59 protein-coding genes (1 of these 59 only partly in view) are annotated in these 55489 nt (G+C 65.9%); 40 read left to right on the top strand and 19 right to left on the bottom strand.

Going from position 1 to position 55489, the window contains the following annotated elements; translation table 11 throughout:
• Positions 1-105, bottom strand: partial view of a gamma carbonic anhydrase family protein gene (locus IB275_RS00545; RefSeq protein ID WP_151188917.1) — the start only. It extends 438 nt beyond the left edge of the window; 105 of the gene's 543 nt are visible here — the first part of the coding sequence; the start codon lies at positions 103-105; the stop codon falls past the left edge of the window.
• 76 nt (positions 106-181) lie between these two features.
• On the opposite strand from IB275_RS00545, the gene prlC reads away from it, so the two are divergent.
• From prlC to IB275_RS00525, 4 genes are all read left to right on the top strand, one after another.
• Positions 182-2227: an oligopeptidase A gene (gene prlC, locus IB275_RS00540; RefSeq protein WP_192294238.1), complete on the top strand. Its 2046-nt coding sequence runs from the start codon at positions 182-184 to the stop codon at positions 2225-2227.
• On the top strand, positions 2227-2496 hold the full coding sequence (locus IB275_RS00535) for a YheV family putative zinc ribbon protein (RefSeq protein WP_024763727.1): 270 nt from the start codon (positions 2227-2229) through the stop codon (positions 2494-2496). The genes prlC and IB275_RS00535 overlap by 1 nt, the downstream gene beginning before the upstream one ends.
• Positions 2497-2745: 249 nt before the next feature.
• Positions 2746-4350 carry an inorganic phosphate transporter gene (locus IB275_RS00530; RefSeq protein WP_192294690.1) on the top strand — a complete coding sequence of 535 codons (1605 nt, stop codon included), beginning with the start codon at positions 2746-2748 and terminating at the stop codon, positions 4348-4350.
• Between the two features lie 213 nt (positions 4351-4563).
• Entirely contained in the window at positions 4564-5622 is a 1059-nt protein-coding gene (locus tag IB275_RS00525; RefSeq protein ID WP_192294240.1) for a PA0069 family radical SAM protein, read from the top strand.
• 1 nt (position 5623) lies between these two features.
• Here the strand turns inward: IB275_RS00525 and IB275_RS00520 are convergent, their stop codons facing one another.
• On the bottom strand, positions 5624-6634 hold the full coding sequence (locus IB275_RS00520) for a hypothetical protein (protein WP_192294242.1): 1011 nt from the start codon (positions 6632-6634) through the stop codon (positions 5624-5626).
• Positions 6635-7038: 404 nt separating this feature from the next.
• Here IB275_RS00520 and IB275_RS00515 point away from each other — a divergent pair, with 404 nt between their 5' ends.
• Both IB275_RS00515 and IB275_RS00510 read left to right on the top strand, forming a co-directional pair.
• The gene (locus IB275_RS00515; protein ID WP_081518886.1) at positions 7039-7755 is read left to right on the top strand and encodes a carbonic anhydrase; all 717 of its coding nucleotides are present in this window, start codon (positions 7039-7041) and stop codon (positions 7753-7755) included.
• A gap of 197 nt (positions 7756-7952) precedes the next feature.
• The gene (locus IB275_RS00510; protein ID WP_192294244.1) at positions 7953-9488 is read left to right on the top strand and encodes a SulP family inorganic anion transporter; all 1536 of its coding nucleotides are present in this window, start codon (positions 7953-7955) and stop codon (positions 9486-9488) included.
• A gap of 3 nt (positions 9489-9491) precedes the next feature.
• Here IB275_RS00510 and IB275_RS00505 read toward each other — a convergent pair whose 3' ends face one another.
• Complete coding sequence (locus IB275_RS00505) at positions 9492-10136, bottom strand: hypothetical protein (protein ID WP_081518888.1); 645 nt, start codon at positions 10134-10136, stop codon at positions 9492-9494.
• Positions 10137-10553: 417 nt separating this feature from the next.
• Here IB275_RS00505 and coxB point away from each other — a divergent pair, with 417 nt between their 5' ends.
• From coxB to IB275_RS00485, 4 genes are read left to right on the top strand one after another with little or no spacing between them, the layout of a single operon-like run.
• Positions 10554-11678 carry a cytochrome c oxidase subunit II gene (coxB, locus tag IB275_RS00500; protein WP_192294246.1) on the top strand — a complete coding sequence of 375 codons (1125 nt, stop codon included), beginning with the start codon at positions 10554-10556 and terminating at the stop codon, positions 11676-11678.
• 10 nt (positions 11679-11688) lie between these two features.
• Entirely contained in the window at positions 11689-13284 is a 1596-nt protein-coding gene (gene ctaD / locus IB275_RS00495) for a cytochrome c oxidase subunit I (protein ID WP_081518890.1), read from the top strand.
• A gap of 52 nt (positions 13285-13336) precedes the next feature.
• Positions 13337-13894, top strand: coding sequence for a cytochrome c oxidase assembly protein (locus IB275_RS00490; protein ID WP_081518891.1), 558 nt, complete (start codon positions 13337-13339; stop codon positions 13892-13894).
• A gap of 22 nt (positions 13895-13916) precedes the next feature.
• Positions 13917-14804, top strand: a complete 888-nt coding sequence (locus IB275_RS00485) for a cytochrome c oxidase subunit 3 (protein ID WP_138213360.1) — start codon at positions 13917-13919, stop codon at positions 14802-14804.
• Between the two features lie 39 nt (positions 14805-14843).
• On the opposite strand, the gene IB275_RS00480 is transcribed toward IB275_RS00485, so the two are convergent.
• The gene (locus tag IB275_RS00480; protein WP_015474903.1) at positions 14844-15053 is read right to left on the bottom strand and encodes a twin transmembrane helix small protein; all 210 of its coding nucleotides are present in this window, start codon (positions 15051-15053) and stop codon (positions 14844-14846) included.
• A gap of 44 nt (positions 15054-15097) precedes the next feature.
• Here IB275_RS00480 and IB275_RS00475 point away from each other — a divergent pair, with 44 nt between their 5' ends.
• From IB275_RS00475 to IB275_RS00400, 16 genes are all read left to right on the top strand, one after another.
• Complete coding sequence (locus IB275_RS00475; RefSeq protein ID WP_192294248.1) at positions 15098-15877, top strand: SURF1 family protein; 780 nt, start codon at positions 15098-15100, stop codon at positions 15875-15877.
• The gene (locus tag IB275_RS00470; protein ID WP_192294250.1) at positions 15855-16418 is read left to right on the top strand and encodes a PA_0111/PP_0108 family redox-active disulfide protein; all 564 of its coding nucleotides are present in this window, start codon (positions 15855-15857) and stop codon (positions 16416-16418) included. The genes IB275_RS00475 and IB275_RS00470 overlap by 23 nt, the downstream gene beginning before the upstream one ends.
• A 52-nt stretch (positions 16419-16470) precedes the next feature.
• Positions 16471-17544: a COX15/CtaA family protein gene (locus IB275_RS00465; RefSeq protein WP_192294252.1), complete on the top strand. Its 1074-nt coding sequence runs from the start codon at positions 16471-16473 to the stop codon at positions 17542-17544.
• Between the two features lie 74 nt (positions 17545-17618).
• On the top strand, positions 17619-18521 hold the full coding sequence (gene cyoE, locus IB275_RS00460) for a heme o synthase (protein ID WP_192294254.1): 903 nt from the start codon (positions 17619-17621) through the stop codon (positions 18519-18521).
• Between the two features lie 80 nt (positions 18522-18601).
• Positions 18602-19237: an SCO family protein gene (locus tag IB275_RS00455; RefSeq protein ID WP_192294256.1), complete on the top strand. Its 636-nt coding sequence runs from the start codon at positions 18602-18604 to the stop codon at positions 19235-19237.
• Positions 19238-19851: 614 nt separating this feature from the next.
• Positions 19852-20970, top strand: a complete 1119-nt coding sequence (locus tag IB275_RS00450; RefSeq protein WP_192294258.1) for a Re/Si-specific NAD(P)(+) transhydrogenase subunit alpha — start codon at positions 19852-19854, stop codon at positions 20968-20970.
• 62 nt (positions 20971-21032) lie between these two features.
• Complete coding sequence (locus IB275_RS00445) at positions 21033-21347, top strand: NAD(P) transhydrogenase subunit alpha part 2 (protein ID WP_015474896.1); 315 nt, start codon at positions 21033-21035, stop codon at positions 21345-21347.
• Between the two features lies 1 nt (position 21348).
• Positions 21349-22785 carry an NAD(P)(+) transhydrogenase (Re/Si-specific) subunit beta gene (locus IB275_RS00440; protein ID WP_081518899.1) on the top strand — a complete coding sequence of 479 codons (1437 nt, stop codon included), beginning with the start codon at positions 21349-21351 and terminating at the stop codon, positions 22783-22785.
• Positions 22786-22972: 187 nt separating this feature from the next.
• Positions 22973-24469, top strand: coding sequence for a succinyl-CoA:acetate CoA-transferase ScpC (scpC, locus tag IB275_RS00435; RefSeq protein ID WP_192210480.1), 1497 nt, complete (start codon positions 22973-22975; stop codon positions 24467-24469).
• Between the two features lie 32 nt (positions 24470-24501).
• Entirely contained in the window at positions 24502-24795 is a 294-nt protein-coding gene (locus IB275_RS00430; protein WP_192294260.1) for a hypothetical protein, read from the top strand.
• A 31-nt stretch (positions 24796-24826) separates the two neighbouring features.
• Positions 24827-25033 carry a DUF1127 domain-containing protein gene (locus tag IB275_RS00425; RefSeq protein ID WP_015474893.1) on the top strand — a complete coding sequence of 69 codons (207 nt, stop codon included), beginning with the start codon at positions 24827-24829 and terminating at the stop codon, positions 25031-25033.
• Positions 25034-25313: 280 nt separating this feature from the next.
• Positions 25314-25514 (top strand): DUF1127 domain-containing protein, encoded by a 201-nt coding sequence (locus IB275_RS00420; RefSeq protein ID WP_192294262.1) that lies wholly within the window; start codon positions 25314-25316, stop codon positions 25512-25514.
• A 92-nt stretch (positions 25515-25606) separates the two neighbouring features.
• Complete coding sequence (locus IB275_RS00415) at positions 25607-25927, top strand: DUF2388 domain-containing protein (protein ID WP_081518914.1); 321 nt, start codon at positions 25607-25609, stop codon at positions 25925-25927.
• 106 nt (positions 25928-26033) lie between these two features.
• Positions 26034-26327, top strand: coding sequence for a DUF2388 domain-containing protein (locus IB275_RS00410; protein WP_192294264.1), 294 nt, complete (start codon positions 26034-26036; stop codon positions 26325-26327).
• A 37-nt stretch (positions 26328-26364) separates the two neighbouring features.
• Positions 26365-26700: a DUF2388 domain-containing protein gene (locus IB275_RS00405; protein WP_192294266.1), complete on the top strand. Its 336-nt coding sequence runs from the start codon at positions 26365-26367 to the stop codon at positions 26698-26700.
• Positions 26697-28655, top strand: a complete 1959-nt coding sequence (locus IB275_RS00400; protein ID WP_192294267.1) for a DUF7844 domain-containing protein — start codon at positions 26697-26699, stop codon at positions 28653-28655. Before IB275_RS00405 ends, IB275_RS00400 begins: the two co-directional genes overlap by 4 nt.
• A 130-nt stretch (positions 28656-28785) precedes the next feature.
• Here the strand turns inward: IB275_RS00400 and IB275_RS00395 are convergent, their stop codons facing one another.
• The 5 genes from IB275_RS00395 to IB275_RS00375 all read right to left on the bottom strand — a co-directional run bounded on the left by IB275_RS00395 (position 28786) and on the right by IB275_RS00375 (position 33288).
• Positions 28786-29187 carry a GFA family protein gene (locus tag IB275_RS00395; protein ID WP_081519183.1) on the bottom strand — a complete coding sequence of 134 codons (402 nt, stop codon included), beginning with the start codon at positions 29185-29187 and terminating at the stop codon, positions 28786-28788.
• Between the two features lie 15 nt (positions 29188-29202).
• On the bottom strand, positions 29203-29925 hold the full coding sequence (locus tag IB275_RS00390; protein ID WP_192294269.1) for a phytanoyl-CoA dioxygenase family protein: 723 nt from the start codon (positions 29923-29925) through the stop codon (positions 29203-29205).
• Positions 29922-30845: a LysR family transcriptional regulator gene (locus tag IB275_RS00385; protein WP_192294271.1), complete on the bottom strand. Its 924-nt coding sequence runs from the start codon at positions 30843-30845 to the stop codon at positions 29922-29924. The genes IB275_RS00390 and IB275_RS00385 overlap by 4 nt, the downstream gene beginning before the upstream one ends.
• Before the next feature lie 75 nt (positions 30846-30920).
• Positions 30921-31877: an agmatinase gene (gene speB / locus IB275_RS00380; RefSeq protein ID WP_081518919.1), complete on the bottom strand. Its 957-nt coding sequence runs from the start codon at positions 31875-31877 to the stop codon at positions 30921-30923.
• Positions 31878-31902: 25 nt separating this feature from the next.
• Positions 31903-33288 (bottom strand): sodium:solute symporter family protein, encoded by a 1386-nt coding sequence (locus tag IB275_RS00375; protein WP_192294273.1) that lies wholly within the window; start codon positions 33286-33288, stop codon positions 31903-31905.
• Positions 33289-33550: 262 nt separating this feature from the next.
• On the opposite strand from IB275_RS00375, the gene IB275_RS00370 reads away from it, so the two are divergent.
• Positions 33551-33778, top strand: a complete 228-nt coding sequence (locus IB275_RS00370) for a CopG family ribbon-helix-helix protein (RefSeq protein WP_045213580.1) — start codon at positions 33551-33553, stop codon at positions 33776-33778.
• A complete protein-coding gene (locus IB275_RS00365; protein WP_192294275.1) occupies positions 33775-34056 on the top strand; it encodes a type II toxin-antitoxin system RelE/ParE family toxin in 282 nt (93 codons plus the stop codon). Before IB275_RS00370 ends, IB275_RS00365 begins: the two co-directional genes overlap by 4 nt.
• A 244-nt stretch (positions 34057-34300) precedes the next feature.
• Here the strand turns inward: IB275_RS00365 and IB275_RS00360 are convergent, their stop codons facing one another.
• A complete protein-coding gene (locus IB275_RS00360; protein ID WP_192294277.1) occupies positions 34301-34588 on the bottom strand; it encodes a DUF2218 domain-containing protein in 288 nt (95 codons plus the stop codon).
• Positions 34589-34685: 97 nt separating this feature from the next.
• Here IB275_RS00360 and IB275_RS00355 point away from each other — a divergent pair, with 97 nt between their 5' ends.
• A complete protein-coding gene (locus tag IB275_RS00355; protein ID WP_192294279.1) occupies positions 34686-35603 on the top strand; it encodes a LysR family transcriptional regulator in 918 nt (305 codons plus the stop codon).
• 56 nt (positions 35604-35659) lie between these two features.
• Positions 35660-36115 carry a GNAT family N-acetyltransferase gene (locus IB275_RS00350; RefSeq protein ID WP_192294281.1) on the top strand — a complete coding sequence of 152 codons (456 nt, stop codon included), beginning with the start codon at positions 35660-35662 and terminating at the stop codon, positions 36113-36115.
• A gap of 1 nt (position 36116) precedes the next feature.
• On the opposite strand, the gene IB275_RS00345 is transcribed toward IB275_RS00350, so the two are convergent.
• The gene (locus IB275_RS00345; protein WP_192294283.1) at positions 36117-37064 is read right to left on the bottom strand and encodes an alpha/beta fold hydrolase; all 948 of its coding nucleotides are present in this window, start codon (positions 37062-37064) and stop codon (positions 36117-36119) included.
• Positions 37065-37244: 180 nt separating this feature from the next.
• On the opposite strand from IB275_RS00345, the gene IB275_RS00340 reads away from it, so the two are divergent.
• From IB275_RS00340 to IB275_RS00325, 4 genes are all read left to right on the top strand, one after another.
• The gene (locus tag IB275_RS00340) at positions 37245-37529 is read left to right on the top strand and encodes a hypothetical protein (protein ID WP_192294286.1); all 285 of its coding nucleotides are present in this window, start codon (positions 37245-37247) and stop codon (positions 37527-37529) included.
• Positions 37530-37664: 135 nt separating this feature from the next.
• The gene (locus IB275_RS00335; RefSeq protein WP_192294288.1) at positions 37665-39758 is read left to right on the top strand and encodes a 3-hydroxyacyl-CoA dehydrogenase NAD-binding domain-containing protein; all 2094 of its coding nucleotides are present in this window, start codon (positions 37665-37667) and stop codon (positions 39756-39758) included.
• A 9-nt stretch (positions 39759-39767) separates the two neighbouring features.
• A complete protein-coding gene (locus IB275_RS00330; protein ID WP_192294290.1) occupies positions 39768-40958 on the top strand; it encodes an acyl-CoA dehydrogenase family protein in 1191 nt (396 codons plus the stop codon).
• Between the two features lie 10 nt (positions 40959-40968).
• Positions 40969-42099 (top strand): acyl-CoA dehydrogenase family protein, encoded by a 1131-nt coding sequence (locus tag IB275_RS00325; RefSeq protein ID WP_192294292.1) that lies wholly within the window; start codon positions 40969-40971, stop codon positions 42097-42099.
• A 456-nt stretch (positions 42100-42555) separates the two neighbouring features.
• Here the strand turns inward: IB275_RS00325 and IB275_RS00320 are convergent, their stop codons facing one another.
• Complete coding sequence (locus IB275_RS00320) at positions 42556-43341, bottom strand: IclR family transcriptional regulator (protein ID WP_192294294.1); 786 nt, start codon at positions 43339-43341, stop codon at positions 42556-42558.
• 210 nt (positions 43342-43551) lie between these two features.
• Between IB275_RS00320 and IB275_RS00315 the strand changes: the two genes are divergently transcribed.
• Together IB275_RS00315 and IB275_RS00310 are read left to right on the top strand one after the other, a co-directional pair.
• A complete protein-coding gene (locus tag IB275_RS00315) occupies positions 43552-45183 on the top strand; it encodes an AMP-binding protein (RefSeq protein ID WP_192294296.1) in 1632 nt (543 codons plus the stop codon).
• Between the two features lie 47 nt (positions 45184-45230).
• Entirely contained in the window at positions 45231-46754 is a 1524-nt protein-coding gene (locus IB275_RS00310; RefSeq protein ID WP_192294298.1) for a 3-hydroxyacyl-CoA dehydrogenase, read from the top strand.
• A 67-nt stretch (positions 46755-46821) separates the two neighbouring features.
• On the opposite strand, the gene IB275_RS00305 is transcribed toward IB275_RS00310, so the two are convergent.
• On the bottom strand, positions 46822-47913 hold the full coding sequence (locus IB275_RS00305) for an aminopeptidase (RefSeq protein ID WP_192294300.1): 1092 nt from the start codon (positions 47911-47913) through the stop codon (positions 46822-46824).
• 65 nt (positions 47914-47978) lie between these two features.
• On the opposite strand from IB275_RS00305, the gene IB275_RS00300 reads away from it, so the two are divergent.
• Both IB275_RS00300 and IB275_RS00295 read left to right on the top strand, forming a co-directional pair.
• Positions 47979-48395, top strand: a complete 417-nt coding sequence (locus IB275_RS00300) for a PA0061/PA0062 family lipoprotein (RefSeq protein WP_017517676.1) — start codon at positions 47979-47981, stop codon at positions 48393-48395.
• A gap of 43 nt (positions 48396-48438) precedes the next feature.
• The gene (locus IB275_RS00295; RefSeq protein WP_192294302.1) at positions 48439-48879 is read left to right on the top strand and encodes a PA0061/PA0062 family lipoprotein; all 441 of its coding nucleotides are present in this window, start codon (positions 48439-48441) and stop codon (positions 48877-48879) included.
• A 108-nt stretch (positions 48880-48987) separates the two neighbouring features.
• Here the strand turns inward: IB275_RS00295 and IB275_RS00290 are convergent, their stop codons facing one another.
• The 5 genes from IB275_RS00290 to IB275_RS00270 form a co-directional block, all read right to left on the bottom strand.
• Complete coding sequence (locus IB275_RS00290; RefSeq protein ID WP_192294691.1) at positions 48988-49224, bottom strand: DUF1161 domain-containing protein; 237 nt, start codon at positions 49222-49224, stop codon at positions 48988-48990.
• 91 nt (positions 49225-49315) lie between these two features.
• The gene (locus IB275_RS00285) at positions 49316-49738 is read right to left on the bottom strand and encodes an OsmC family protein (protein WP_138213407.1); all 423 of its coding nucleotides are present in this window, start codon (positions 49736-49738) and stop codon (positions 49316-49318) included.
• Positions 49739-49867: 129 nt separating this feature from the next.
• The gene (locus IB275_RS00280) at positions 49868-50089 is read right to left on the bottom strand and encodes a DUF1161 domain-containing protein (protein ID WP_081518936.1); all 222 of its coding nucleotides are present in this window, start codon (positions 50087-50089) and stop codon (positions 49868-49870) included.
• A 162-nt stretch (positions 50090-50251) separates the two neighbouring features.
• Positions 50252-50467, bottom strand: a complete 216-nt coding sequence (locus IB275_RS00275; protein WP_017518905.1) for a dodecin — start codon at positions 50465-50467, stop codon at positions 50252-50254.
• A 101-nt stretch (positions 50468-50568) separates the two neighbouring features.
• Positions 50569-51465, bottom strand: coding sequence for a LysR family transcriptional regulator (locus tag IB275_RS00270; protein WP_192294304.1), 897 nt, complete (start codon positions 51463-51465; stop codon positions 50569-50571).
• Positions 51466-51684: 219 nt separating this feature from the next.
• Between IB275_RS00270 and trpB the strand changes: the two genes are divergently transcribed.
• Both trpB and trpA read left to right on the top strand, forming a co-directional pair.
• The gene (trpB, locus tag IB275_RS00265) at positions 51685-52893 is read left to right on the top strand and encodes a tryptophan synthase subunit beta (protein WP_192294306.1); all 1209 of its coding nucleotides are present in this window, start codon (positions 51685-51687) and stop codon (positions 52891-52893) included.
• Positions 52890-53696: a tryptophan synthase subunit alpha gene (gene trpA / locus IB275_RS00260; RefSeq protein ID WP_192294308.1), complete on the top strand. Its 807-nt coding sequence runs from the start codon at positions 52890-52892 to the stop codon at positions 53694-53696. Before trpB ends, trpA begins: the two co-directional genes overlap by 4 nt.
• 100 nt (positions 53697-53796) lie before the next feature.
• Here trpA and IB275_RS00255 read toward each other — a convergent pair whose 3' ends face one another.
• On the bottom strand, positions 53797-55308 hold the full coding sequence (locus IB275_RS00255; protein WP_192294310.1) for a YdgA family protein: 1512 nt from the start codon (positions 55306-55308) through the stop codon (positions 53797-53799).
• Between the last annotated feature and the right edge of the window lie 181 nt (positions 55309-55489).

Raw genomic sequence — 55489 nt, 5'->3', positions numbered from 1 at the left:
GCTGTCCGCGCCGATCTCCACGTCGCCGATGACCACGGCGCTGGCATCGACGAAGACGCGCTCGCCGAGGGATGGCGTTTTGCCTTGATAGGTTCGAATCGTCACGATAGCTTTCCTGTGGCTGCGGTTACGGTCGATTGTATTTAAGATGGCCGGGTGTTTCTTCAGCCAAGGTGCCACCGTGAGCGCGAATCCCCTTCTGCAGAGCTACGACCTGCCGCCCTTCTCCTCCATTCGCCCCGAGCACGTGAAGCCGGCCATCGAGCAGATCCTCGCCGACAACCGCGCCGCCATCGCGCGCATCCTCGCCCAGCAGAACGGCACCCCGACCTGGGCCGGCCTGGTGCTGAGCATGGACGAACTGCATGACCGCCTGGGCAAGGCCTGGAGCCCGGTCAGCCACCTCAACGCGGTGTGCAACAGCGCCGAACTGCGCGAGGCCTACGAAGGCTGCCTGCCGCTGCTGTCCGCCTACTGGACCGAACTGGGCCAGAACCGCGAACTGTTCAAGGCCTACGAGTCGCTGGCTGCCGGTGCCGAGTCGAAGACCTTCGACGTCGCCCAGAAGACCATCCTCGAACACGCCCTGCGCGACTTCCGCCTGTCGGGTATCGACCTGCCGGCCGAACAACAGCAGCGCTACGCCGAAATCCAGACGCGCCTGTCCGAGCTGGGCAGCCGCTTCTCCAATCAGCTGCTGGACGCCACCCAGGCCTGGACCAAGCACGTCACCGACGAAGCCGCGCTGGACGGCCTGACCGACTCGGCCAAGGCGCAGATGCAGCAGGCCGCCCAGGCCAAGGAGCTGGACGGCTGGCTGATCAGCCTGGAATTCCCCAGCTACTACGCGGTGATGACCTACGCCGAAGACCGCGCCCTGCGCGAAGAGGTCTATGCCGCGTACTGCACCCGCGCCTCCGACCAGGGCCCGAACGCCGGGCAGAACGATAACGGCCCGGTGATGCAGGAAATCCTCGACCTGCGCCAGGAACTGTCACGCCTGCTGGGCTTCAAGAACTTCGCCGAGCTGTCCCTGGCCACGAAAATGGCCGAGACCCCCGAGCAGGTCCTGCACTTCCTCCGTGACCTGGCCGTGCGCAGCAAGCCCTTCGCCGCCCAGGATCTGACGCAGCTCAAGGCGTACGCCGCCGAGCAGGGTTGCCCGAACCTCTCCAGCTGGGATGCCAGCTACTTCGGCGAAAAGCTGCGCGAGGCGCGCTACAGCGTGTCCCAGGAAGCCCTGCGCGCCTACTTCCCGGTGGACAAGGTGCTCTCCGGCCTGTTCGCCATCGTGCAGAAGCTCTACGGCATCCAGATCCGCGAGTTGAGCGATTTCGAGCGCTGGCACCCGGACGTGCGCCTGTTCGAGATCGAGGAAAACGGCCAGCACGTCGGCCGCTTCTACTTCGATCTCTACGCCCGCGCCAACAAGCGTGGCGGCGCCTGGATGGACGGCGCCCGCGACCGTCGCCGCACCGCCGAAGGCGAGCTGCAATCGCCGGTGGCCTACCTGGTGTGCAACTTCACCCCCGCGGTCGGCGGCAAGCCAGCGCTGCTGACCCACGATGAAGTCACCACCCTGTTCCACGAATTCGGCCACGGCCTGCACCACCTGCTGACCCGCGTCGAACACGCCGGGGCCTCGGGCATCAACGGCGTGGCCTGGGACGCAGTCGAGCTGCCGAGCCAGTTCATGGAGAACTGGTGCTGGGAGCCCGAAGGCCTGGCGTTGATCTCCGGTCATTACGAAACCGGCGCACCGCTACCCCAGGACCTGCTGGAGAAGATGCTCGCCGCGAAGAACTTCCAGTCCGGCCTGATGATGGTCCGCCAGCTGGAGTTCTCCCTGTTCGACTTCGAGCTGCACGCCACCCACGGCGACGGCCGCAGCGTCCTCGACGTGATCGAGGCGATCCGCGATGAAGTCGCGGTGATGCGCCCGCCGGCATACAACCGCTTCGCCAACAGCTTCGCGCACATCTTCGCCGGCGGTTACGCGGCCGGTTACTACAGCTACAAGTGGGCCGAAGTACTGTCCGCCGACGCGTTCTCCCGCTTCGAGGAAGAAGGCGTGCTCAACCCGGCGACCGGCGCAGCCTTCCGCGAGGCGATCCTGGCCAAGGGCGGCTCCCAGGAGCCGATGGCGCTGTTCGTGGCCTTCCGTGGCCGCGAGCCGTCCATCGACGCCCTGCTGCGCCACTCGGGCCTGTCCGAGGAGGCGGCGTGATGAGCGAGGTGAAGAAACGCTTCATCGCCGGGGCCGTCTGTCCGGCCTGCAGCGAGCAGGACAAGATCGTCATGTGGGACGTTGACGGCGTGCCGCATCGCGAATGCGTGGCCTGCGGCTACGCCGACACGCTCAACGCCCAGGGCCAGTCGGTGCCCAAGGAGCTGTCCACCCGCGTCAACACCAGCGCGCTGGAAAAGCCCAAGGACCCGAAGGTGCAGGGGGTGCAGTTCTTCCCCAATCCGAAGCTGAAAAAGCCGCAGGAATAGCGCCCGCGTGACGCTCAGCGAATGCCCCGGCTTGCCGGGGCATTTCTTTTTGGGGCACCGAAATGTCGCACATCACCACCAACATCAAGGAATGTCGAAGCAGCCTTGCCCTAGCATGGCCCTCCGCCCCGCTCGCCCGGCCCGCCCATGATCGCCATGGCCGGCTAGTCTGTAGGGCATCGTCGCAAGGAATCCGCCAGATGCCGCCACCGACCCGAAGGAAGCGCCCCCGTGCTTGACCGCTTTGGCATGCTCGAGGTGATGCGCGCCTCGCGCCTGACGCAGTTCCCCATCAGCCCGGTGCTGCGCGAGACCCACGGATTCAAGGGGCGACTGACCTTCTTCCTGCTGCTGGCCGCCGCGCTGGTATTCACCTTCGCCGCACTCGGGCACGACATCCACGCCAGCGGCACGCAGCTGGAGCCGGGCTGGTCGGTGCTGGTGCTGGTGGTCGCCTTGCTGATCGCCCTGGGTTTCGAGTTCATCAACGGCTTCCATGACACCGCCAATGCGGTGGCCACGGTCATCTACACCAACGCCCTGCCGCCGCGCTTCGCGGTGGCTTGGTCAGGGCTGTGGAATTTCCTCGGCGTGCTCTTCTCCAGCGGTGCGGTGGCCTTCGCCATCGTCTCGCTGCTGCCGCTGGACCTGCTCCTCAAGGTGGACAGCAGCGCCGGGCTGGCGATGATCTTCGCCCTGCTGATCGCCTCGATCCTGTGGAACCTCGGCACCTGGTGGCTGGGCTTGCCGGTGTCCTCGTCGCACACGCTGATCGGCTCCATCGTCGGCATCGGCCTGGCCCACGGCGCCATGGCCGGGCACCTCGGCCTGTCCGGCAACGCCTGGTCGCAATTGCTGACGGTCGGCTATGCGCTGTTCCTCTCGCCGGTGGTGGGCTTCTTTGCCGCCTTCGTGCTGCTGCGGGTGGCCAGTTCGACCATCCGCAACCGCGCGCTGTTTCACGCGCCGGAAGGCCGCACGCCGCCTCCCAGATGGATTCGGGCGATCCTCATCCTGACCTGCACCGGCGTGTCCTTCGCCCACGGCTCCAACGACGGGCAGAAAGGCATCGGTCTGATCATGCTCATCCTGATCGCCACCGTGCCCCTGGCGTTCGCCGTGGATCGCGCGCACTCGCCGGAACAGACCCGCCAATTGCTCGCCCTGACCCAGGCCAGCCAGGAACAGCTGCACCGCTCCGGCGGCAGCCCGGCGGCGGACCCGCGCCAGGCGCTGTTGAGCTATCAGGAAGATGAGGTGGTCAGACCTGAACTGCTGCCCTCGCTGGGTAGCGTGATCGGCGATGTCAGTGCGCGCCTGGAGCGCTATGGACAGCTGGACAAGGTGCCGGCCGAGGAGGTGCAGGACCTGCGCAACGACCTCTACCTGAGCCTGGAGACCATCCGCCTGCTGGACCGCAGCGACCAGCACTTCGAACTGGAAACCTGGAGCAGCCTGCAGGCGCTGCGCCAGGGCGGCGAGCAGGCGATCCGCTTCATTCCGGTGTGGGTGAAGGTCGCGGTCGCCCTGGCGCTGGGCCTGGGCACGCTGGTGGGCTGGCGGCGCATCGTCACCACGGTCGGCGAGGGCATCGGCAAGACGCCGCTGACTTATGCACAGGGTGCTTCGGCGCAACTGGTGGCCATGCTAACCATTGGCGCGGCGGACGGCTTCGGCCTGCCGGTGTCGACGACCCAGGTGCTCTCCTCCGGCGTGGCCGGCACCATGGCGGCCAACGGCAGCGGGCTGCAGTGGCCGACCATCCGCAACATGCTGCTGGCCTGGGTGCTGACGCTGCCGGCGGCCATCGGGCTCGCGGCGGGGCTGTACTGGCTGTTCACCCGGCTGCTCTGACGGGTAGTAGGGCGAATGACCTGGAACAGGTTATCCGCCGATGTGCCGTCGGCGGATAACGCTGGCGCGTTATGCGCCCTACGCACCCTGTAGCTGGGGATTGTAGGAACAACCCGACAGTTGGAATTCAGACCGCCGAGCAGTTAGTGCTGGCTGTGGAAAACTCAGTGGATTACTGTATTTATATACAGCATTCCTTCAGAGCTTTCCCACATGAGCACTTCCCTTCCACCCCGCGGCCGGGGTACCGCCAGCAATCCGCACAACCGCTTCGCGCCAACCACGTCGGTGCCTGTGGATAACGACTGGTACGACGAAGTGCCCAAGCCCCAGGTGACGGAAATCCGCAGCGAACGGGCGAAGTCGGTGATCTCGCGCAACCAGTCGCCGGACCTGCCCTTCGACCGCTCGATCAACCCCTATCGCGGCTGCGAACACGGCTGCATCTACTGCTACGCGCGGCCGAGCCACGCTTACTGGGACCTGTCGCCGGGGCTGGATTTCGAGACGAAACTGATCGCCAAGACCAACGCCGCCGAAGTGCTGGAAGAAGAGCTGAGTCGCAAGGGCTATGTCTGCGCGCCGATCAACCTGGGCGCCAATACCGACCCGTACCAGCCCATCGAGCGCCAGCAGCGCCTGACCCGGCAGATCCTCGAGGTGCTGCTGCGTTACCGCCATCCGCTGACCATCGTCACCAAGGGGTCGCTGATCCTGCGCGACCTCGACCTGCTGGCCGAACTCGCGCAGCACAAACTGGTGGGCGTGATGATCAGCCTGACCACCCTGGACGACGAGCTCAAGCGCATCCTCGAGCCCCGCGCCGCCGCGCCCTCCGCGCGCCTGCGGGCGATCCGCGTGCTGCGCGAACACGGCATTCCGGTGGGCGTGCTGTGTTCGCCGATGATCCCGATGATCAATGACCGCGAACTGGAAGCGCTGCTCGAAGCTGCCCACGACGCCGGCGCCAAGAGCGCCAGCTACATGATGCTGCGCCTACCGCGCGAAGTCGGTCCGCTGTTCGAGGAGTGGCTGGAGGTGCACTACCCGCAGCGCGCCAATCATGTGATGAGCCTGATTCGTCAGCTGCGTGGCGGGGAAATCTACGACAGCCGCTTCGGCCATCGCTTCCGTGGTGACGGTCCGTTCGCCGACCTGCTGGCCAAGCGCTTCGAGGTCGCCATGCGCCGCCTGGGCCTGAACCGGCGCGGCAGCTTCGGCCTGGACTGCACGGCGTTCGCTCCACCGCGCAGCCAGATGAGCCTGTTCTGAATCAGCGGTCGGGAGCCACCAGGTCCGCCATCATCTGGGCGAGCTGCAGCGGCGAGTTGAGCAGCTTCTCGATGACCACCAGCACGTTCTTCTCCTCCTTGCTGACCTTGCTGCCGAAGCCGAGGAAGCCGCCGCCGGAGGATTCCGCCACCGCCTTGCCCAGCGCCAGCAGGTCGGCCTTGAAGGCTGCCGCGTCAGTGTCGCTAGCCTGCTGTCCGAGCAGTCGGTTGACGTCGACCAGGTACTGCAGGCGGTTGAACGCGGGGTCGGAGAAGCGCTGCAGAAAGTCCATCAGCACCGCGCGGCCGCTGGGCGTATCCGGGCTGAGTTCGGTCATCACGCGCTGCATCAGCACGCTGGGGTACTTGCCGGACTCCTTGAACAGCTTGCCGAAGGCCGCAGCCTCCTTGGCATCGATCTCACCGTCGGCGCTGGCGACCATGCAGAAGATCGCCACGGGTGCCTCGCGCAGATGCTTCCAGTCCTCGCCGGAGAATCCGGCGAAGCCGGTCATGCCGGTGATCTGGTCTTGCTGGTGCTCCTTCCAGATCACACGACCCTCGGCGTTTTCATCGCGACCCTGGTAGAAAGCGTCGATCAGCGGTTGCAGCTCGTCCTGGGCAATGCCGGTGACGCCCAGCAGCTTGGGCTTGAACACGGCGAAGCCTTCATGGCTGTGGGCATGGCGGTAAGGGACGGCCAGCTGCATCTCACGACGCGGCTCGGCGTAGGAAACGACGTTCAGAATCAGCGCATCGACCTTGCCGACCTCCTTGTGGGTCACGAAGCCGTCGACAATCCATACCGCGCCGATCGCCTGCTGGGTGTTCTCCTGGTACATCCGCTGGCCCGCCTGCATGGCCTCCTCGCCGGTGTCCGCCATCAGCACCACCATCTTGAGCCGGCCATCGGGCTCCAGGCAGTGGAACATCGGCATCAGCAACTCGCCGCCGCTCACCGTTTGCACCGCGCTCGCGGCCGCGTTGCCGGCCATCCTGTAGATGTCTTGCATGGTCACATCCTTGTTTTCGGGGGGGAACTGGGGAAGGATCCGGCGCCGTGCGCCACGCTCGTCATCCTGACCAAGCGGTAGGCCCGGTGGTCCGGGTCTTACAGTAATCGCCACGAATAATGTCACATTGCCTGCAGCGAAAATATTGGCGTCGTCACAGTAGCACTGTGACATTTCATCGCCATGATAGCTTGTCGATATCATCTTGAAATGTCGGCGAAACATCATGCAAAAGCTCATTCCAGAGCGGTTTTTTAATTTTGGTTTAATCTTCTTCGCCTAGGGTTTGAGCACAAGGTGACTAACCGGTCACGACAGATTTTTTCCCACGGCTGTGCCTTTTCTCCCCAGGGAGAGCGTCGGCTGACGTGGGAAAATTCTTCGTCATTCTTCGAGGCTGATACATGAACGATAAAACGCACGGTGAGGATCACGCCCACGAAACGGCTGACGAGGCGCTTCGCCATATCGTCGAGGGCTTTCGCCAGTTCCGTCATGAGGTCTTCCCGCAGCAGGAAGAACTGTTCAAGAAGCTGGCCCACGCGCAGAACCCGCGCGCCATGTTCATCACCTGTGCCGACTCGCGCATCGTCCCCGAGCTGATCACCCAGAGCTCGCCGGGCGACCTGTTCGTCACCCGCAACGTCGGCAACGTGGTGCCGCCGTACGGCCAGATGAACGGCGGCGTGTCCACCGCGATCGAGTTCGCGGTGATGGCCCTGGGCGTGCAGCACATCATCGTCTGCGGCCACTCCGACTGCGGCGCGATGAAAGCGGTGCTGAATCCGCAGAGCCTGGAAAGCATGCCGACGGTGAAGGTGTGGCTACGCCATGCCGAAGTCGCTCGTACCGTGGTCGCACAGACCTGCGGCTGCGCCACCCAGGAGCACCTGGGCGTGCTCACCGAAGAGAACGTGGTAGCCCAGCTGGACCACCTGAAGACCCACCCGTCCGTGGCCGCCCGCCTGGCTTCCGGCCAGCTGTTCATCCATGGCTGGGTGTATGACATCGAGACCAGCGCCATCAAGGCCTACGACGCCCAGGAAGGTCGTTTCCGCCCCCTCGACGGCGAAGGCCCGACGCCGAGTGCGACCCCGCGCCCGCGCTACTCCCCCCAGTAAACGGCTGATACCGGTACGCTCCCGGGGCGCGGCGGCCCAGCAGAACAAACGCCGCGCCCCTCTTCTGACTTGATCCCTGCCTGAGGCGCGCGCTGCCACCGCGCTCGCCACCCCCCTGAATTGCGCGTGTCGATGCGGTCGAGACCGGCGTCGTGGGCTTTCGCGCGCCCGAAAAATGCTTGAAGGAGAACAGCGCCATGTCGGCCTCCCACTCTGTTCCATCCGGAATTTCCCAGCTACGCCAGGTACTGCCGCGCGATCTGCTCGCGTCGGTGGTGGTGTTCCTCGTCGCCCTGCCGCTGTGCATGGGCATCGCCATCGCTTCGGGCATGCCGCCAGCCAAGGGCCTGGTAACCGGCGTCATCGGTGGCCTGGTGGTCGGTTTTCTAGCCGGTTCGCCCTTGCAGGTCAGCGGTCCGGCGGCGGGCCTTGCGGTGCTGGTCTTTGAGCTGGTCCGTACCCACGGCATGGCCATGCTCGGGCCGATCCTGCTGCTGGCCGGCGCGCTGCAACTGCTGGCGGGCAGGCTGCGCCTGGGCTGCTGGTTCCGCGTGACCTCGCCGGCCGTGGTCTACGGCATGCTCACGGGCATCGGGATTCTTATCGTGCTGTCGCAGGTCCACGTGATGCTCGACCTCAAGCCGCAGGCGTCCGGGCTGGATAACCTGCTGGCTTTCCCGGCGGCGCTGCTGTCCGGGACCAGCGGCTTCGATGCGGCGCTGCTCGGGCTCGGCACCATGGCCTGCATGGCACTGTGGGACCGCTTCAAGCCCGGCCGGCTGCGCATGCTGCCCGGTGCGCTGATCGGCGTGAGCCTGGCGACGCTGGTGAGCATCGCGCTGCCACTGGATGTGCTGCGGGTGAGCGTGCCGGAGAACCTCGGCGACGCCATCGACTGGGTCCGTCCGAATGACCTCGCGGCGCTGCTCGACCCGACACTCTTGCTGGCCGCCGTGGTGGTGGCCTTCATCGCCAGCGCCGAAACTTTGCTCTCGGCCGCCGCCGTGGACCGCATGCACACTGGCCCTCGCTCGGACATGGACCGCGAGCTGAGCGCCCAGGGCGTGGGCAACATGCTCTGCGGGCTGGTCGGCGCGCTGCCGATGACCGGGGTGATAGTGCGCAGCTCGGCCAACGTGCAGGCCGGCGCGCGCAGCCGAGCCTCGGCGATCTTCCATGGGCTGTGGCTGCTGGGCTTCGTCGTGCTGCTGGGCGGGCTGCTGCGGCAGATCCCCATCGCCAGCCTGGCCGGTGTGCTGGTCTACACCGGGATCAAGCTGGTGGACCTGAAGGCGCTGCGTTCGCTGGGCCGCTATGGACGCATGCCGGTGCTGGTGCATGCGGCGACCGCCCTGGCTATCGTCGCCACCGACCTACTGACCGGTGTGCTGCTGGGCTTCGCGCTGACGGTGCTGAAGCTGGTGTTCAAGGCCGCTCGACTGAAGATCAACCTGCGCTACGACGACGAGGGCAGCGGTGCCGAGCTGCGTCTGGTCGGCGCGGCGACCTTCCTCAAGGTGCCGGCGCTGTCCCAGGCCCTGCAGTCGGTGAAGCCCGGCACGCACCTGCGTGTGCCGCTGCAGCACCTGAGCTACATCGACCACGCGTGCATGGAATTGCTGGAGGACTGGGGCCGCAGCGCCGCGGCCAGCGGCTGCCGGTTGTCCATTGAAGGCAACGGCCTGCGTCGCCGTGTGGAGGGCCGGCTGCGTGCGCTGCAGAGTGCAGGCTGAGCCTCAGTCGCGACCCAGCTCCAGTTCGACGCCGAACTGCCGCGACAGGCACGGCCACTGCTGCCAGGCCATGACCACCTGCGGGTCATTGAGACTGGCACGGTAGCTGACGGCGGATTCGGCGCTGAAGGTGCTGTCGTCGAGCATGCCGTTGACCGCGTGGTGCACCGCTTCATCCAGCTGGTTGGCGAAGGGTTCGCCGATCAGCTGGTGCGCCACCAGGTTGGCCACGGTAGTGTCCAGCGGGATCAGCGGCTGGTTGAAGTGGGCGATGTAGCGGTCGTTCACCTCTTCCACCAGGCGGTGGGCGAGGTAGGCCTCGTCCAGCAGTGCATCGAGGCCGTCGTGGCCGTCGAGCAGCGCAGGCGGGGTGAGGAAGAACTGTTCGGCGAGCTTGAGCACCGGCTTGATGCGGTCCTCAATGCCGGCCGCGCGGGCCACCGAGTTGGCGGCGTCGAGGAAGTCCGGCACCTGTTCGATGTAGGCGTGGACGAAGCGCGTCAGCGTACCGCTGGGGTCCTCTCCCGTCAGGGCGATGCTCTTGTGCAGGCTTTGCAGTTGGCTCTGGATCAGGCGGGCGAGATGGCCATGGCGGGATTCGAGCAGGTGGGCATTCCGGATCAGCTCACGCAGTGCAGCGGTGTTCATGACAGCTCCAAGACAGCGGGTTTGGAAAGTGAAGAAACACCTTAGCCGCACCCCGGGCGTAGCTAAGACGCGATTTTCATATTCATGAACTGTTTATGCCGACGCGGCATATCAGACGGCCAGCATGGTACTCCAAAGCCGCGCCGTCCGTGGCTTTGAGATCGCACTTCGGTCTTTCAAACACAGTTTTTACTCTGCGTTGTTATGTCGCAACCCGTGGCTATACTCCGCTTCGACACACCGAAAACCTGATGGACCCGGCCTGCCCTGCGTGCTGCCGAGGTACGACGTCAAAGTAAGTTGTCTTGGCGGTCACTCCCTTGGCCGTTGGCTTGTTCAGGCTCGATCCCTCTGGAATGGGGATCGCAGCCAGGGCGCTATGCCGGCGGGATAAAAACAACGATAAGGGGAACCCGAATGCTGCGACATCCACGAGTCTGGATGGGCTTCCTTTTGCTCTTGGCTTTCAGTCAGGCAAACGCCGCCTGGACGGTCAACATGACCCCCGGTGCGACAGAAGTCAGCCGTAACGTTTTCGATCTGCACATGACGATCTTCTGGATCTGCGTGGTCATTGGCATTGTCGTCTTTGGCGCGATGTTCTGGTCGATGATCGTCCACCGCCGGTCCACCGGGCAGCAGCCCGCGCATTTCCACGAGAGCACCACGGTGGAAATCCTCTGGACCGTCATTCCCTTCCTGATCCTGGTGGTGATGGCCGTTCCGGCCACCAAGACGCTGATCCACATGTACGACACCTCGGAGCCCGAGCTGGACGTGCAGGTCACCGGCTACCAGTGGAAGTGGCAGTACAAGTACCTGGGCCAGGACGTGGAGTTCTTCTCCAACCTCGCCACGCCCCAGGACCAGATCCACAACAAGGCCGACAAGGACGAGCACTACCTCCTCGAGGTGGATAACCCGCTGGTGCTGCCGGCCGGGGTCAAGGTGCGCTTCCTGGTCACTTCCAGCGACGTGATCCACTCCTGGTGGGTGCCGGCCTTCGCGGTCAAGCGCGACGCCATTCCCGGCTTCGTCAACGAAGCCTGGACCAAGGTCGACCAGCCCGGCGTCTACCGCGGCCAGTGCGCCGAGCTGTGCGGCAAGGACCACGGCTTCATGCCCATCGTGGTGGACGTGAAGTCCAAGCCTGACTTCGACAAGTGGCTGGCCGAGCGCAAGGAAGAGGCGGTCAAGCTCAAGGAGCTGACCAGCAAGGAATGGACGAAGGAAGAGCTGGTCGCCCGCGGCGACAAGGTCTACCACACCATCTGCGCCGCCTGTCACCAGCCTGAAGGCCAGGGCATGCCGCCGATGTTCCCGGCGCTCAAGGGTTCGAAGATCGTCACCGGGCCCAAGGAGCACCACCTGGAGACCGTGTTCAACGGCGTCCCGGGCACGGCCATGGCGGCCTTCGGCAAGCAGCTCTCGGAAGTCGACATCGCCGCGGTGATCACCTTCGAGCGCAACGCCTGGGGCAACAACGACGGCGACATGGTGACCCCGCAGGACGTGGTCGCCTACAAGCAGAAACAACAATAAGGAGGCCGCGATGAGTACAGTGATCGATCACCCCGACCATTCTCACGCCGGCGACCACCACCACGGCCCTGCCAAGGGCCTGATGCGCTGGGTACTGACCACCAACCACAAGGACATCGGCACGCTGTACCTGTGGTTCAGCTTCTGCGCCTTCCTGCTCGGCGGCTCCTTCGCCATGGTGATCCGCGCCGAACTGTTCCAGCCGGGCCTGCAGATCGTCGAGCCGGCGTTCTTCAACCAGATGACCACCATGCACGGCCTGGTGATGGTCTTCGGTGCGGTGATGCCGGCCTTCGTCGGCCTGGCCAACTGGATGGTTCCGCTGATGATCGGCGCGCCGGACATGGCCCTGCCGCGCATGAACAACTTCAGCTTCTGGCTGCTGCCGGCGGCCTTCGGCCTGCTGGTGAGCACCCTGTTCATGCCCGGTGGCGGCCCGAACTTCGGCTGGACCTTCTACGCGCCGTTGTCGACGACCTTCGCGCCGCACAGCGTGACCTTCTTCATCTTCGCCATCCACCTGATGGGCATGAGTTCGATCATGGGCGCGATCAACGTGATCGCCACCATCCTCAACCTGCGCGCCCCGGGCATGACGCTGATGAAGATGCCGCTGTTCGTCTGGACCTGGCTGATCACCGCCTTCCTGCTGATCGCGGTGATGCCGGTATTGGCGGGTTGCGTGACGATGATGCTGATGGACATCCACTTCGGCACCAGCTTCTTCAGCGCGGCCGGCGGCGGCGACCCGGTGCTGTTCCAGCACGTGTTCTGGTTCTTCGGCCACCCCGAGGTGTACATCATGATCCTGCCGGCGTTCGGCGCCGTCAGCTCGATCATCCCGGCCTTCAGCCGCAAGCCGCTGTTCGGCTACACCTCGATGGTCTACGCCACCGCCTCGATCGCCTTCCTGTCCTTCGTCGTGTGGGCGCACCACATGTTCGTGGTGGGCATCCCGCTGGTGGGCGAGCTGTTCTTCATGTACGCGACCATGCTGATCGCCGTGCCCACCGGGGTGAAGGTGTTCAACTGGGCGTCGACCATGTGGCAGGGCTCGCTGACCTTCGAGACGCCGATGCTGTTCGCCGTGGCCTTCGTCATCCTGTTCACCATCGGTGGCTTCTCCGGGCTGATGCTGGCCATCGCCCCGGCGGACTTCCAGTACCAGGACACCTACTTCGTGGTGGCGCACTTCCACTACGTGCTGGTGCCCGGCGCGATCTTCGGCATCTTCGCCTCGGCCTACTACTGGCTGCCGAAGTGGACCGGCCACATGTACGACGAGACCCTGGGCAAGCTGCACTTCTGGATGAGCTTCATCGGCATGAACCTGGCGTTCTTCCCGATGCACTTCGTCGGGCTTGCCGGCATGCCGCGGCGGATTCCGGACTACAACCTGCAGTTCGCCGACTTCAACATGGTCTCCTCCATCGGCGCCTTCATGTTCGGCACCACGCAGTTGCTGTTCCTGTTCATCGTCATCAAGTGCATCAAGGGCGGCAAGCCGGCACCGGCGAAGCCGTGGGATGGCGCGGAAGGCCTGGAGTGGACCATTCCCTCGCCGGCGCCGTACCACACCTTCAGCACGCCTCCGGAAGTGAAGTGAACCCACAGCGGCGGGAGCGGCATCGGCCGTTCCCGCGGTGGAGGAGCAAGCCATGAGCGACGGCAACATCGAAACACGCAAGCTGGTGACCCGGCTGGTCATAGCCGTGGTCGCCATGTTCGCCTTCGGCTTCGCCCTGGTGCCGCTGTACGACGTGATGTGCAAGGCACTGGGCATCAACGGCAAGACCTCCGGCAGCGCCTACCAGGGCGACGGCCAGGTGGTCGATCAGTCGCGCGAGGTGAAGATCCAGTTCGTCGCCAACAACAACATCGACATGGTCTGGGAGTTCCACCCCGAGGCCGAGCAGCTGGTGGTGCATCCCGGCGCGGTGAACCAGATGCTGTTCGTCGCCTACAACCCCACTGACAAGCCGATGACTGCCCAGGCGATCCCGAGCATCGCGCCGTCGGTAGCAGCCACCTACTTCCACAAGACCGAATGCTTCTGCTTCACCCAGCAGGTCCTGCAGCCGGGCGAGCGCATCGAAATGCCGGTGCGCTTCATCGTCGACCGCGACCTGCCCAAGGATGTGCGTCACCTGACGCTTGCTTACACGCTGTTCGACATCACTGCCCGCAAGCCACCCGTGGCCAGTAACGAGCGCTGAAGGGCAAAGGAGAACAAGAGAGATGGCAACCCACGATCCCTATTACGTCCCCGCGCAGAGCAAGTGGCCGATCATCGCCACCATCGGCATGCTGGTGACGATGTTTGGCGTCGGCACCTGGATGAACGACATGAGCGCCGGCAAGGAGCACTCCCACGGCCCGTGGATCTTCTTCGCCGGCGGGCTGATCCTGGCGTACATGCTGTTCGGCTGGTTCGGCAACGTCATCAAGGAAAGCCGCGGCGGGCTCTATAGCCCGCAGATGGACCGCTCGTTCCGCTGGGGCATGAGCTGGTTCATCTTTTCGGAGGTGATGTTCTTCGCCGCCTTCTTCGGCGCGCTGTTCTACGTGCGCCACTTCGTCAACCCATGGCTGGGCGGCGAAGGTCACCATGGCATCTCGCACATGCTCTGGCCGCAGTTCGAAACCGGCTGGCCGCAGCTCAACAACCCGGACAACAAGCTGTTCCCGCCGCCCAAGGAAGTGATCGATCCGTGGAAGCTGCCGCTGATCAACACCCTGCTGCTGGTCACCTCCAGCTTCACCGTGACCTTCGCCCACCATGCACTGAAGAAGAACCATCGCGGCCCGCTGAAGATGTGGCTGGCGGCGACCGTGGCGCTAGGGGCCTGCTTCATCGTGCTGCAGGCCTACGAGTACCACGAGGCCTATAGCGAGCTGGGCCTGACCCTGGGCTCGGGCATCTACGGCGCGACCTTCTTCATGCTCACCGGCTTCCACGGTGCCCACGTGACCATCGGCGCGATCATGCTGAGCATCATGCTGATCCGCATCATTCGGGGGCACTTCGACGCCGACAAACACTTTGGCTTCGAGGCGGCCAGCTGGTACTGGCACTTCGTCGACGTGGTGTGGATCGGGCTGTTCATCTTCGTTTACGTGCTGTGAAGCGCGGTGGCGCGGGCCTTGGCCCGCGCCTTTTTGAGATCAGAAGTGCCAGGGGGCGGAGCTGCCGAGTTGGCCGCTGAAGAAACCCCAGGCGATGAGAGCGACGGTCAGGGCAGTCAGGGTGACACGCACGGTCAGCGCGTTCACCACCCGAGAACCATGGCCCTCGTCCTTGACCAGAAAGAACAGGCCACTGAACAGACTGACGACGGTCGCCAGCAACAACAGAACGATCGCAGCTTTGAGCACTACCGGCCTCCTGTCCGCAGGGGACTGGGGTTGAGGGGGATGTCTTGCAGTATAGCCAGCACGCATCTGAGCACCGGCCCGATCCGGCACAGGAAGGCCGCGCCACACGCGCCTTCCGGCCCGGTATCGCGCCGACCCTGGTGGTCCTCGCACTGCTGCCGGTGCTGATCGGCCTGGGCTTCTGGCAACTGTCGCGCGCCGCCGAAAAACGCACCCTCCTCGCCGCCTCCGAAGTGCAGCGCCAGCAGGACCCGATCAGCATCGCCGAGCTCGAGCGCCAACCGCCGCGCAGCTATGTTCGAGTACGCCTGCAAGGCCAGCTCGACGCCGAGCACACCGCCCTGCTCGACAACCGCACCCGCAACGGCCAGGCGGGCGTCGAGGTGCTGCAGCCCTTCTTCGACCGCGTCGGCCACCAGTGGCTGCTGGTCAATCGCGGCTGGGTGCCCTGGCCCGACCGCCGCGTGCCGCCGAAGATCGATACGCCCAGCCACGACCTGCTGCTGGACGCTTGGACCTACACCCCATTGGCCGCCGGCCAGAGCGCCCCGCTCGCCGGCTGGCCACGCCTGATCACCCAGGTGGACGCCCCGTTCCTGTGGGACCAGCTCGGCCGCGAAGGCAGCCCGCTGGAAATCCGCCTGGAGCCGGGCGACGCCGCCTTCGACACCGACTGGCCGATCGTCGCCATGCCGCCGGAGCGCCACGTCGGCTATGCCGTGCAGTGGTTCGCCCTGGCCATCGCGCTTTCCGCCCTTTACCTCTACCTCGGCATCCGTCGCGCACGGGAGACCTTCGACCATGACCGCCATGACTCTGCCTGACTCCACTGCCCGCCGCCGCGGGCGTGTGCAACTGCTGCTGATCCTCGGCATGGTGCTGGGGCCGATGCTGCTCGCCACCGCCATGTACAAGCTGCAGTTCTGGGTGCCGGACGGCCGCAGCTACCACGGCGACCTGATCGCCACCGGTCAGACCCCGGCCGATCTCGGCGTGCAGGACGACAAGGCCAGCGACCAGTGGCAACTGCTGGTGACCGCACCGGAAACCTGCGCCAGCGACTGTCAGCAACTGGTCTACCTGGCGCGCCAGATCAACATCGGCCTGGGCCGCGAAGCCAGTCGCGCCGAACACGCGCTGGCCTTCGCCAAGCCGCTGCCGGTCGAGTTCACCGGCCTGCTCGACAAGGACTACCCGCGCCTGCAGCGACTGGGCCTGACACCCAACCAGCACACCGGCGCCCAGCCGCAACTGTGGATCATCGACCCCCACGGCAACCTGGTGCTGCGCTACGACGCCAAGGCCAACGGCAAGTCGATCCTCAAGGACCTGCAGCTGCTGCTGAAGCTTTCGAACATCGGTTAAGCCGGTCGAGACATCGCCAGCCCCACGACAAAAACAAGATCGGGAGCGACGCATGATCCAGGTAAGACGCAAACCCGCCTTCTACCTCGCCGTGCTGGCCACGGCGCTGGCTTTCGTAGTCATCCTGCTGGGCGCCTATACCCGCCTGACCCATGCCGGTCTTGGCTGCCCGGACTGGCCCGGCTGCTATGGCTTCGTCCACGTACCACTGAACGAGGCGCAACTGGCTCACGCCGAAATGCATTTCCCCGACTCGCCGGTGGAGGCACAGAAGGGCTGGAACGAGATGATCCACCGCTATTTCGCCGGGAGCCTCGGCCTGCTGATTCTCGGGCTGGCGGTGCACGCACTGCTGCGTCGGGGCCGTGACGGCCAACCGATGCGCCTGCCGCTGCTGCTGCTCGCGGTAGTGATCGCCCAGGCGGCATTCGGCATGTGGACCGTCACCCTCAAGCTCTGGCCACAGGTGGTCACCGCACACCTGCTGGGCGGCTTCACCACGCTGTCGCTGCTGTTCCTGCTCAGTCTGCGCCTGTCCGGCGCCTTCGCCCCGCTGCAGTTGCCGTCGAAGCTACGCGCGCTGGCAGCCCTGGCCCTGCTGATGGTGATCGGGCAGATCGCCCTCGGCGGCTGGGTCAGCAGCAACTACGCAGCAGTGGCCTGCATCGACCTGCCGATGTGCCACGGCGAGTGGTGGCCGAACATGGACTTCGCCAACGGCTTCCACCTCACCCAGCACATCGGCCCGAACTACCTCGGCGGCCAGCTCGACAGCGACGCCCGCACGGCCATCCACATGACCCACCGCATGGGCGCGCTGTGCGTGACCGCGGTGATCCTGCTGCTGGCCTGGAACCTCCAGCGCCACGGCCTGATAGGCATTACCGCGCTGATGCTGCTGGGTCTGTCCCTGCAGATCGGCCTCGGCATCAGCAACGTACTGCTGCACCTGCCGCTGCCGGTAGCGGTGGCGCACAACGGCGGCGGCGCGTTCCTGCTGCTGATGCTGGTACTGGTGAATTACCGGGTGCGCGCACCCGCAGCGAAACACGTCGAGCTGCCTGCCAGCAGCCCGATCACCCTGGACGCCCTGGAGCGCCCGGTGGCCTATCCCTCGCAGGGGTGACATTGCACGGTTGAGCACGATGGCCGGCGCCACGGCGTGCCGGCCCCCCTATGAAGAAGTCAGGAGAAATGCCCATGGCCAGCGTCATCAGCACTCCCAGCCAAGCCAGCTGGCGCGACCTGCTCGAACTGACCAAACCCAAGGTGGTCCTGCTCATGCTGATCACCTCGCTCATCGGCATGCTGCTCGCCACCAAGGCCGGGGTGCCCTGGCAGGTGCTGGTCTTCGGCAACCTCGGCATCGGCCTGTGCGCCGGCGGCGCGGCAGCAGTGAACCACGTGGTGGACCGGCGTATCGACTCGATCATGGCGCGCACCCACAAGCGCCCACTGGCCGAAGGACGCGTCTCGCCGCCCATCGCGCTGGGCTTCGCCATGCTGCTGTCGGTGGCCGGGATGGCGGTGCTGCTGGTGTTCACCAATGAGTTGACGGCCTGGCTGACGCTGGCTTCACTGCTGGGCTATGCAGCCCTCTACACCGGCTTCCTCAAACGCGCCACGCCGCAGAACATCGTCATCGGCGGCCTCGCCGGGGCCGCCCCGCCGCTGCTGGGCTGGGTCGCGGTGACCGGGCAGATCTCCGCCGAACCGCTGCTGCTGGTGCTGATCATCTTCGCCTGGACCCCGCCGCACTTCTGGGCCCTGTGCCTGCACCGCAAGGACGAGTACGCCAAGGCCGACATCCCGATGCTGCCGGTGACCCACGGCGAGCACTACACCAAGCTGCACATCCTGCTCTACACCCTCGTGCTGTTCGCCGTGACGCTGATGCCCTTCGCCATCCACATGGCCGGGCTGGTCTACCTGCTCGCCGCGCTGGCCCTGGGCGCGCGCTTCCTCGACTGGGCCTGGGCGCTCTACTGCGGCAGCCGACCCCATGCGGCGATCAAGACCTTCAAGTACTCTATCGCCTACCTGTTCCTGCTGTTCATCGCGCTGCTGGTGGACCACTACCTGCCGCTGCACCTGAACTACTGAGGCCGGTTCGCGGGCTCGCTCCAAAGGGGCGGCCCCGCGAACCCGGCACTCACCCAGACGTCCCGACCCACGAGAACCCCATGTCCCGAGTCAACAAGACCGTCTTCATCCTCGTCGCCATCGTCGCCCTGATCCTCGGCCTCACCGTCCAGAAGGTGCTCAACCAGCGCCACCAGCTCGACCCGACCGTGCTTCTCGACGCCGGCATCGTGATCCTGCCGCAGACCCGCAGCGTCCCCGACCTCGCCTTCACCGACCAGGACGGCCAGCCGTTCCAGACCGCCAGCCTGAAGGGCAAGTGGTCCCTGCTGTTTTTCGGCTACACCTTCTGCCCGGACGTCTGCCCCACCACCCTGGCACAACTGCGCGAGCTGCAGAGCAAGCTGCCGCCGGAAGTGGCGAAGAACCTGCAGGTGGTGTTCGTCAGCGTCGACCCGCACCGCGATACCGCGCCGCGCATCAAGGAATACCTCGGCTTCTTCAATGCCGGCTTCAAGGGCATCACCGGCTCGGAAGAGAACGTGCAGAAGCTGGCCAACGCCATGAGCATCCCCTACATCCCGGCCGACACCAGCAAGCCCAACTACACCGTCGACCACAGCGGCAACCTGGTCATCATCGGCCCGGACAACACCCAGCACGGCTTCATCCGCGCCCCGCTGCACAACGACAAGCTGGTCGCCCAGCTGCCCGGCGTAGTCGGCGCCAGCAACTGACCCGCGACACCGTGTCTCACCCCCAACGGCCACCCGATATAGGTGGCCGTTGTTTTTTCCGTGTCACTCCGGCTTTCCGCGGACAAATCCGGACTTTCTGCTAAACCTCTTCTCAGGGCTCTGGCGCGGTGTAACACGCGGCCTTGAAGCTTCCTGGCGAAATTCCTGACCCCGTAGTCAATGTAAAAAATCTGCTACAGGAAATCAGGCATCAGGAATGACTCATACTCCATATTAGAAACATTAATTAACACCTATGCCTGAGCCTGTTGCAGGATTACCGGGCCTTTCGGTGGGCATGGGAAGCCTCTGATGGGGGGTCATTCACGGCGAGGATGACATTTCCGTCCGGTCACAATAGGCAATTAGGCTAAACACCAGGGCCCACGCGGCCTCGGTGGCGACCGGAAAACTATGGGTCCAAACGTGACTTGTAGTTATCGCTTCGTACCACTCCAGAACTTCTTGATGCCCTCCAGGTTCGATTGCACAATGCCGCGGCCACCGGGTCACAGCCCGGTCACAGAACAAGAATTAGACCGTTGCCAGTTAGATAACCCGGGTCGCCAACGTAGTAGCCCGGACAATCCCAGGATCACGCAGGAGATTTGCAAGTGCAGATCGGTGTACCCCTCGAGACCCAAGCCGGTGAGACGCGGGTCGCAGCAACGCCGGAGACGGTCAAGAAACTGATCGGGCAGGGCCATCAGGTCGTCATTCAGAGCGGTGCGGGCGTCAGCGCCAGCCAGCCGGATGCCGCCTATGAAGCCGTTGGCGCGAAGATCGGCACTGCCGCCGATGCCTACGGCTCGGAGCTTGTGCTGAAGGTTGTCGCGCCCAGCGAAAGCGAGCTGGCGCAGATGAAGCCGGGTACCGTGCTGATCGGCATGCTCAACCCGTTCAACAACGAGAACATCGCCCGCATGGCCGAACGCGGTGTCACCGCCTTCGCCCTCGAGGCCGCGCCGCGTACTTCCCGCGCGCAGAGCCTGGACGTGCTCTCTTCCCAGGCCAACATCGCCGGCTATAAGGCCGTGTTGCTCGCTGCCCACCACTACCCGCGCTTCATGCCCATGCTGATGACCGCCGCCGGCACCGTTAAGGCCGCCCGCGTGCTGATCCTCGGCGCCGGCGTTGCCGGCCTTCAGGCCATCGCCACGGCCAAACGCCTGGGTGCGGTGATCGAAGCGTCGGACGTGCGCCCGGCGGTGAAGGAGCAGATCGAGTCCCTGGGCGCCAAGTTCGTCGACGTGCCTTACGAGACCGATGAAGAGCGCGAGTGCGCCGAAGGCGTCGGCGGTTACGCCCGCCCGATGCCAGCCTCGTGGATGGAGCGCCAGGCCAAGGCCGTGCACGAGCGCGCCAAGCAGTCGGACATCGTCATCACCACCGCACTGATTCCGGGCCGCAAGGCACCGACCCTGCTGCATGAAGCGACCGTCGCCGAAATGAAGCCGGGCTCGGTGGTCATCGACCTCGCGGCATCCCAGGGCGGCAACTGCCCGCTGACCGAGGCCGACCAGGTCCTGGTCAAGCACGGCGTGACCATCGTTGGCCTGAGCAACCTGGCCGCGCTGGTGCCGGCAGACGCCTCCGCACTCTATGCACGCAACCTGCTCGACTTCCTCAAGCTCACCCTGACTGCCGAAGGCTTCACGGTGAACATGGAAGACGACATCGTCGCCGCGTGCCTGATGTGCCGTGATGGCCAGATCGTGCGCAAGAACGGCTGAAGCCCTTCTTATATAAGAACGCGCCGGACCCCGCGTCCGGCCCTGAAGACCGGTGAGAAACTATGGAAGACATGCTGATCTCCCACGGCATCTACAACCTGATCATCTTCGTGCTGGCGATCTACGTCGGCTACCACGTGGTCTGGAACGTCACCCCTGCCCTGCACACCCCGCTGATGGCAGTGACCAACGCCATCTCGGCCATCGTGATCGTCGGCGCCATGCTGGCCGCGGCCCTGACCGTCACCCCGCTGGGCAAAGCCATGGGCACCCTGGCCGTGGCCCTGGCTGCAGTGAATGTGTTCGGTGGCTTCCTGGTCACCCGCCGCATGCTGGAAATGTTCAAGAAGAAAGCGCCGAAGGCGGAGAAGCACTGACATGAGCATGAACCTCGTCACCCTGCTCTACCTCATCGCCTCGGTCTGCTTCATCCAGGCCCTGAAAGGCCTGTCGCACCCGACCACGTCGCGCCGCGGCAACCTGTTCGGCATGATCGGCATGGCCATCGCCGCGCTGACCACCGTAGCCCTGGTGTTCAAGATCAGCAGCGAGATCGCCACTACCGGCATCGTCTACGTGATCATCGGCCTGCTGGTCGGCGGCACCGCCGGTTCGATCATGGCCAAGCGCGTCGAGATGACCAAGATGCCGGAACTGGTCGCCTTCATGCACAGCATGATCGGCCTGGCCGCCGTGTTCATCGCCATCGCCGCCGTGGTCGAGCCGCAGTCGCTGGGCATCGTGCAGAACCTGGGCGACACCATCCCGACCGGTAACCGCCTGGAGCTGTTCCTCGGCGCGGCCATCGGCGCCATCACCTTCTCCGGTTCGGTGATCGCCTTCGGCAAGCTGTCGGGCAAGTACAAGTTCCGCCTGTTCCAGGGCGCCCCGGTGCAGTTTACCGGCCAGCACATGCTCAACCTGGTGCTGGGCCTGACCACCCTGGGTCTCGGCCTGCTGTTCATGTTCACCGGTAACCTCACCGCCTTCGTCGTGATGCTGGCCCTGGCCTTCATCCTCGGCGTGCTGATCATCATCCCGATCGGCGGCGCCGACATGCCGGTCGTCGTGTCGATGCTGAACTCCTACTCCGGCTGGGCCGCGGCAGGTATCGGCTTCTCGCTGAACAACTCGATGCTGATCATCGCCGGTTCCCTGGTGGGCTCCTCGGGCGCGATCCTCTCCTACATCATGTGCAAGGCGATGAACCGCTCGTTCTTCAACGTCATCCTCGGTGGATTCGGCGCCGAAGCGGACGCTGGCGGTCCGGCAGGTGCGAAAGAAGCCCGCCCGGTGAAATCCGGCTCGGCCGACGACGCCTCCTTCCTGCTGACCAACGCCGACAGCGTGATCATCGTCCCCGGCTATGGCCTGGCGGTGGCCCGTGCCCAGCACGCGCTGATGGAACTGGCCGAGAAGCTGACCCATCGCGGCGTCAACGTGAAGTTCGCCATCCACCCGGTTGCCGGCCGTATGCCGGGCCACATGAACGTCCTGCTGGCCGAGGCCGAAGTGCCTTACGAGCAGGTGTTCGAGATGGAAGACATCAACTCCGAGTTCGGCCAGACCGACGTGGTGCTGGTACTGGGCGCCAACGACGTGGTGAACCCGGCCGCGAAGAACGATCCGAAGTCGCCGATCGCCGGCATGCCGATCCTCGAGGCCTACAAGGCCAAGACCGTGATCGTCAACAAGCGCTCGATGGCCAGCGGCTACGCCGGCCTGGACAACGAACTGTTCTACCTGGACAAGACCATGATGGTCTTCGGCGACGCCAAGAAAGTCATCGAAGACATGGTCAAGGCCGTCGAGTAAGACGACCATCGATCCACAAGACACCGGCCTCGCGCCGGTGTCTTGCTTTCCGGCAAAGGGAAATGTCCTGAACTTTGGTAGTAAGAAGGCAACCGGCCGGGCGATTTTTCGACCTTGGTATAAGAGCCAAAAATCGCCGAGTCCCTAGACTGGCGGCCTCGCACTTCCTACTGCCCGAGGTTTTCCCATGTTCCGTGATCGCGTGCGTATGTCCTCCCTGTTGGACAAGGTGATGACTGCCGACCAGGCCGCGGCCCTTATCAAGGACGGCATGACCGTCGGCATGAGCGGTTTCACCCGCGCCGGCGAAGCCAAAGCCGTACCCAAGGCCCTCGCCGAGCGCGCCAAGCAGGAGCCGCTGCGCATCAGCCTGATGACCGGCGCCAGCCTGGGCAACGACCTCGACAAGCAGCTCACCGAAGCCGGCGTGCTGGCCCGTCGCATGCCCTTCCAGGTGGACAGCACCCTGCGCAAGGCGATCAACGCTGGCGACGTGATGTTCATCGACCAGCACCTCTCCGAAACCGTTGAGCAGCTGCGCAACCACCAGCTCAAGCTGCCGGACATCGCTGTCATCGAAGCCGTCGCCATCACCGAGGAAGGCCACATCGTGCCGACTACCTCGGTGGGCAACTCGGCCAGCTTCGCGATCTTCGCCAAGCAAGTGATCGTCGAGATCAACGTCGCGCACAACACCAACCTGGAAGGCCTGCACGACATCTATATCCCAACCTACCGCCCGACCCGCACACCGATCCCGCTGACCAAGGTCGACGACCGCATCGGCAGCACCGCCATCCCGATCCCGGCGGAAAAGATTGTCGCCATCGTCGTCAACGACCAGGCGGACTCGCCGTCCACCGTGCTGCCGCCGGACGACGAAACCCAGGGTATCGCCAACCACCTGATCGACTTCTTCAAGCGTGAAGTGGACGCTGGCCGCATGAGCAACAGCCTCGGCCCGCTGCAGGCCGGCATCGGCAGCATCGCCAACGCGGTGATGTGCGGCCTGATCGAGTCGCCCTTCGAGAACCTGACCATGTACTCCGAAGTACTGCAGGACTCGACCTTCGACCTGATCGACGCCGGCAAGCTGCGCTTCGCCTCGGGCAGCTCCATCACCCTGTCGACCCGCCGCAACGCCGACGTGTTCGGCAACCTGGAGCGCTACAAGGACAAGCTGGTGCTGCGCCCGCAGGAAATCTCCAACCACCCCGAAGTGGTTCGTCGCTTAGGCATCATCGGCATCAACACCGCGCTGGAATTCGACATCTACGGCAACGTGAACTCCACCCACGTGGGCGGCACGAAGATGATGAACGGCATCGGCGGCTCGGGTGACTTCGCCCGCAACGCGCACCTGGCCATCTTCGTCACCAAGTCCATCGCCAAGGGCGGCAACATCTCCAGCGTGGTGCCGATGGTCAGCCACGTCGACCACACCGAGCACGACGTGGACATCCTCGTCACCGAAGTCGGCCTGGCCGACCTGCGTGGCCTGGCACCGCGCGAGCGTGCGCGGGTGATCATCGACAACTGTGTGCACCCGTCCTACCGAGACGCCCTGAACAGTTACTTCGATGCCGCCTGCGAGCGCGGCGGCCATACCCCGCACATCCTGCGCGAGGCCCTGGAGTGGCATATCAATCTGGAAGAACGCGGCCACATGCTGGCGGCGAGCTGATTCCAGACGCTTTGCGGGTCATTCAGCAATGAATGGCCCGCAAGGGTTTACAGCCGGAAAAAAACCACGTAAAAACACTCCTGAACAGATTTTTATCCCGCTCCAACTGTTCAGCTCCCCCCGCCGCCACCCTGGCCGGCAGCCTCGAAAAACCTCAGACACCCGTCAATTGCGCACCAGAATGGAGCGCAACGGTACAGTTCGCCCCGAAAAAGACCATTACAGTTCAAAATTACAATCGCCTGACCAGCCGCAATACAGTACAACTGTACCTGTCATCCCTGACCAAAAAGTCAGATCATATGCTCAATCCATTCAGCAACTGACTACTCGCCACAAGCGAGAAGGATGACCACCATGGAACGTACCCTCGGTTCCGCAGCTCTGAGCACTACCCGTAGCACCTCCAGCGCCCACCGTGGCCTCGTCGGCACCGTTCGCCTGTGGCAGCGCCGCATGGAAAGCCGCCGTCAACTGGCTCGCCTGGACTCCCGCCTGCTGGCCGACGCCGGTATCAGCGAAGCCCAGCGTTACGCCGAACTGAACAAGCCGTTCTGGCGCTGATTCAACAGTACAACTGAGCCACACTCTCCAGGCTCGCCGCAACTGTACTGGTAGTTTGCCTGAGGCCGCTCATCTGGAGCGGCCCGTGGCATTCTGGAAGCCGCTTTTTCCGCACCACCTCCCCTCGCTGATCACAGAACAGCCAGCTTCAGCCACGGCGGTACAGTTCTGAATTTCCCCTCGCTGTACTCCTGCAATAACCCCTCGCTGCCTCTGATGCGCCATCTCGACCAGTGCGAGCCTGTATTGACCAACCATCACGGTTACGAGGAGGTCTGCCATGGAACGCGCACTGTCATCCGAACTGCCCACTCCGCCGCCCGCGCTGCTGCTGCGTCGTCTACCAGCCTTGCTTGGTGAATGGCTGCGCAATGCGCGAACCCGCCGCCAGCTCGCCGAACTCACCAGCCTTCAGTTGGCGGATATCGGCATCAGCCCCAGCGAACGTGTGCGAGAAATCTCGAAACCATTCTGGCGCTGAATGCTGGTGACGCCGGTCAGTCTTGGCTAGTCTGAGCACAGTTAGAGTGGCCGCCCCGGCCACCTTTGCTTGGTCTTATCCGGAGCCACTCCATGAAGAACAGCCTTCGCCTGATCGCCGCTGCCGCCCTGATCGGCTGCGCCACCGGCGCCTACGCCACCAGCTTCGTCTACACCACCGACCTGTCGGTGCGTGCCACCGGCGCCACCTCTGATGGCACCTCGGACCTGAGCAACTCCTTCAAGGACGACAAGATCGTCCTCGAAGCCCGTGACGACGCGGCCACCTTTGTCGCCAGCCAGGGGCAGATCCGCGGCGCGCACCTGGAAGCCGCCCTCGCCCACATCCGCAGCAAGCTGCCGACCCTGGCCGCCAATGACCAGCAACTGGCCCAGGCCATCCTGACCATCTGATCGGCTTAACCCTCCGCGCCGGGCGCTCCGCCCGGCGCTCTGCGCTGGCTCTCCCACGCGCATTCCGTTAGCCTTGGCGGCCGTGCTTTCCCGATCGCCCAAGCCCATGCGTACCCTGCTGTTCCTGCTGCCACTACTGACCTGTCCCCTGCCCGCCCAGGCGTTCGACCAGACGACTCAGTTCCCGGTGGGGACCAGCTACATCACCAGCCAGGTCACCAGCGCGCCGTTCGACAACAAGCTGCTGCGCGGTGCCCGTGATGACGCGGCCCAGTTCGTTGCCACGGATGGCGCTGTCAGAGGCGCACGCCTGGAAGCTGCGCTGCACTGGCTGCGGCAGAAATACCCGGCGCTGGCGGCAAACGATCGGGAACTGGCCGAAGCCATTCTTGCCAAATAAGTCGTGAGCAGCTCCCGCTGCCCTTTCGGAGACATCCATGCGCCTCAGCTCGCTTTCCAAGAGCCCCCTGATCCTCGGCCTCCTGCTTGCCGCCTGCGCCTCCACCGCCCAGGCCCAATCGGTGATCCGCGTGTTCAACATCACCACCAACGCCTTCGCCCGCAGCATCGACTTCACCTCGGACACCACCACCTCCGTGCGTGACATGAAAGTCGTCCGCGAAGCCCGTGACGATGCCGCCAGCTACGTTGGCAGCGACGGCGCGATCCGTGGTGCGCAACTGGAAGCCGCGTTCAAGGTACTGCGCGAGCAGGTGCCGCAGGCTCGCGAAGCCTCCGACCAGGACCTGGCCGAAGCCATCCTCGCTCTGTGAGACTCCGGGCTGGCCGCTGGCTGGCGGCCCTGGCACTGATAGTCGCCGCCAGCAGCCACGCCTCGCTCCGCCTGGAGCTGGACGCCGACGGCCTGAATGCCGCCCAGCGCCAGGCCAGCCAGCAACTGCTGGACGAAGCTCTGCACACCCTGCCGGACAGCTTCGTGCAGCGCCTGGACCGCAGCGTCCAGGTGCAGTGGCGCGACGACCTGCCCAGCAATGGCATGGGCCGCACCCTGCGCCCTGGCGCCATCGCCCTCAATACCCGCTATCTCGGCCCGCTCACCGACGGCAGCGCCGCCACCGAGCAGACCGGCCGCACCCACGGCACCCTGCGCCGCGAACTACTGGCCACCCTGCTCCATGAGCTGACCCACCTCTACGACCGCGCGCGCCTCTGGGATGCCGACGAAGGCCGGGTGATCCGCCGCTGCACGATGCGCGACAAGAGCCTCGGCCGCGTCGGCGCACCGGACGATTGCCGTGGCCAGACCGGCCGCCGCTTCAGCCTCTCGGACGACCCGCGCCTGCTCGACCTCGCCGGCTGGCCGCAATACGCCGGCAAGCATGGCGAGCGCGAACAGCACAACCGCTTCCTGCTGCGCAGCCCGGACCGCTACGAGCTGACCAACCCGCGCGAGTACGTCGCGGTGAACATGGAGTACTTCCTCCTCGACCGCAGCTTCGCCTGCCGCCGCCCGGCGCTGTACCGCTACTATGCGGAACGCTTCGGCGAGCGCCCGCATGACGAATGTTCGACCCAGTACGCCTACCTCAACGCCGGCCGCGACTTCGGCCGCCAGCCACTGGGGTATCTCGACCCGGAGCGCGTCTACGAGGTCGACTACCTGATCGCCGAGGCCAACAACGAGATCGCCAGCCGCTGGGGCCACACCATGCTGCGCCTGGTGGTCTGCGCACCGGGGCGCCCACGCGGCCCGGCCTGCCGCCTGGACCTCGACCAGCACCTGGTGCTGTCCTACCGCGCCTTCGTCGGCGACCTGCAGCTCTCCAGCTGGGACGGCCTGACCGGCGCCTACCCCTCGCGCCTGTTCGTGCTGCCGCTGTCCCAGGTGATCGAGGAGTACACCAAGGTCGAACTGCGCAGCCTCGCCTCGATTCCACTACGGCTCAACCGCGACGAGGTCGCCAGCCTGGTGGAGCGCTCGGCGCAGAGCCACTGGAGCTACGACGGCAACTACTACTTCCTGTCCAACAACTGCGCGGTGGAGACGCTCAAGCTGCTGCGCAGCGGCATCCAGCGCCAGAGCCTGCAGAGCATGGACAGCATCACGCCCTACGGCGTGCTCGGCCTGCTGGAGAACAAGGGCATCGCCGACGCCAGCGTGCTGGAGGATCCCAAGGAAGCGCTGCGCCTGGGCTATCGCTTCGACTCCTTCCGCGACCGCTACCAGGCCATGTTCGATGTGCTGAAGCAGCGCATGAACGTCCCGCAGGACAAGGTCGAGGACTGGCTCGCCCTGCCCGCCGTCGAGCGCCGCCCGTGGTTCGACAAGGCCGACCTGCGCTCGAGCGCCGCCCTGCTGCTGCTCGAACAGGCCTCGCTGCGCCGCCAGCTGCTGTTGGCCCAGGACGAACTCAAGCGCCTGTACCTGAGCAACCCGGACGCCATGAAGAGCAAGCCGGACCTCGCCGCGGCCGGCAAGACCTTGCAGCAGATCCTCGACGACAGCGGCTTCCTCAGTCGCCCGGCCGAGCTGCTCGACGGCGGCTACGGCCTGCCCCAGGCGCCGGAGACGGCAACCCTGGAGAAACAGACGCAGCAGCGCCAGCAGCGCCTGCGCCAGCTCAGCGACAACCTCGACCGTGAAGTGCGCGCCCTGCTGACACCCGAGCGCCGTGACGAGTTGGCTGCGCTGGAAGCCAACACCAAGCAGATCGGCGCGCACCTGCGCGAGCTGCACAAGGCATCGGGCGGACTGGAGCTGCCCTGAGACTCCGTGACTGCCCTTGTAGGATGGTGTGGAGCGCAGCGATACCCATCAATCCGCCGCGCCGACCGCATGGGTATCGCTGCGCTCCACCCATCCTACGAAGCGTCACCCTGACGTCGGCGCGGCAGCGCTAAAGCTTCTCTTCCCACTCCTCTTCCAACTGCTCGTCCAGGTGTATCCAGGGCAAGCGGCTCTTCACCCAGATATGCCGGTCCGGCAGCACTGTCGCCACCTCGTCCAGCGTCGCCGTCGTGAGGTCGAGGGTCTCCGGTGCCTGGTCGGTGAACAGCGCCAGCTGCGCGCCGCAGCGACTGCAGAAGTAGCGGATGCAGGACGCCGAGGAGCGATACTCGGCCGGCGTCCCGAGGGTCCAGCGGAAGCTGTCCAGAGGCACCGTGGCCCAGGTGGTGACGATACCGCCGGTGGTGCGCCGGCAGATCGAGCAATGGCAATGGGCGACGTCCGTCAGCGCGGCATCGCACTCGTAGCGCAGCTGACCGCAATGGCAGCCGCCGGCATGTACAGCCTTCATCAGTGAGTCTCCCATTCAGTCGTACTCGGCCTCTTCGTGATCGCCCAGCAGCCGGAGTTGTCGAGGCGTGCAGGCGGCGAGCACCTCGGGGTTGAAGGTCCAGCTCAGATAGGGCGAGAACTTCTGCGCGACCATCCGGCGCCCATAGTGCACCTGCAGCAGGTAGCGCGTGCGCTCGCTCAAGTTGCGGCTGCCGGCGTGCCACAGGTCGCTGCGAAACAGCAGGCAATCGCCCGCGCTGCACAGCACCGGCTCGGCCGCCCTGCCCGCCCATTCGCGCTCGTTCGATGCCGGCGCGCGGCCGGCGCGATGGCTGCCGGGGATCACCCAGGTCGGACACAGCGCCTCGTCGATATCGTCGAGGTAGACCTGCGCGGTGCAGATGAACATCGGCAGTTCGATGCCCGTTCCCGGCAACGCGACAGGCAGGTAGTCCTGGTGCATGTCCGCGCCGATGAAGCCGGGATGGCAGCGCCAGGCGGTCTGGCCGATCACGTGGCAGTCCGCGCCCAGCGCGGCTTCCGCCAGCTCGATCAACCCCGGTGGATCGAGGTACGGCAGCCAGCGCGGCGAGCGGTTGAACACGCACTTGTAGTGATCCACCAGCCCTTCGTAGTCCCAGTGCAGCGGGCGCAGGCCGTCGATCAGCGAGCGCACCCGGGCAACCTGTTCGGCATCCAGCAGGCCGCGCAGCAGGACGAAACCGTCCTCGCGCAATGCCGGCAGGCCATCGCTCACGCAGGCTCTCCGCTACCCAGTTCGGCCTGGGCGCGCTCCAGGGCATCGAGGAAGGCCCCCAGCACCTCGCCGGGCTCGGCCCCCTGGCGGGTCACGCAATGGAACTCCGAGACATAGGCCAGCTGCGCCGGGCGGATCGCCCGCAGGCGATCCTGTGCGACCCACTCCGCGGCGTAGTGCGTGGGCAGGTAGCCGATGAAGGTGCCGCTGAACACCAGGTTGGCGATGGCCTCCATGCTGTAGGCGTTGGTGGCGCGGCTGAAGACCAGCCCGTGGGGCCGCCGGCTCTCTGTCATGTAGCCGCGGCCGACGTATTCGGCCGCGCAGATCTGCTCCAGCGAAGGCTCGTCCTGCGCACGCGCAAAGAACGGGTGCCCCTGGGCGCAATAGAGGTTCTGCTCTTCGCGGAACAGCAGCTGGTAGCACAGACCCGACAGGCGATGGTGGAAGGCGCCAATGGCCAGTTGCAGGCGCTCCTCCAGCACGGCGTTTTCCAGCTCGTCCGGGCGCTGGGTGTGCAGGTTCAGGCGCACCCGTGGATGCCTCTCGCGGAACAGCCGGAGCGCCAGCGGCAGCGGCCAGCAGTGCTGGCCGAGCACACCGTCGACGCAGCCCAGGTGCAGCACTTCGCGGTCGCGGCCGCCGAGGCCGGTGACCTGCTCGCGGAAACGCTCGATATCGACGAACAACCCGAGCGCCGCCTCGTACAGCTGCTGCCCTTCCTCGGTGAGCTGGAAGCCGCTGCTGCCGCGCCGGCACAGCGAATAGCCCAGGCGCAGTTCGAGATCGCGCACCAGCACGCTCAGCCGCGACAGGCTGGTGTTCAGGCGCACCTGGGCGGCGGTGAAGCCGCCCGCCTCGACGATGGTGCAGAAGGTGCGCAGCAGGCGCAGGTCGATATCGGAAAGATTGCCCAGCATGGGAGTTCTCGTGGCGGCGGGCGCAGGCCTTTCGTTATAGCGCCGAGCGCGCCGCCCCGTGAACCCCCAGGGTGGTCAACGGCGCGCCGCGACCGAATCGGCCAGCACGCAGAGCAACTCGAACATCATGGTGGCGCCCACCAGCGCGGTCGCCCCGCCCTGGTCGAACGGCGGCGATACCTCCACCACATCGGCACCGATCAGGTTCAACCCTTGCAGCCCGCGGATCATGTGCTGCGCCTCCAGCGTGGTCATGCCGCCGATCTCCGGCGTGCCGGTGCCGGGCGCGTAGGCCGGGTCGAGCACGTCGACGTCGAAGGTCACGTAGGTCGGCCCCTGCCCCACCACCCGGCGCACTTCGGCCAGGGTGGCGGCGACGCCCAGGTCAGCGAACTCTTCCATGTGGATCACCCGGATACCTTGCTCAAGGGCGAAGGCTTCGTCGTCGGCGTCATAGATCGAGCCGCGAATGCCGATCTGCACCGTGCGTTTCGGGTCCAGCAGCCCTTCCTCGATGGCGCGACGGAACGGCGTGCCGTGGGTGTAGGGATTGTCGCCGAAGTAGCGGTCATTGGTGTCGGAGTGGGCGTCGAAGTGCACCATGCCGATAGGCCGCTCCGCGGCCAGTGCGCGGAAGATCGGCAGGGTCACCAGGTGGTCGCCGCCGACCGACAGCGGGACGGTGCCGGCGGCATGGATGCGCCGGTAGAAGCCCTCGATCTGCTTGAGCGAATCCAGCAGGTCGATGGGGTTCACCGGGGCGTCGCCGATGTCGCCGATGCGCAGCAGGTCATAGGGCGCGATGTGGCTGACGTGGTGCACCTTGCGCATCAGGCTCGACTGGTTGCGCACTTCTCGCGGGCCGTGACGGGCGCCGGCGCGGTTGGTGGTGCCGCCGTCCCAGGGCACGCCGAGCAAGGCGATATCCACCTGCGCCGGGTCCTCGAAGATCGGCAGGCGCATGAAGCTGGGGATGCCGGCGAAACGCGGTATCTGGGCGGCGTCCAGGGGTTGCGGGAAGTCATGGGGCATGGGGCGTCTCCTGTCTGATTGAGGTTCAGTCGGCCTGCGCCTGCAGGCTGGCGGCGGGTGCTCCGGCGAGGCTGACCACCACGAAGGTGACCAGGCTGGCGAGCAGGCCGTAGGCGATGGGGGTATTGGCGAGCACGCCGTCGATGGCCATGAAGGCGACCACCACCAGGCTGCCGACGACGATGCTCGCCATCGCGCCGCGGGCGGAGGCGCGGCGCCACAGCAAGGCACCGAGAATGGGCACCAGCAGGCCGCCGACCAGCAGGTTGTAGGCAATGCTCAGGGCGCCGATGACGTCGTTCACCAGGCACGCCAGGGCCAGCATCACCACGCCCATCATCAAGGTGAACAGGCGGCTCTCACGCAGGCCGTTGGGCGCGCCGGGGCGCAGGAAGCGCGCGTAGATGTCCTCCTGGAACACCGTGGCAGCGGCCAGCAGGCACCCCGAGGCGGTGGACATGATGGCCGACAGCGCCGCCGCGACCACCAGCCCGCGCAGGCCGGGCTGGAGCACCTGGCGGGTGACTTCGGCGTAGGCGTTTTCCGGCACCGCCAGGTTGGGCAGCAGCACATGGGCGGCGGCTCCGATCAGTGCGCAGGCCAGGCCGTAGAGCATGCAGTAGACGCCCGCGCCGAGGCCGGCGTAGCGCACCACTTTCTCGCTACGCGCGGTGAACACGCGCTGCCAGATGTCCTGGCCGATGAGCGCGCCGAAGAAGTACAGCAGGAAGTAGGTGAGGATGGTGTCCAGGCCGATGTGGCCGAGATCGAAGAAGCCCGCCGGCAGCACTTCCTGCATGCGCGACAGGCCGCCCGCCTCGTGGATCGACAGCGGCAGCAGCACGGCGAAGATGCCGAGGGTCTTGATCACGAACTGGATGATGTCGGTGAGGGTGAGCGACCACATGCCGCCAATCACCGAATAGACGATGACGATGCCGCCGCCGCAGAGGATCGCCGGGATGCGCGGGATTTCGAAGACCACCTCGGTCACCGAGCCGATGGCAATGGTCGCGGTGACCGCCACCATCAGGTCGTAGGCAACCATCACGATGCCGCCGATCAGCCGCGACGACGCCTGGTAGCGCTGCTCGAGGATCTGCGTGACGGTGTAGACCTTCAGCCTCGCGATCTGCCGCGAGAACACCAGGCTGAGGACGATGATCCCCAAGCCCAGCATGAACACCAGCCAGAGGCCGGACAGTCCGTAGAGGTAGCCCAGCTTCACCGTGCCGATGGTGGACGCGCCACCGAGCACCACCGCAGCCATGGTGCCCAGGTAGAGCCCTGGGCCTAGACGGCGCCCGGCGACGAGGAAGTCGTTCTGGTTGCGCGCCTTGCGCATTCCGTACCAGCCCAGGGCAAGCATGCCCAGGGCGTAGACCAGCATGATCAGGTAATCGAGCAGCATGGCGGGGGGCTCCTGTTGTTGTTGTGTGGGAATCAGGCCTTCGCCCCGCCAGCCTGATGCCCCTCGCCCCGCCGGCAAATCCCCGAAGCCGGAAGCCAACTTTCGCCGCCGCGAAAGTGCTGCTCCAGCCCGCATCCACAGGCCTTCGGGCGCCTTTCCGGGCGCCCGAAGCGAAAAACTTCCCCGTCCTCAAGTGCTTGATTCGTATACGTATGTTATCGTTGTAAACACTGTATACAGCGTAAACGGAGCTGTTCAAAAAGTGACCACCGTTGTCTCGTTCCGTGCCGATGATGCCCTCGTGGCGGCGCTGGACCAGCTGGCCCGCGCCACCCACCGGGACCGGCCCTACCACCTGCGCCAAGCGCTGGCGCAGTACCTGGAGCGCCAGAGCTGGCACGTGGCAGCCATCGATGAAGGGGTGGCGGACGCCGACGCCGGCCACCTGCTGGAGCACGCGGCCATCGAAGCCAAGTGGGGCCTGGCATGAGCCTGCAGTGGACGCACAAGGCCGCCGCTGACCTGGACGCCATCTACGACCACTACGTCGTGCTGATCGGCCCGGAGAAGGCACTGCGGGCCATCCAGGACATCGTCGAGCAGGTCAGCCCGCTGGCGAACCTGGAACAGAGCAGCAGCGGAGTGCCCAGCGAAGTGCCCGGCGTGCGCGAATTGCTGGTCGAGCGCTGGCCGTACCAGGCCGCTTTCCGGGCAAAGGGGCGTTCTGTGCAGATTTTGCGCATCGACCGTGTGGATAACTCGGGGTAAATGTGGCCACACGGTTACAAGATGTTTCAAGGTATTGACTTTGTAATTTGGTTAAAAAGCAATCAAATGCACGCTGCTCAATAGACTGGTCGCTTTATAGACCATGCTGTAATTCATGGTTTTTCAGTGACCAACTTTCGCAATAGCGGTCACGAAATCTCAGCGACGCCTGGCTTTTTCCAGGCAACAAAAAACCCGGCCTTGGCCGGGTTTTTCCGTTTTTGCGCTTTTTTCGCCAGCGTTGTCAGGCGGCTTGCCAGTTCACCGGCAGCTGGCCTTCTTTCCAGGCGAAACGGTCGAGGTGGCTGACCACCACGTTCTGCAGGCGCTCGAGGCCTTCCGCATCAGTGGACTCGGCGTCCATCAGCAGCGCTTCCGGGGTCGCGTGCAGACGGCAGGTGCCGAAATCGAAGGGCAGCACGCCACGGTCGTCGGTCAGTTCGACCGGCAGCTTATGGGCGAAGTGGTTGCACAGGCGCTTGAGGTAGCGCGCGGCATCGGGGGTAGGGACGGTGGCACGGCTCGAAGGCATCTTTTCTCTTCTCCATTTTGGGAGATGACATCCTAGGCGCCGGCAATCCAGGGAAAAACCCGCTATTTTGCCTTTCACTCTTTAGCGGAGCTTCACAATGGACAATCTTCGCGGCATGGCGGTGTTCGCCACAGTGGTCGCGCGCGGCTCCATGGCCGCCGCAGCCGAGGCGCTGGGCATGACGCCTTCGGCAGTCAGCCAGCAGATCCGCAAGCTCGAAGCCCACGCCCAGGTCACGTTGCTGCACCGCACCACCCGCAAGCTGACGCTGACCGAGGCCGGCGAAGCCTTCTACCGAAGTTGCGCGCAGATGCTCGCCATCGCCGAGGAGGCCGAGCAGCGCCTGGGCGAATGGCGCGAGGCGCCGGTGGGCGAACTGCGCCTGGCCGCGCCAGTGGGATTCTCCGGCAAACTGATCACCGAGGCGCTGCGCCCGCTGCTGGAGAACCACCGCCAACTGCGCCTGCAGCTGTTTTTCCACGACGAGCAGATCGACCTGATCGAACAGCGCATCGACCTCGCCATCCGCGTCGGCACGCTGTCCGACTCCAGCCTGGTGGCAAGGCACCTGGCGGAGTGGAACAACGTCATCTGCGCCGCTCCCGCGTACCTGCGCCGCATGCCGGCCCTCGATCATCCACAGCAACTGCAGAGCGTGGACTGGCTCTCGCTGAATACCGTGGCGCACCAGGCCTACCTGAACTTCAGCGGGCCGGGCGGGGAAAACTGCAAGCTGCGACTCGAGGCGCGCGTGGCGGCCAACAGCATGATCGCCCTGCGCCAGTTCACCCTAGACGGCCTCGGTGTGTCAGCCCAGCCCGAGCCGGAAGTCCGCGAGGCACTGGAGGAGGGCAGGCTGGTGCGACTGCTGCCGGAGTGGACGCTGCCGCCGTTCGGCATCTATGCCGTCACTCCGCGCCGCGATGCCCAGCCGGCCAAGGTGAAGGTCGCCATCGAAGCGCTGCGCCGGCACCTGGGCGGCTCGACCACGCTGCGCTTCCACGCACCGGTCTGAGGCGCGCTACCATGCCGCTCTGAAGACGCCACCTTGATGATCGGAGTGAACACCACATGGCCCTGAACTGGACCTGCAAGCACCACCGCGACCTGACCAAGGAAGAGCTCTACGCCATCCTGCAGCTGCGCACCGAAGTCTTCGTGGTGGAACAGAAATGCCCCTACCAGGAAGTGGATGGCCTGGACCTGCTTGGTGATACCTGCCACCTGATGGTGGAAGAGGAGGGCAAGCTGATCGGCTACCTGCGCCTGCTCGACCCGCAACGCCACGACGGCGACGTGGTGATCGGTCGCGTGGTGATCGCCCCGCAGGGTCGCGGCACCGGCCTGGGCCACCAGCTCATGGAGCAGGCGCTGCAGGCCATCGCTCGGCGCTGGCCGGGGCTGCCGGTGTACCTCTCTGCCCAGGCGCACCTGCAGGGCTACTACGGTCGCTATGGCTTCACGCCGGTGACCGAGGTCTACCTGGAAGACGACATCCCGCACATCGGCATGCACCGCGACGCCTGATTCAGGCCGGATAGTGCCGGCCGAGGAAGTCCCCCAGCAGCGCGTTCACCCGCTCCGGCTGCTGGCTCTGGATCCAGTGGCCGCAGTTCTCCAGCACATGCTGTTCGAGGTTGGGCACGTGCTCGGGCATGCGCTGCACGGTGTAAGCCTCGAAACGGCCGACCGGGTCACGGTCACCGATCAGGAACAGCGTCGGCTGCTCGACCTTGCGCCCGGCCAGCGGCTCGGTGCGTTGCCAGCTGCGCTCGAAGTTGCGGTACCAGTTCAGCGCGCCGTGGAAACCCCGGCCCTCGAAGGTCCGCACGTACCACTGGAAGTCCTCTTCGCTGCACCAGGCCGGGTGCGCCGGCGGTGGCAGGCCGTCGAACAGGCGGCCGTCGGGGGACTGATCCGGCGCCAGACGCACGTTGTCGCCCAGGAAGTGGCGCAGACTCTGCGCGATGTCCGCATCCAGCTCGGCCTCGGCACGGCCGGGCTGCTGGAAGTAGAGGATGTAGAAGAACTTGCCAGCGAACACCTCGCGCATGATCTCCACGGGCGGGCGCTTCGCGCGGCCGGCAAAGGGCACCGAGAGCGTCGCCAGCACCGCCACGCGCTGCGGTTCCAGCAGCGCCAGGTGCCACGCCACCGGCGCGCCCCAGTCATGCCCGACCATCGCCACGCGCTCGTGCCCCAGCGCATCCATGGCGCCCTGGATGTCCGCGCAGAGCGTCAGCACGTCGTAGGCGTCCACCTCAGGCGGCGCGCTGGTTTGGCCGTAACCCCGCATTTCCGGGACGAACACGCGGTAGCCGGAAGCGGCGAGGGCGCGCATCTGGTGCTGCCAGGAATGCCAGCACTCGGGAAAGCCGTGCAGCATCCACACTGGCTTGCCGTCCGCCGGCCCGTAGCTGTAGAGGCTGAGCTGGATCCCGTTGACCGCCAGCAACTGGTGTTCGAACTCGTTCATGGCGCGCACTCCCGCAGATGGTGAGCTTCACTATGCCAAGCCCGACGTGCCAGCCGAACCCTATTCACCAGGCGAATGAAGGGGTCTTTCCAGCCGACAAAACGGCCACCCGGCGAAGCGCCGCTGGAAACTGCAGATAATGCCGGCGCTGCCACCGATCTCGCTCCAGGAAGGACTCCCATGAGAAGCCAGCCCACCGCCCAGCTCTGCCCGGAGCTCGACGCCATCCTGCGGGCCGAACTGCGCGCCGGCAACCAGCTCGGCGAAGGTCCCGTACGCACCGACTGGCCGCAGCCCGGCTCGATCTACGCGGCCCTGCGCGACAGCCTGAGAACCCGCGCGCCGGGCCAATCCGGCCCCGTCCGCCACTCGATCTGCCGCGACCCGCACTACGGCTGGAACGATGAATGCTACTGCGAGGTGCACGGAGATCTGCTGGTCGCGGGAAGCTCGCAGCGGCCCTGATTTTTCCTGCCGGGAAGCAATCGGGTGCTCAGCGGCCCCTCCGAAAAGGACTTGCAATCCGACAATAAAAAACAGCATCGTATTCTGCACAGCGAAACATCATTCCGTTAAAACAACGCTAAAACGGAGTTCAGCATGTCAGATGCGGTACTGCTCGAACGCCGGGGCGAGATAGCCCTGGTGACAGTCGACAACCCACCGGTGAACGCCCTCGGACACGCCGTCCGCGCCGGGCTGCTCGCCGCCTTCCAGCAGGCCGAGGCCGATCCGCAGGTACGCGCGGTGGTGCTGGTCTGCGTCGGGCGCACCTTCATGGCCGGCGCCGATATCCGTGAGTTCGGCAAGCCGCCGCAGGCGCCGTCCCTGCCCGAGGTCGTCGATATCCTTGAAGGCGCCAGCAAGCCCAGCGTCGCCGTGATCCACGGCACCGCCCTGGGCGGCGGGCTGGAAGTCGCCCTGGCCTGCCATTACCGCATCGCCCGCCGCGATGCCCAGGTCGGCCTGCCGGAAGTGAAGCTTGGCCTGCTGCCCGGCGCCGGCGGCACCCAGCGCCTGCCGCGTCTCGCGGGTGTGGAAAAAGCCCTGGACATGATCGTCTCCGGCGCGCCGATCCGCGCGCCGCAGGCCCTCGAATTCAACGTCGTCGACGAGCTGTTCGACGGCGACCTGATCGACGCCGGACTCGCCTTCGCCCAGCGACTGCTGGCGGACGGCAAAGGGCCGCGCCGCACCGGCGAACGCAACGAGCGCGTGCAGGAAAGCGGCCTCGCCGAGCTGATCGCCCACAAGCGCGGCGAAGTGCAGAAACGCCTGCCCGGCCAGTTCTCCCCGCAACGCTGCATCGATGCGGTGGAAGCCGCGACGCAATTGCCGCTGCACAAAGGCCTGTTGCGCGAACGCGAGCTGTTCATGCAATGCATGGAATCCCCGCAGCGCGCCGCGCTGATCCACGCCTTCTTCGCAGAGCGCGAGGCTGCCAAGGTCGACGGGCTGGCCGCCGACGTGCAGCCACGGGACATCCGCCGCGCCGCAGTCATCGGTGGCGGCACCATGGGTGTCGGCATCCTGCTGTGCTTTGCCAACGCCGGCATCCCGGTGCAACTGCTGGAAGTGAATGACGAAGCCCTGCAACGCGGCCTCGACCGCGCCCGCAGCCTGTACGCCGCCAGCGTGGCCCGCGGCAGCCTGGGCACCGAGGAGATGGAGCGGCGTCTGCGCCTGATCAGCGGCGTGCTCGACTACGCCGCGCTGGGTGATGCCGACGTGGTGGTCGAAGCCGTCTTCGAAAGCCTGGAGGTGAAGCGCCAGGTCTTCGAACAACTGGACGCCCACTGCAAGCCCGGCGCGATCCTCGCCAGCAACACTTCGTCGCTGGACCTAGACGAGATCGCCGCCTTCACGAAGCGTCCGCAGGACGTGGTCGGCCTGCACTTCTTCAGCCCGGCCAACGTCATGCGCCTGCTCGAAGTGGTACGCGGCAAGGCCACCTCGGACACCGTGCTGGCCACCGCCATGCAGCTCGGCAAGCACCTGAAGAAGGTCTCGGTGGTGGTCGGCGTGTGCGACGGTTTCGTCGGCAACCGCATGATCTTCCAGTACGGTCGCCAGGCCGAATTCCTCCTGGAGGAGGGCGCCACGCCTGCGCAGGTGGACCGCGCACTGCGCAGCTTCGGCATGGCCATGGGGCCGCTGGCGGTACGCGACCTGTCCGGCCTCGATATCAGCCACGCGATCCGCTCGCGCCAGCGGCCGAACCTCAAGCCCGGCCAGACACTGCCCACGGTGCTCGATCACCTGATCGCCGCTGGCATGCTTGGGCAGAAGACCGGCACCGGCTTCTACCAGTACGGCGAGGGAGGTCGCGCCGCGCAGGACAACCCGGCGCTACCGGCCATGCTGGAACAGGCCGCCGCCGACCGCGGCATCACCCGCGCGCCGGTCGCCGATGAAGAAATAGTCGAGCGCTGCCTCTACGCGCTGATCAACGAGGCCGCCAACATCCTCGACGAAGGCATCGCCCAGCGCGCCAGCGACGTCGATGTGATCTTCCTCAACGGCTATGGCTTCCCCGCCTGGCGCGGCGGCCCGCTGTTCTATGCCGACAGCGTCGGCCTTGCGCAAGTGCTCGAACGAATCCGCGAGTTCCACCAGCGCCTCGGCGCCTGGTGGCAGCCCGCTCCGCTGCTCGAACGCCTGGTGGCCGAAGGCCGCCGCTTCGCCGATCTGTAGAGGACCACCATGGACATCCACTTCACCCCTGACGAACTGGCGTTCCGCGATGAAGTCCGCCGCTTCCTCGACAGCCAGCTGCCCAAGGACATCGCCAGCAAGGTGCGCCTGGGTAAACACCTGAACAAGGGCGACCACCAGCGCTGGCAGCGCGTGCTTGCCGAGCAGGGCTGGTACGCCACGCACTGGCCGGAGGCGTTCGGTGGCACCGGCTGGAACGCCGTGCAGAAGCACATCTTCGAAGAGGAATGCGCCGCCTTCGGCGCGCCGCGCACCATCCCCTTCGGCGTCAACATGGTCGCCCCGGTGATCATCAGGTTCGGCACGCCCGAGCAGCAGGCGCACTACCTGCCGCGCATCCTCGACGGCACCGACTGGTGGTGCCAGGGCTACTCCGAGCCGGGCGCCGGCTCCGACCTCGCTTCGCTGAAGACCCGCGCCGTGCGCGACGGCGACCATTACGTGGTGAACGGCCAGAAGACCTGGACCACCCTCGGCCAGCACGCCGACTGGATCTTCTGCCTGGTGCGCACCGACCCCGAGGCGCAGCAACAGCGCGGCATCAGCTTCCTGCTGATCGACATGCAGACCCCCGGCATCACCGTGCGCCCGATCATCACCCTGGACGGCGAGCACGAGGTCAACGAGGTGTTCTTCGACAACGTGCGCGTGCCGGTGGAGAACCTGGTGGGCCGCGAGAACGAAGGCTGGACCTGCGCCAAGTACCTGCTGACCTACGAGCGCACCGGGCTCGCCGGCATCGGCGCGTCCAAGGCGGTGCTCGCCCACCTGAAGCAGGTCGCCAGCCGCGAGCTGTGCGACGGCAGGCCGATGCTCGAAGACCCGCTGTTCCGCGCCCAGGTGGCGGAGGTGGAGATGCAGCTGATGGCCATCGAAATGAGCACCCTGCGCATCCTCGCCGCCGCCCGCGAAGGCGGCGTGCCGGGCGCGGAAAGCTCGATCCTGAAAGTGAAGGGCACCGAGATCCGCCAGGCGATCAGCCACCTGCTGCGCAAGGTGCTCGGCCCCTACGCGCTGCCCTTCATCGAGGACGAATTCGAGCTGGGCAGCGAGGCGCTGCATGCGGATTACTCGGCCGCGCCAGCCAGCCAGTATTTCAACCTGCGCAAGCTGTCGATCTTCGGCGGCTCCAACGAAATCCAGAAGAACATCGTCTCCAAGATGATTCTCGAGCTGTGAGGCCAGGACCATGGACTTCAAACTGAGCGAAGAGCAGCAGATGCTGCAGGACACCGCGGCCCGCCTGGTCCGCGACGCTTACCCGTTCGACAAGCGCGAGAGCTTCAGCAAAACCACGCTGGGTTACAGCACCGACTTCTGGCGCCAGCTCGGCGAGCTGGGGCTTACCTCGGTATCGCTGCCGGAAAGCCACGGCGGCTTCGGCGGCGGCGTGGAGAGCATGCTGGTGCTCACCGAACTGGGCCGTGGCCTGTGCCTGGAGCCTTACCTGCAATCGGTAGTGCACGGCGGTGGGCTGATCGCCCAGCTGGGCAGCGTCGCGCAGCAGGACCACTGGCTGCCGCGCGTCGCCAGCGGTGAAGCGCAGCTGGCAGTCGCGCTGGAAGAACCCCAGAGCCACTATCAGTTGCACGACGTGCAGACCCGTGCGGAGCAAACCGGTAACGGCTGGAAGCTGAGCGGACGCAAGGCGGTGGTGATCGGCGGGCAGAGCGCCACAGCGATCCTGGTCTCGGCGCGGGTGTCCGGTAATGCGCGGGACGAGGCGGGCATCGGCCTGTTCCTCGTCGACCCGCAGCAGGCCGGCGTGAGCCGCCGCGATTACCCGACGGTCGACGGCCAGCGCGCCTGCGAGCTGTTTCTCGACGGCGCCATCGGCGAGGCTGTTGGCCTGCCGGGCGAAGCGCTACCGGCGCTGCGTTATCAACAGGGCCGTGCCATCGCCGCGCAGTGCGCTGAAGCCCTCGGCAGCCTGCAGGAAGCCTGCGCGCTGACCCTGGACTACCTGAAGACGCGCAAGCAGTTCGGCACTCCTATCGGCAAGTTCCAGGTGCTGCAGCACCGCATGGTGGACATGCGCAGCGAGCTGGAACAGGCCACCAGCATGGCGATCCTCGCCGCCTGCGTCGCCGACCAGCCCGACAGCGTCGAGCGCAGCCGCACTCTGGCGGCGGCCAAGTTCATCGTCACCCGCGCGGCGCGCTTTGTGGCCGAGCAGGCGATCCAGCTGCACGGCGGCATCGGCATGACCTGGGAATACGTGCTGGCGCACCACGCCAAGCGCCTGGTGATGCTCAGCCACCAGCTGGGGGACGACGATCATCACCTGAAGGTTTATGCGAGGCTCATGGAAGTCGCGTGAGAGAAACCTCGAAGTTAACCGCCATTGCTCTTGAAGTCTTCCAGAGCGACATCCGAGCACTCCGGACCGCCCCTTTCAGGAGGCCTCGTTGAATTGGAGTTTCAGGGGTTGAGCGACATGGATGTCGCGAGAGCCACGATGGGCCAGGGATGGCCCTTCGTGGCGTGCCCCTGAAACTTCGATTCAACGAGGGTATTTTTCGCCTAGGCGAAAAACCGGATGGAGGGGCAAGACCTTTGCCTACTTTGGGTCTTTCCAAAGTGGGTCGCCCGAGGGGGCGAAACAAAATGCTCGCGCGCACGCCGAAGCGACGCGGGAAACAAGGCGTGAGGCTGACACATCGCGGACGGAGTCCGCTCCTACGTGAGCGCATGACGCCGTCGTTCAGATAGAGCCCCGAGTCAGCCGCGATGGATATCGCGGAGAAGCTCCGCTCCTACAAAAGCTTGCGGACGATCAGGCCCCGAGGCTCTCGATATCCCGCGCCAGAATCTCCAACTCATGCGCCAACGACCCGCACAGCGTTTCCTCGCTGAGCTGGAACGACGGCGCCCCGCAGGTCAGCGCCATCAGCCCGCCGTCGGCCAGGCGCAGCGGTACGCCGGCGGCGCGCACGTTGCGGTCCCAGTCGCCGAGGGACAGGCAGAAACCATGCTGGCGGAATTCCTCGAAGGACGCCTCCAGCGAGGCACGCATGACCGACCAATCGCCTTCGTGGCGTTCCTGCAGGGCCGACAGCAGGTGCTCACGCTCCTGCTCCGGGGTAGCGGCGAGGTACGCGCGGCCGGCAGCGGTGGTCGCCAGCGGCAGGCGCACGCCGGCGTCCATGCGCAGGGAGGTAGCTTCCGGAGGACGGCAGTTTTCCACGTAGATCATCGACAGCCAGTCGCGGCAGGTCAGGCCGACCGTGGTGTTGGTGCGACGGGCGAAGGCATCCATGTACGGCTTGGCCAGCTGGCGTACGCGCAGGTTGGAGACATAGGCGTAACCCAGCGCCAGCACGCCGGAATCCAGCTGGTACTTCTCGTGCTGCTGCGAGTAGCAGAGGTAGCCCAGTTGGGTGAGGGTGTAGGTCATGCGCGACACCGTCGCCTTGGGCAGGCCGGTGATCCGCGAGATTTCCTGGTTGCCGAGCACCACCGAGCCATGGGTGAAGGCGCGCAGCACGTCCAGTCCGCGGGCGAGCGCCTCGACGTACTTGCGGTCCTTGGGGGTGCTGCTGTCTTCGACGTCGTCGCTCATGGGGCCTCGGCGGGGGATTGCAGTTGCGGCGCCACGCGCGGCGCGGGCGAACGATAGCAGATCGCCCAGTCGCCACGCAGCGGTCCGCGTGTGCTCGTTGCGCCGGGCTAGCCTATCGCATACCATCGATTTCGACACGATGTTTCGCTGTGCAGAACAACAATTCGAATCCAGAGCCACTACAGGCTCGAAAAAGAAACGGAGAAGTCGATGTCTGCTCAACCCTCCGGTCACGTGGCCCGCGAGCTCGCCCGTCACGCCTACCAGAATCTCCACGACCTGCTGCGCGATGCCTGCCGCGAATTCCCCCAGCGCCTGGCGTTTTCCTGCGGCGACAGCCACCTGAGCTTCGCCGAGCTGGAGCGCCAGGCCGATGCCTTCGCCCGCTACCTGCGCCACCACGCCGGCCTGCAACCCGGCGACCGCCTGGCGCTGATGCTGCCCAACTCGCTGCAGTACCCCATTGCCACCTTCGGCGCGCTGAAGGCAGGCGTGGTGCTCGTGAACACCAACCCGCAATACACCGCCAGCGAGCTGCGCCATCAACTGGCCGACTCCGGCGCCAGCGCCGTGCTGCTGCTCGACCGCCTGCTGCCGCTACTGCGCGGGGTGCAAGCGCACAGCGATGTTCGACAGCTTTTGCTGACCTCGATCGACGACATCGAGCGTCCGCAGTTCGACAGCGACGAGGCCGACTGCACGCGCTTCCAGCAGGCCCTGCGCCTGGGCGCCGAAGCGCCGCCAGTGGACACCGAGCCGGGCCTGGATCGCCTCGCGCTGCTGCAGTACACCGGCGGCACCACGGGCGTCTCCAAGGGCGCGATGCTCAGCCACCGCTGCCTGATCGCCAACGTCATCCAGACCCTGGAACTGTTCCTGCGCCCCGGCCTGCTGGAGCCGGCCACCGACGTGCGCATCGCGCCGCTGCCGCTCTACCACATCATGGCCTTCGCCACGAACTGCCTGTCCTCGGTGGGCATGGGCCTGCACACGGTGTTCATCCGCGACGGCCGCAACCTCGACGAAATCATCGGCGCCATGCGCCGCTATCCCTTCACCCTGATGAGCGGGATCAACACCCTGTTCGTCGGCCTGATGAACCACGCGGATTTCCCCAGCATCGACTTCAGCCACCTGAAGTGGGTGACCTCCGGCGGCGCGCCGCTGAACCGAGAGGTCGGCCGACGCTGGGAAGCGCTGACCGGCGCACCGGCGCGCGAAGGTTTCGGGCTCACCGAGGCATCGCCGGTGGTCTCCACCGGCACGCTGCTGAGCCCGTACCGCGAGGGCTACGTCGGCCAGGCGCTGGTAGACACCGAGCTGCGCACCGTCGACGAGGAGGGCAACGACACCGGCCCCGACCAGCCCGGCGAACTCTGGCTACGCGGCCCGCAGGTGATGCAGGGCTACTGGCAGCGCCCGGAGGAAAGCGCCCAGGTGCTCACCACCGACGGCTGGCTGAAGACCGGCGACATCGCCGAACTGGACGCCGACGGCATGCTGAAGATCGTCGACCGCAAGAAGGACATGATCCTGGTCTCGGGCTTCAATGTGTTCCCCAACGAGGTGGAAGACGCGGTGATGCGCCACCCCGGCGTACGCGAGTGCGTGGCCATCGGCGTACCGGACGAGCGCAAGGGCGAATCGGTGAAGCTGTTCGTCAGCCTCAAGGACGAGACGCTGGCGCCGGCGCAGATCATCGCCCACTGCCGCGAGCACCTCACCGGCTACAAGGTGCCGAGCTTCGTCGAGGTGCTCGACGAGCTGCCCAAGACCAGTGTCGGCAAGCTGCTGCGCCGACAACTGCGTGACCTGGAACTGGCCAAAAGGACCACCGCGTGAGCACAGCGTCTATGGTTGAAGCAGGTGCGCACGACGAGACCCGCAGCATGACCGAGTCCTTCCACCGTATTGGCGTGATCGGCGCCGGGGCCATGGGCCGCGGCATCGCCCAGCTGTTCGCCAGCGCAGGCAGGACAGTGCGCCTGTACGACAGCAACCCGCAGACCGTGGAGCAGGCCCTGGCCTTCAATCGCGAGCTGCTGGAGCGCGCGGTGGCCAAGGGCAAGCTCGCCGCGGACGGCCTCGACGCCACGATGCAGCGTTTGCTGCCGACCCACAGCCTGGACGAGCTGGCCGACTGCGACCTGCTGATCGAGGCCATTATCGAGGACCTCGGCGCCAAGCAGGCGCTGCTCGCCGAGCTGGAAAAACGTGTGGCGCCGGATGCCGTGCTGGCGAGCAACACCTCGTCGCTCTCGGTCACCCGCATCGCCGCGCGCTGCCAGCACCCGGAGCGGGTCGCCGGCTTCCACTTCTTCAACCCGGTGACGCTGATGCGCATCGTTGAGGTGGTGCGCGGCCAGCGCACCAGCGAGTCGGTGGTGCGCCGCCTGAGCCGGCTGGCGGAGCAGGCCGGGCACTACCCGGCGGTGTCGCCGGACAGCCCCGGCTTCATCGTCAATCACGCCGGCCGCGCCTTCAGCACCGAAGCCCTGCGCATCCTCGGCGAAGGCATCGCCAGCCCGGCGCAGATCGACCGCATCCTGCGCGACGGAGTGGGCTTTCGCATGGGGCCCTTCGAGCTGCTCGACCTGACCGGCCTGGACGTGTCCCACGCGGTGATGGAGTCGCTCTACCAGCAGTTCTACCAGGATCCACGCTATACCCCGTCGCCGCTGGCCGCGCAGCGCGTCGCCGGCGGCTTGCTGGGGCGCAAGAGCGGCGAGGGCTTCTACCGCTATCGTGACAGCCAGGCCGTGCGCGAGCCCGAGGAACAGCACGAAACCGTGTTGCTCAATCGCCCGTACTGGCTCGACAGCCAGGACCCGGAGCTGCGCCACCGCGTGGCGGCGATCCTCACCTTGGGCGGCGTGGTGCTGGAGACCGGTGAAGCACCGTCGTCCCGCGCCATCTGCCTGGTCACCCCGCTGGGCGTGGACGCCAGCACGCGCATCGACGCCCTCGGCCTGCCGCCGGAACGCAGCCTGGCGCTGGAGACCTTCACCGAACTGGACCGCCGCCGCGTGCTGATGCGCCAGCCGGCGCTCGACCCCAAGCTCGAAGCCCAGGCGCGCCAGGCGCTGGGCAGCGACGGCGTGCCGGTGGAAGTGATCAACGATTCGCCCGGCTTCATCAGCCAGCGGGTGGTCGCCGGCATCGTCAACCTCGGCGGCGAGATCGCCCAGCGCGGCATAGCCACCCCGGTGACGCTGGACCGCGCGGTACAACTGGCGCTGGGTTACCCCCTGGGCCCGCTGGCCTTCGGCGAGCACTACGGCGCGGCGCGAATCCTCACCATTCTCCAGGGCCTGCAGGTCTGCTACGGCGAGGCGCGCTACCGGCCCAGCCCGTGGCTGCGCCGCCGCGTGCAGCTGGATTTGCCGCTGCATAGCCCGGACAGGCCGGAGTGACGCTCTTCAACCTGCAGGAGCGAGGGGGAGCCTGGTTATTGCTCGCGAACGAGCCCCGGAGAAGTGCTCACCGGAAGCTGACGAACTCCCCCGCCTTCAGCTTTTCCAGCGCCGCCTTGCGCTCTGCCGGCGGCAACGCCCCGAGCTTTTCCACCCGCGCATAGAACGCCGGCCAGTTGCCGCCGACCTGGGCGAACAGCGCCGCGAAGGCCGGCACCCACTGGTCGTAGAGGCCGAAGGGCAACAGCTTGGCGTTGTTCAGCGGAGCGTTGACCCAGGCGTCGAAGGGCGCCTTGCCGCCCCAATCCTCATCGCGCATCCGCGCGTAGTCGCGGCGCAGACGCTCGAACTCGGCCTGCTTGCCGACGCGCTTCTCGGCGTCGCTGCGTGGGCTGGCGTAAAGCGCCTGCAGGCGCTCGCGGGTATCGAGCACCAGCTCGGTAAAGCGCTTGCGTTGCTCGGCCAGTAACGGCGCTTCGTCCGGCAGATGGCGCGCCTCTCGCCAGCGGCGACCGCCCTCGGCCTCGACGAAGGAGGCGTAGGACTCGTTGAACGCCGTATCGCCGGGCAGGTAGAACTTCTGGTGCGCCAGCTCGTGGAAGATCGTTTCGGCCAGGCGCTGGTCGCCCCAGCGCAGCATGCTGCTGAGGATCGGGTCGTCGAACCAGCCGAGGGTCGAATAGGCCTCCACGCCGCCGACATAGACGTCCAGCCCCTGTTCCTTGAGGCGTTTGGCCTCGGCCTGCGCCCCCTGGTCGCCGTAGTAGCCGCGGTAGGCGACGCAGCCGGCGATGGGGAAGCAGTGGGTCAGCGGCTGCAGCGACAGCTCCGGCGTGGCGAACACGTTCCAAACCACGTTGGGCCGGTGGATGTCGGCATACAGGCGGTAGCTCTGGTTGTCCGGCAGGCCCAGCTCGGCGCTGGCAAAGGCGCGGGCTTCCTGGGACAGCTCGAGACGCTGGCGCAAGGCGGGGTCGCGGGTCGGGTCGGCGACCACTTCGGCCACGGGCTCGCGGGCGGCGAGCAGGCGCAACTGACCGTCCGCCAGCTGCCCGTAATACCCCACGGTGGAACAACCGCTCAGCGCCCAGATGGCCAGGCAGGGAACCCAGCGGCACAGGCGGCTGTCGAGTGTCGGGATAAGAAGGCGGAAGGGCATGCGCGGAACATAGCACAGGGCCTGGTCCGCTCGCTGCCGCCCCCTCGACCCAGGAGCCACCCCCGATGCGCGCCCTCCTCATACCTGCCGGCCTGCTCGCCCTGAGCGGCTGTTCGATGCTGATGCCCCAGCCGGACCCGAACCGCGCCTGGGTCGACCTGGACACCAATAGCCAGAGCGACCTGGCGGCCATGGAAGTGGACAACAAGGAATGGTCCAGCACCCGTTACTTCGAGGTCGACCCGGGCTCCCACGAGTTGCGTGTGCGCTTCCAGTTCCAGGTCGAACCGGTGGACATCGGCCCGGTGGACGAGGCGCTCTGGCGCGACTGCGAAATGACGGTGCAATACAAGGAATTCAGCGCTGGCCAGCGCTATCGCCTGGAGACCGGCAGCATCGGCTTCCGCCCCTGGGCCAAGCTCTACGACGCCCAGGGCGGCGAAATCGCCCGCGGCCGCGAACGGGGCTGCGCCAAGGCCTGAGCGGGGTATGCTGTGGGGTGAATCCATCCCACGGTGAGCCTCCATGCGCCCGCGTCATCTCCCCGGCCTCCTACCCCTGGGCATCGCCCTGCTCGCCGGCTGCGCCAGCCCGCTGCCGGCCCACGACCCGCAGATGGCCTGGATCGACCTCTACACCACGCCAGGCAAGACGCTGATGGCCGAGCGCCTGGATGGCCAGTCGGTGAACGACGGCCGCTTCTACCAGGTGACGCCGGGACGCCACGAGCTGGTGGTGCGCTTCCAGTACGAAGTCTCCAGCGGCGGCGGCATGGGCCAGATGACCGACCCTTCGGAGCTGACCTGCCGGGTCAAGGTGACCTACGACGACTTCGCCGCCGGCCAGCGCTACCGGCTGGAGCTGCGCCCGCAACTGCGCAGCGCCCTGGCGCTGCTGACGGACGCCGATGGCAAGCTGGTGGCGAAGACGGATTTCCAGGGAGCGGTGCGCTGCGGGCCGTTCTAGATCAAAGGCGTTCGCAGCCGCTCTGATCGGCCTCTCCCGGTACGAGCGGGCCATGTCCGCGATCGCGCGCATGGCGCGCTCCTACAACCGGGCACCCGCGCGCAGGACTCAGCTGTCGTTCTTCTGGTAGATGATCCGCCGCTGCCCGTTGTCGCAGGTGCCGACCACCATGTTCGGGTCCTTCACCTCGGACTTGTCCACGATCTCCAGGGTGTAGGAGGTCACCCCGGCGGCCTGGATCTTGGTCTCGATCTCGGCCTTGAGCTCCTCGCAGGGCTTCACCGCCGCCCAGCTCGCGCCGCTCGCCAGCAGTACCGCCACGCCCGTCGCCACGGCCCACTTCATCGTCGTCATCACAGTCCCTCGTCATAGCCCCACGGCGGGGCACCCTATCCTAACGGTGGACCGCAACCGCCGGACAGAGTGCCCCGCAGGCTCATTCGAGGCTGGCGTCGAGGGTGATGCGCGCGTTGAGCACCCGCGAGACCGGGCAGCCTGCCTTGGCCTTGTCGGCAATGGCCTGGAAGGTCTGCGCGTCGGTGCCCGGCACCTTCGCCTTCAGCGTCAGGTGCACAGCGGTGATGGTGAAACCGTCGGTGAGCTTTTCCAGGCTGACCTCGGCCTTCGTATCGATACTCTCGGCCGTCAGGCCGGCCTCGCCGAGCATCATCGACAGCGCCATGGAAAAGCAGCCGGCGTGAGCTGCACCGATCAGTTCTTCCGGGTTGGTCCCCGGCGCGTCCTCGAAGCGGGTGTTGAAGCCATAAGGCTGGGACTTGAGCGCACCGCTCTCGGTGGAGATCGTGCCCTTGCCGTCCTTCAGACCGCCCTGCCAGTGGGCCGATGCCGATTTCTTCATGTCGCGTCCTCCGCGTGGGTTGCAGTCAGGACTTTCGAGGCCGGTCCGCACCCGTGGGTTCAGCTTTTTGCAGACCATGAAAAAGGCCGGGCCCCTCGCGGAACCCGGCCTCGTTGCACATCCAGGCGCTTACTTGGAGTAGACGATTTCCTTGGTGCCGCCTTCGCAGGTGCCGACGACTTGCTTGCCGCCCGCGCTGCCCTTGTCGACGACCTCCAGGCTGTACGAAGCAACGCCCTTGGCCTTGAGCTTCGCATCGATTTCCGACTTCAGCTCTTCGCACGGCTTGCCGGCGGCAAAGACGTTGCCAGCCAGGGCGAAGACCCCCACAGCGATCAGGAACTTCTTCATCGGTAACGCTCCCTCGTCGTTCACAGAAAAGGCCCGAACGGGCCGGAAAACCGGGCTACCCCGGTACGCACGACCACGCGCCTCGCCAACATGGCAGCGGCACGTGACAAAAGAGCCGCGTGAAAAATGGCCCTCGACAAACAGGCTCGAGCCGCAGGCGATCTAGCTGTTGGCGATGCGGAAGCCGACCTTGATGGTCACCTGGTAGTGCCCCACCGCGCCGTTCTCGATGTGCCCGCGAGTGTCCACCACCTCGAACCACTCCAGGAAGTCGATGCTCTTGGCCGCTTCGGCCAGCGCGTTGTTGATCGCATCCTCGATGCTGGTGCGCGAGGAGCCGACCAGCTCGATCTTCTTGTAGGTGTGGTGATTGGACATTGCCTCTCTCCTGGGTCTGGCGGCGCACAGGCAGAATGCCAGCGCGCCCAATGGACAGTAGTAGAGGGGTGGACCGACGGCAAACGGGGGTGGTTCAGACTTTACGCGCGGCCGTTCAGCTCCAGCTGCAGCCAGCGCGCCAGGCGTTCGGCACGCGGGTCGGCGCGACGCTCGGGGACCCACAGAGCCAGCCGCGCCGTGGTTTCGACGAAGCCCCAGGGTGCGGCGAGGCGGCCAGCGGCGAGGTCGTCGGCCACCAGTTGCTGCGGTGCGATGGCCACCCCGAGACCCGCCACGGCGGCTTCCAGCAGATAGTAGAGGTGCTCGAAGCCCTGGCCGAGCTTCAGCCGCATCGGGTCCAGGCCATGGCGTGCGGCCCACTCCGGCCACGCCTGCGGGCGAGAGACGGTATGCAGCAGCGACTCACCCAGCAGCGCCCCGGCGGGTGCCGCGCGCAGTTGCTCAAAGCGCGGGGAGCGCGGGCTGAGTACCGGGCCGATGCTTTCCACCGCCAGCTCCAGCACGCGCATGTCCGTCGGCCAGGGCGGCGTGGCGAAGCACAGGGTGGCGTCGAGGCCACCACGGCGCGGATCGAGGTCACCGTCACTGGCGGAAAGTTGCAGGCGCAGGTCCGGCAAGTCACGGTTCAGGCGGTCCAGGCGCGGGATGAACCAACGCGCCAGCAGGCTACCGGGGCAACCGAGAACGAAGGGCGCATCACCGCCGGCCTGGCGGCGCAGTTCGGCGCAGACGCTGCGCAGGCGCTCGAAGGAATCGCTGGCGACCTCGCTCAGGCGAACACCGGCATCGGTGAGTTTTACGCCGCGCCCCTCCTTGACGAACAGAGTCACGCCCAGCTCGTCTTCGAGCAGGCGAATCTGCCGGCTGATCGCCCCGTGGGTGACGCTCAGCTCATCAGCCGCTGCGCTCACGCCGCGCAGTCGGGCAGCGGCTTCGAAGGCGCGCAGGGCATTGAGCGGCGGAAGGTCTCGGCTCATGGCGTTCTATCTGTGAGTTTTCCTGACAGGTTGTGGCGATCTTATCGCTTTTCCCCGTCATCACACAGCCGTATCCTGAGCAGCACTTGTAGGAGCATCAGCCAACTCGCTGCGCGGTCGACCCGGTAGGGCGGATAACGCTGGCGCGTTATGCGCCCTACGAAAATTCACGCGGCAGCGCCCAGTGCCTTGCCGCCAAGAGACCCAAGGAGCCTTCCCATGTCCACACTGCGCACCGGTCCAGACGCCAAGGGCCTGTTCGGCCACTTTGGCGGCCAGTACGTCGCCGAGACCCTGATGCCGCTGATCCACGACCTGGCCCGCGAGTACGAGAAGGCCAAGGAAGATCCGGAGTTCCAGAAGGAGCTCGCCTACTTCCAGAGCGACTACGTCGGCCGTCCGAGCCCGCTGTACTTCGCCGAGCGCCTGACCGAGCACTGCGGCGGCGCGAAGATCTACTTGAAGCGCGAAGAGCTGAACCACACCGGCGCGCACAAGATCAACAACTGCATCGGCCAGATCCTGCTGGCCAAGCGCATGGGCAAGAAACGCATCATCGCCGAGACCGGCGCCGGCATGCACGGCGTGGCGACCGCCACCGTGGCCGCGCGCTTCGGCATGGAATGCGTGATTTTCATGGGCACCACCGACATCGATCGCCAGCAGGCCAACGTGTTCCGCATGAAGCTGCTGGGCGCCGAGGTGATCCCGGTCACCGCCGGCACCGGCACCCTGAAGGACGCGATGAACGAAGCGCTGCGCGACTGGGTGACCAACGTGCACAACACCTTCTACCTGATCGGCACCGTGGCCGGCCCGCACCCGTACCCGGCGATGGTCCGCGACTTCCAGGCCGTGATCGGCAAGGAAACCCGCGAGCAGCTGGCCACGAAGGAAGGGCGCCTGCCCGATTCCCTGGTCGCCTGCATCGGCGGCGGCTCCAACGCCATGGGCCTGTTCCACCCGTTCCTCGATGACGCCAGCGTGCAGATTATCGGCGTCGAAGCCGCCGGCCACGGCATCGAGACCGGCAAGCACGCAGCCAGTCTGAACGGCGGTGTGCCGGGCGTGCTGCACGGCAACCGCACCTTCCTGCTGCAGGACGAGGACGGCCAGATCATCGACGCGCACTCCATCTCCGCCGGCCTGGACTACCCCGGCATCGGCCCGGAACACGCCTGGTTGCATGACATCGGCCGCGTCGAGTACACCTCGATCACCGACCACGAAGCGCTGGAAGCCTTCCACCAGTGCTGCCGCCTGGAAGGCATCATCCCCGCACTGGAGTCCTCCCACGCGCTGGCCGAAGTCTTCAAGCGCGCGCCGGACCTGCCCAAGGACCACATCATGGTGGTGAACCTGTCCGGTCGTGGCGACAAGGACATGCAGACCGTCATGCACCACATGCAACAGGAGCCGCAAGCATGAGCCGCCTGCAGACCCGCTTCGCCGAACTCAAAGAGCAGAACCGCGCCGCCCTGGTGACCTTCATCACCGCAGGCGATCCGGGCTACTCGACCTCTCTGGACATCCTCAAGGGCCTGCCCGAGGCCGGCGCCGACGTGATCGAACTGGGCATGCCGTTCACCGACCCGATGGCTGACGGCCCTGCGATCCAGCTGGCCAACATCCGCGCCCTGGGCAACGGCCAGAACCTGGTCAAGACGCTGAAGATGGTCCGCGAATTCCGCCAGGACAACAGCACCACGCCGCTGGTGCTGATGGGCTACTTCAACCCGATCCACTACTACGGCGTGGACAAGTTCATCGCCGATGCGAAAGAGGCCGGCGTCGACGGCCTGATCGTGGTGGACCTGCCGCCGGAGCACAACGAAGACCTCTGCGACCCGGCCCAGGCCGCCGGCCTGGACTTCATCCGCCTGACCACGCCGACCACCGACGACCAGCGCCTGCCGACCGTGCTCAACGGCAGCTCGGGCTTCGTCTACTACGTTTCGGTGGCCGGGGTGACCGGCGCTGGCGCGGCGACCCTGGACCACGTCGAGGAAGCCGTGGCGCGCCTGCGTCGCCACACCGACCTGCCGGTCTCCATCGGTTTCGGCATCCGCACCCCGGAGCACGCGGCGAGCATCGCGCGCCTGGCCGATGGCGTGGTGGTCGGCTCGGCGCTGATCGACAAGATCGCCGAAGCCACCAGCTCCGCCGACGCGGTGCAGAGCGTGCTCGGCCTGTGCCGTCAGCTGGCTGAAGGCGTGCGTAGCGCCCGCTGAGTGCTCCCCACTCCTGCAGGGAGCTGAGCAGTTCCGTTGCGTGATCCGCCCCCAGAAAAAAGCCCGGCGAATGCCGGGCTTTTTTCGTTTCGGGCGAAGCTTATTCGACGCTTTCTTCCTGCGGCTCTTCTTCCACACCAGCAGCGGCGCCGCCGCCCAGGCCCAGGCCTTGAGCGGAACCCATGGCGAAGGCCATGAATTCCGGCACGCTCATGTCCTTGCCGTTGAACTTCACCTGGTCGTTGGCGTAGGCAAGCGAGCTGGACAGCGCGTTGCCGTCGAGCACCGCCCACTGCGAGTTCAGGGCCATGCCGCTGAACAGGTCGGTCATGGCATCGGACTGCTGCTTGAGCGCTACCGGGTCGACGCTGCCGGCCGCCTCGCCCCCCAGCGAACCCTGCAGGGCGACGATGTCGCCGATCACCGCCTTGTCCACTTTCAGGTCGGCCTTGAGCGCGGCCAGGATGCTGCGCGCCATCTCGTCAGGCGTCGCAGCGGCGGCATTCGGCTTGCGCAGGTCGACCGACAGGGAGGCCTTGGCCACGCCATGGCTGGTCTGCAGCGACAGCTCGTCCAGCGACAGCACCGGCGAGCCTTCCAGCAGGGCCAGGCCGAGGCGCTTGAGTTCCTCTTCCTGGGCCGGGGTCAGCTCGGTGCTTTCCAGGCTGTCCAGCGCCATCTTGTTGTAGGATTCCTTGAAGGTCTTGAGCACGCCTTCATCGAGATTGCGCAGGCTCAGGTCGAGCTTCACGCCGCCGATTTCCTGACCCTGCACCACGACCTTGCCGATGCGGTAGGAGACGCTCTGGTCCAGACCTTTGCCGCCCTGCTTGAGGACTTCCTCGACCACGGCTTCGCGCAGTTCGACTTCCGGTGCACCCGGCGACTTGATGTTGAGGCTCTTGATGGTGGCGGAGCTGGGACCGAGGGCGAAGCCGTTGGCGTTTTCCTTCTTGTCCCCCTGCATACCCAGGTCGCGCATCTGCACGCGCGCCGGCTGGCCGGTGTTCTCGTCGGTGAAGTCCAGGTCGACCTCGGCGAGGTTGCCCACGGCGCTCACGTCCTTCTTGTCGGCGGAAACGCTGAAAGTCACCTTGGCCGGGGACAGGCGCAGCTTGTCGCTGTCCTTGGCGAATTGCAGGGCGGCGGTTTCAACGCTGCCTTCCTGCTTCTGGTCGTAGTGAATGGTCAGCTCGCCGGACAGCGGCGCCTTGCCGCCGGCAGCGGTGAACAGCGGGGCGGTCAGCTCGTTCTGCTCGAGGGCGAAATGGCTCTGCGCCATGACTGGCGCCAGCTTGCCGGCCGCCAGGCGCGAGGCGGGGAAGGGGCCATGCTCAAGGTGATCGGTGAAGACCAGGGTCTGCGGCGGCTCGCCTTCCTTGCCGGTGAAGGTCAGGTTATAGCGCGCAGTGCTGGAGAGCAGGCCGCGCTGGATGTCCACCAGAGTCAGATAGGCACCCAGACCGGGGGCTTCCTGCTGGAACAATTCGTTGGCTTCGGTGATGCCACGGTTCACTTCCTGCTCGACGCGGCTGCCGGTGTACCAGGCGCCGGCAACGGCGGCGCCGACGATGGCAACGGGAATGGCGATGGCCAGGGCGGTCTTTTTCATGCTGAGTCCTTTCAGGTGCGGCCGTACGGGGGACATCCTGTCGACCGTTTATGGGAGTGGGCGGCGGGATGCTAGCAGGCGCACTGCCATCACTCCAGCGTCGTTGGCGACCGACTTCACAGCGCCAGCATTGACCGTCGGGGCACGGCTGTCAGGATAGAGCGCTCCGACCCACCGGGAA

The sequence above is a fragment of the Pseudomonas sp. PDM21 genome (genome assembly GCF_014852505.2).
In the GTDB taxonomy this organism is placed as follows: domain Bacteria; phylum Pseudomonadota; class Gammaproteobacteria; order Pseudomonadales; family Pseudomonadaceae; genus Pseudomonas.
This window is presented reverse-complemented; position numbering and strand designations above follow the sequence as displayed.

Bases quoted from the DNA above. Each gene is read 5' to 3' on its own strand.
- ctaD (WP_081518890.1), top strand. From the start codon at position 11,689: ATGAGTACAGTGATCGATCACCCCGACCATTCTCACGCCGGCGACCAC.
- IB275_RS00455 (WP_192294256.1), top strand. From the start codon at position 18,602: ATGTCCCGAGTCAACAAGACCGTCTTCATCCTCGTCGCCATCGTCGCC.
- IB275_RS00340 (WP_192294286.1), top strand. From the start codon at position 37,245: ATGAGAAGCCAGCCCACCGCCCAGCTCTGCCCGGAGCTCGACGCCATC.
- IB275_RS00365 (WP_192294275.1), top strand. From the start codon at position 33,775: ATGAGCCTGCAGTGGACGCACAAGGCCGCCGCTGACCTGGACGCCATC.
- IB275_RS00530 (WP_192294690.1), top strand. From the start codon at position 2,746: ATGCTCGAGGTGATGCGCGCCTCGCGCCTGACGCAGTTCCCCATCAGC.
- IB275_RS00425 (WP_015474893.1), top strand. From the start codon at position 24,827: ATGGAACGTACCCTCGGTTCCGCAGCTCTGAGCACTACCCGTAGCACC.
- IB275_RS00385 (WP_192294271.1), bottom strand. From the start codon at position 30,845: ATGCTGGGCAATCTTTCCGATATCGACCTGCGCCTGCTGCGCACCTTC.
- IB275_RS00330 (WP_192294290.1), top strand. From the start codon at position 39,768: ATGGACATCCACTTCACCCCTGACGAACTGGCGTTCCGCGATGAAGTC.
- IB275_RS00300 (WP_017517676.1), top strand. From the start codon at position 47,979: ATGCGCGCCCTCCTCATACCTGCCGGCCTGCTCGCCCTGAGCGGCTGT.
- IB275_RS00515 (WP_081518886.1), top strand. From the start codon at position 7,039: ATGAACGATAAAACGCACGGTGAGGATCACGCCCACGAAACGGCTGAC.
- IB275_RS00395 (WP_081519183.1), bottom strand. From the start codon at position 29,187: ATGAAGGCTGTACATGCCGGCGGCTGCCATTGCGGTCAGCTGCGCTAC.
- IB275_RS00520 (WP_192294242.1), bottom strand. From the start codon at position 6,634: ATGCAAGACATCTACAGGATGGCCGGCAACGCGGCCGCGAGCGCGGTG.
- IB275_RS00255 (WP_192294310.1), bottom strand. From the start codon at position 55,308: ATGAAAAAGACCGCCCTGGCCATCGCCATTCCCGTTGCCATCGTCGGC.
- IB275_RS00285 (WP_138213407.1), bottom strand. From the start codon at position 49,738: ATGAAGAAATCGGCATCGGCCCACTGGCAGGGCGGTCTGAAGGACGGC.
- trpA (WP_192294308.1), top strand. From the start codon at position 52,890: ATGAGCCGCCTGCAGACCCGCTTCGCCGAACTCAAAGAGCAGAACCGC.
- cyoE (WP_192294254.1), top strand. From the start codon at position 17,619: ATGGCCAGCGTCATCAGCACTCCCAGCCAAGCCAGCTGGCGCGACCTG.
- IB275_RS00275 (WP_017518905.1), bottom strand. From the start codon at position 50,467: ATGTCCAATCACCACACCTACAAGAAGATCGAGCTGGTCGGCTCCTCG.
- IB275_RS00315 (WP_192294296.1), top strand. From the start codon at position 43,552: ATGTCTGCTCAACCCTCCGGTCACGTGGCCCGCGAGCTCGCCCGTCAC.
- IB275_RS00305 (WP_192294300.1), bottom strand. From the start codon at position 47,913: ATGCCCTTCCGCCTTCTTATCCCGACACTCGACAGCCGCCTGTGCCGC.
- IB275_RS00335 (WP_192294288.1), top strand. From the start codon at position 37,665: ATGTCAGATGCGGTACTGCTCGAACGCCGGGGCGAGATAGCCCTGGTG.
- scpC (WP_192210480.1), top strand. From the start codon at position 22,973: ATGTTCCGTGATCGCGTGCGTATGTCCTCCCTGTTGGACAAGGTGATG.
- IB275_RS00505 (WP_081518888.1), bottom strand. From the start codon at position 10,136: ATGAACACCGCTGCACTGCGTGAGCTGATCCGGAATGCCCACCTGCTC.
- IB275_RS00350 (WP_192294281.1), top strand. From the start codon at position 35,660: ATGGCCCTGAACTGGACCTGCAAGCACCACCGCGACCTGACCAAGGAA.
- IB275_RS00420 (WP_192294262.1), top strand. From the start codon at position 25,314: ATGGAACGCGCACTGTCATCCGAACTGCCCACTCCGCCGCCCGCGCTG.
- IB275_RS00280 (WP_081518936.1), bottom strand. From the start codon at position 50,089: ATGAAGAAGTTCCTGATCGCTGTGGGGGTCTTCGCCCTGGCTGGCAAC.
- speB (WP_081518919.1), bottom strand. From the start codon at position 31,877: ATGCCCCATGACTTCCCGCAACCCCTGGACGCCGCCCAGATACCGCGT.
- IB275_RS00320 (WP_192294294.1), bottom strand. From the start codon at position 43,341: ATGAGCGACGACGTCGAAGACAGCAGCACCCCCAAGGACCGCAAGTAC.
- IB275_RS00290 (WP_192294691.1), bottom strand. From the start codon at position 49,224: ATGAAGTGGGCCGTGGCGACGGGCGTGGCGGTACTGCTGGCGAGCGGC.
- IB275_RS00465 (WP_192294252.1), top strand. From the start codon at position 16,471: ATGATCCAGGTAAGACGCAAACCCGCCTTCTACCTCGCCGTGCTGGCC.
- IB275_RS00325 (WP_192294292.1), top strand. From the start codon at position 40,969: ATGGACTTCAAACTGAGCGAAGAGCAGCAGATGCTGCAGGACACCGCG.
- IB275_RS00270 (WP_192294304.1), bottom strand. From the start codon at position 51,465: ATGAGCCGAGACCTTCCGCCGCTCAATGCCCTGCGCGCCTTCGAAGCC.
- IB275_RS00410 (WP_192294264.1), top strand. From the start codon at position 26,034: ATGCGTACCCTGCTGTTCCTGCTGCCACTACTGACCTGTCCCCTGCCC.
- IB275_RS00445 (WP_015474896.1), top strand. From the start codon at position 21,033: ATGGAAGACATGCTGATCTCCCACGGCATCTACAACCTGATCATCTTC.
- IB275_RS00535 (WP_024763727.1), top strand. From the start codon at position 2,227: ATGAGCGAGGTGAAGAAACGCTTCATCGCCGGGGCCGTCTGTCCGGCC.
- IB275_RS00485 (WP_138213360.1), top strand. From the start codon at position 13,917: ATGGCAACCCACGATCCCTATTACGTCCCCGCGCAGAGCAAGTGGCCG.
- IB275_RS00295 (WP_192294302.1), top strand. From the start codon at position 48,439: ATGCGCCCGCGTCATCTCCCCGGCCTCCTACCCCTGGGCATCGCCCTG.
- IB275_RS00525 (WP_192294240.1), top strand. From the start codon at position 4,564: ATGAGCACTTCCCTTCCACCCCGCGGCCGGGGTACCGCCAGCAATCCG.
- IB275_RS00510 (WP_192294244.1), top strand. From the start codon at position 7,953: ATGTCGGCCTCCCACTCTGTTCCATCCGGAATTTCCCAGCTACGCCAG.
- IB275_RS00405 (WP_192294266.1), top strand. From the start codon at position 26,365: ATGCGCCTCAGCTCGCTTTCCAAGAGCCCCCTGATCCTCGGCCTCCTG.
- trpB (WP_192294306.1), top strand. From the start codon at position 51,685: ATGTCCACACTGCGCACCGGTCCAGACGCCAAGGGCCTGTTCGGCCAC.
- IB275_RS00345 (WP_192294283.1), bottom strand. From the start codon at position 37,064: ATGAACGAGTTCGAACACCAGTTGCTGGCGGTCAACGGGATCCAGCTC.
- IB275_RS00310 (WP_192294298.1), top strand. From the start codon at position 45,231: ATGACCGAGTCCTTCCACCGTATTGGCGTGATCGGCGCCGGGGCCATG.
- IB275_RS00415 (WP_081518914.1), top strand. From the start codon at position 25,607: ATGAAGAACAGCCTTCGCCTGATCGCCGCTGCCGCCCTGATCGGCTGC.
- IB275_RS00360 (WP_192294277.1), bottom strand. From the start codon at position 34,588: ATGCCTTCGAGCCGTGCCACCGTCCCTACCCCCGATGCCGCGCGCTAC.
- coxB (WP_192294246.1), top strand. From the start codon at position 10,554: ATGCTGCGACATCCACGAGTCTGGATGGGCTTCCTTTTGCTCTTGGCT.
- IB275_RS00470 (WP_192294250.1), top strand. From the start codon at position 15,855: ATGACCGCCATGACTCTGCCTGACTCCACTGCCCGCCGCCGCGGGCGT.
- IB275_RS00375 (WP_192294273.1), bottom strand. From the start codon at position 33,288: ATGCTGCTCGATTACCTGATCATGCTGGTCTACGCCCTGGGCATGCTT.
- IB275_RS00355 (WP_192294279.1), top strand. From the start codon at position 34,686: ATGGACAATCTTCGCGGCATGGCGGTGTTCGCCACAGTGGTCGCGCGC.
- IB275_RS00440 (WP_081518899.1), top strand. From the start codon at position 21,349: ATGAGCATGAACCTCGTCACCCTGCTCTACCTCATCGCCTCGGTCTGC.
- IB275_RS00490 (WP_081518891.1), top strand. From the start codon at position 13,337: ATGAGCGACGGCAACATCGAAACACGCAAGCTGGTGACCCGGCTGGTC.
- IB275_RS00430 (WP_192294260.1), top strand. From the start codon at position 24,502: ATGGCCCGCAAGGGTTTACAGCCGGAAAAAAACCACGTAAAAACACTC.